Raw genomic sequence first — 56,401 nt, forward strand, 5'->3', positions numbered from 1 at the left:
CCACCGCCGTCGATCAGGATCTTCGAACCCGGCTTCGGCGACTTGCTGGACCGCACATGGGCCAGCACACGATGACTGTCGAGCACCCGCTCCACCAGGATTTCCAGCTTGCCGCCGGAAGCCTTCTGGCCAAACAGCCGCGCCGGAATCACCCGGGTATTGTTGAACACCATCAAATCGCCCGGGCGCAAATGCTCGAGCAAATCAGTGAATTGACGGTGCGCCAGGGCGCCGCTGACCCCATCAAGGGTCAACAGGCGACTGTTGCGACGCTCGGCCAAAGGGTGGCGAGCAATCAGCGAATCAGGGAGTTCGAAAGTAAAGTCAGCAACGCGCATGATGGGGTTCGTCTAGCAGGGGCCGGAAGTCTAGCCGAAATAGTGAAAATTCTCTATGTACCTGATTGACCGACGGTAATCTCATCTCTATACTTCGCCGCCATTGAGCCCTGATGGCGGAATTGGTAGACGCGGCGGATTCAAAATCCGTTTTCGCAAGAAGTGGGAGTTCGAGTCTCCCTCGGGGCACCAAAATTAAGAAAGGTCTTGCTTTGGCAAGGCCTTTTTTTTCGTCTGCGATAAAGTGACTGACACCCCGCCGACCTGTAGGAGCCGGCTTGCTGGCGATGCTTTTGATCTCCTCGTTCTCGATTGGTACGACAATTCTCAAGGATTCATCCCATGGAACTGCTGCTGGAAACTGTTGCTCTGTTCTCTCTCAAGCTGGCTTATGAGACGGAGGGGTCGAGTCCGATCCTTCGGGATGATCCGATCATGAGCGATTACGAGCGGGAGGTGTTTGGGTTGCTGGTGCGCCGGGGGGATGTTGAGGGGATTCAGTTTAGAGTGGCGCACTGCATAGGTTTGGCACTGGACGCCATAGGCGGGGCTGATACGCCGCTTGGGCGTGAACTGCAACGGTTGTCAGCAGATTTCAGCAGTGCACGGACAATGGAGCAGCTTAATGCGCCGCTCATAGCGCTTAAGGATTACTTGAAAGACATTCAGTGAATGATCGAGTGAGGCAAAGTTTAGTAACCCTTTACACCGACTAGTGCTGGCTAGGGTCTTGGCTGATATGGAAATCTATCTGCCCACTTTTCAATTGCGTCAGCAGACAGCAACGAAAGACCTTTTCGGCATCACGGGACGTATCAATGCGGCAAATCGCCCTCAGCAACAAACCACTCAGAGGCATTCCCCGCCGCCTTCGCGCTCTGGAACGCTGGGCCTCCAGTTTTCGCGACGAGTTTTACCCACGATCCGAGCAAATGGAGCGCTACACACATTGGAAGATCCCGGTGCACGAGGCATTAGTTCAAGGCCCTCAAGCCAGGATCGAAGTTCAGGCCTTCTGCGTTCAGCAAATACTCGAAGCCGCTATCCACCTGTCCATCGCTGCTGACCACTCACAGGGTTACTACCGCGTCGCTTGCCTACTGGTGTGGCCATGGGTTCATCAGAGCGAGGTCACCGTCTTTTATGACCGGGACTATTATCTGGGCTTTCTCGGTGAAACTAACGATCTTATGCCAGAGCGGATCAGTTGTGCTCTAGCGTTGCATATACCAGCGAATTTCATCGAGCACGGGCATGACGTAACTCAACCTGACGATGAAGTCGCAGTACAGTGGTGGTGCATCGGGGAACCGGCCTGACGGCTTTGGCGAGCCGGCGCACTCTCACAGGGATTGAGGTGAGCTGATAGGCATCGCTTGACCCGAGTGCGTGAGTAATAAATCTTCCCCTTCCCTGTTATAAATTGTAGTACCTCTGCGCCCGTCATTCCGAATGCTTTCAAGCAGGACTATAGGCATTGGTGACAATTGAGGGAGACCAGCTTGGAGGAAAACCTAATCGCCAGTATCCTGTTAAGGCAAGCCTGTTCAAAAATATTGTTAGCCATCTATTAGCAGTCTTAAACGCACACAGAGAGAAAACTGGGATGTTGACATCTGAAGAAGAAATACAAGTGCTTGCCGACAAAATAAGGCCAGACCAAACCTTAAATTCAAATTTTGATTTAATTTCAAGCATAAAACTACAAAAAATAGGTTTTATCTATACAAACAATGCGCTAACCACTGAAGTCACAGGCAATATAGATCTCAAAGCTCGCACAATAATAATCCACCCACTTCAAAAACTTAATGCATCATCAACCTACTGCCTTTCCTACCTCCTAGGCGCAGCAGTATTATTTAACTCAGATGAAATTTCATCCATCTCGGTATCGAAGAACATCATAGATCTCACCCTAACCAAAAATCACCCCATACCAAAAAGTATAATCGAATCTCAAATCAGCTTATTCATAAATTCATTGTTAATGCCCAGACGACTTACAGAAAGGCTCGTAGACCAACTCATGAGCGACTTTGATATAAAAGACCACAACCATGGGCTGATATTCGTAGACTATCAAGAGTGCAACCACACTCAATATGTAAAAATGATTAACAATATTTGCAGCATCATGTCCGTCTCTAGCAACCTTGCGATTAGCCGCCTTACCGCATTAGAAATATTAAAAGACACACGGACACGCAAACCCAAGAATTGGTCGACTTATGTAGCCGACCCAGAAAAAGAAACAAACAGAAAAGCCGAAGCACCACGACGGGTATATATTGATCTTGGCGAAGACTTAAACCAAGAACCCCCTCTCTGACTCAATATTTACACCTAGACTGGGAGCATTAAAATGCAGCCTGAACATTACGACTTTGATAACGCCCTGTATCTCCCAGTTAGCGAAAAAACTGTCAATCGCCTAATAGCATCTGGCGAAGATAAAATATTGGACACCCTCTCCAATGCAGAACTCTCTGCAATTTTAGTAATTCAAAATCTCACAGAAATCTATAAAAACAGCAAAAACCACGCATCTGAACAAATACTAAAAAAACTTATAGCATGGGGAAACGAAAGCGCTAGCAAAAAAAACACAAAACGACTACTAAGTGAAACCAAACGTTTGTTAGACCTACAAAAACTTAAAAACGGACTTAGTATTCTTTCCCAAGCAAAAATCGAGTTGCTTTCAGACAACCTTGTCGAAGAAGCAGCATATCTACTTCCTAACGGGGATTGGGATACAACCTTCAGAGGAAGGTACTTTAATTTAGCATCATCCTATCGTCATCAAATAGTCACCCCAGGAAATCAGGAATTGTGGCTTTCAGATGCGCAAAATATGATAGTCCGTACTCTGCAGGCAAACACTCATGAACATCTACATATCCAGGGCTATGCAGGCATAGGAAAGAGCTTCCTAATTTCATCTTTATTGAATTTTCTAAACCTAAGCAAAACTGTAGTTCTTGTAAAAAACACCAAAAAACTTAATGAGCTAAAAAAGCGCTCAAAGCTTGAAAAATTCAAGCTTTATACATTTGAAGAGTTTTCATTCCGTTTGATTTCAAACAAAGTTGATCGTGCTTCTCTGCGCAACGCTTACGAGACAAAACAATATACCAACGCAGAGATCGCAAGAAATCTAAACATATCAAGCGTAAAAGAACTCGATGAAAATCAGGTAGTTTCTATATGCATGGAAACGATAAACTCATATTGCTTATCTGACGACTACAGCCTAAAAGACAAGCACTTGCCTAACATTGAAAACTATCTTTCACAGATAGACAGAACAGCACTACTTGAGTATTCCATCCGGATCTGGCAATCCATTGACCCATCTCATATCGGCCCGCTCGCTTTACCATTCAACGGGTTTAGCGTAGTAAAAAAAGCGTCCTTGCTTGGAGGCTCCGTACACCCAAGCATTACCCACATACTCATAGATGAAAGCCATGACCTTCCTCCATCTCTTTTGAAAATACTTGAACGTGGCCCTCAATGCCTAATAACTCTAGGCGACGAATATCAGCGATTAACCGGAAAACCAACAAAACGCGGTCTAGAGGTGCGTCAAAAGGAAGCCACACAATCTGTAAGAACCGGGAAAAAGATGGAACAAGCTCTTAACCCGTTAATTTACGCACACCCGAACAAGCTGAAACTGCCTTTTGAGGGAGCCAAAGATACCACATTAAATATTCACCACTATGACATGGCTAATTTACCACCACCCCCTACTACAATATTAGTTGCTAGCCGATGGGGTATGCTTCTTTGGTTTTGGTCACTCCACGATTCCGGGCACTATGCTTCCTTTATGGAAGATAGCGCTGCTAATTTTTCTCAGTTTGCCCATGATTGCCTTCGTCTTTTTCGCGATAACACACCATCCACACATTCAGACTTAGTCCATTATCCAAACTGGAGCTTATTATCTTTAGATCTTAGCAGCGACGAGTCATTTCGCGCAGTAGAAAGAACACTACAAAATGGATATAAGATTGCAGATCTAACTACCACATTCAACAAGCCCGGCAAGAGCACAGAAAACTCATATACATTGGCATTAGCTGAAGAAATCGGAAACATGGAGTTCAACAGCGTGATAATCGCAAACGATTTGATGCCCAACAGCCCACCAAGAGATGGTTATGAACTGGACCGAAGAATATCTACTTTATACACGGCCATTTCCAGAGCGATACAAGAACTATATTTACCTATTGATATTGAAGAGTGGCTCGCAAATTATCGGGTCGCCGGGCTCTATATTCCAGAAAAAAAAAGCTATTAGTTTTATGAACGTAGCTTTCGAGGTTGCATGAAGCGGGTCTGCGCGATAACCTTTGGCCGTCGCTGCCAATTCAGCGACCGGGTGTGGAAACCCGTGTAATTCAAGGCGCAACAGCGCCCCCACCACGTCTGCCGGCGCTTTTTTTGTGTCTGCGGCGTGAGTTATGGCGGCTGTGCGTGGGACGTCTTCGGGCGTGCCGGTTTCCTTGATTCCCGGTTTTCCACCCTGCGCACAGCTGTCACCCATTCGTGTGGAAACGAATGCGGCAGCTTCACATATCAAGGAGTCTGATAATGCGCAGCATCAATCCGTACAAATTTTTGCTTTTCCCTCAACGCGACTCCCAGTTGCGTAATGCCCCACTGTCCACCCTCTCTCATCGCCTCTCCGTCATCGGAGGTGGCAAATGACCGATCAATCAGAGCTGAAAACCATAGGCCTAACTCCCGCCATCTACTGCGCGGACCAAGCCCTGTTCCACGTCACTCGCGGCGTTCCCCTCGGCGATGCGTTATCCATGGCTTCTGACTTTCTGTTTCTCGCGAAGAAGCTGAACGAAGATGCTGCCTACGCTAGAGACACCGACCGCCACGCCTGGGCCGCGCATTATTTGACGGCGATGAGTAAGGCGGTGGTTGATGATGCGGTGAAGGTGCTTACGCGGGGTCGGAGTTCTGCATCGACAGATAAGCGGTCGGCGGAGAAGCCTGAATCGTAGTGGCTGAACAATCGCGGGATGGTTTTGATGCCGGTCGGTGGCTGGTATGACGTTCTGGGGGAGTGAGCTGCTTGGGGTGGCGCCGGGCGCATTGGGATTGATGTTGTCTGGGCTGGCGCTATCCCGAGCAGGCTCACTCCTACAGGGGTTTTGTGTGCTGATTGGGGTTCGGGATTTGCCTCGAGGTTTTTGGGGCTTTTTATTATTCAGCCCAGGGTGAATGGCTTTTGGTTTACAGCGGGATAGACCAACGCATCTGCTCCCTGAATTGCCCACGGATCTGATGCTGTTTCTCACCTGCAGCGCCTGATATACATCACCCATCGACAGGCCCTCAGGGCATTAGGCCAGTGAGTGAACGCCCCGCGCCACGCTCATCTAGACTTAATGGATAGTCGTAGGCAGAACCGAACACGTCGCTTTGGTGCAGTTCAATCAAAAGCGCCGTGGCAAGCTGCCCTTTATGCCCAGTAGAGGCGCGGCGAAGACCGCGTCGGGCACAACAAGATGCCCGCTCAGGGTGCCCTGGCCAACGGCCTGAAATTGCCACGATTCCGTGACGTGGTGTGAGTGCCGCAGCCGACACTTTCGGACGACCGACGACCATCTGGTTTGTCCGTGACCGTGAGGATTGCTGAATGCCTGATGAGAGTTTGCACCTGCCTGTGGTCAACACCCTGCTGGAGCGCCACAAGGGCTCTGCGGGTGCACTGTTGCCCATTCTTCATGATATTCAGGAACGCATCGGTTACATCCCCGATGTGGCCGTCCCCGAGATTGCCCACGCCCTCAATCAGAGTCAGGCGGAGATTCGCGGGGTGATCAGCTTTTACCATGACTTCCGTACCGCGCCACCGGCCCGGCATATCCTGCGTCTGTGCCGGGCTGAGTCGTGCAAGAGCCGCGGTGCCGAGCAGCTTGCGGCGCAGTTGCGCGAACGTCTGCAACTGGACGATCACGGCAGCAGCGCTGATGGCAGCATCAGTTTACGGCCGGTGTATTGCCTCGGTGCCTGTGCCTGCTCGCCCGCTCTGGAGCTGGATGGTCGGGTGCATGCGCGGCTTAGCGCCGAGCGTCTGGATGCGTTGCTCGACGCTTGCCGGGAGGACGCATGATGCCGTCGCTCTATCTGCCCAGTGATTCGCTGGCCCGTGCGGTGGGTGCCGATGAGGTGGCGGTGGCCCTTATTACTCAGGCCCGGGAACGCAATTTGCCACTGGAGTTGCAGCGCACCAGTTCTCGCGGCCTGTATTGGCTGGAACCGCTGCTGGAAGTGGACAGCCCGCAAGGCCGGATCGGCTTTGGGCCGCTGACCGCCGCCGATGTGCCGTCCGTGCTCGAAGCGCTGCAAGGCGAGCCGTCCGCGCATCCACTGGCCTTGGGCCTGGTGGAAGAGTTGCCTTATCTGAAAACTCAACAACGCCTGCTTTTTGCCCGCGCCGGCATTACCCGGCCGCTGTCGCTGGATGACTACCGGGCCCATGGCGGTTTCGAGGGTTTAACGAGGGCCGTGACCGTTGGCGGTGAGCAAACCGCAACGGAAGTGTTCGATTCAGGCCTGCGAGGACGTGGCGGCGCAGCCTTCCCCGCGGGGATCAAATGGCGCACGGTGCGCGCTACCCAAGCGGCGCAGAAATACATTGTGTGCAACGCCGACGAAGGCGATTCCGGCACCTTCGCCGACCGCATGTTGATGGAAGGCGATCCCTTCCTGCTGATCGAAGGCATGGCCATTGCCGGCATCACTGTCGGCGCCACCTACGGTTACATCTATGTACGCTCGGAATACCCAGACGCCGTGGCCACCCTGCGCCAAGCGCTGGACATCGCCCGGACAGCCGGCTACCTCGGCGCCAATGTTGGCGGCAGCGGCCAGGCTTTCGATATGGAAGTGCGCGTCGGTGCCGGCGCGTACATCTGCGGTGAAGAAACCGCGCTGTTGGACTCGCTCGAAGGCAAACGCGGGATCGTCCGCGCCAAGCCGCCGATCCCTGCGTTGAAGGGGCTGTTTGGTCTACCCACGCTGGTGCACAACGTACTGACTTTGGCCTCGGTGCCGCTGATTCTGGCCAAGGGTGCGCAGTTTTATCGCGACTACGGCATGGGCCGTTCCCTGGGCACCATGCCTTTCCAGCTGGCGGGCAACATTCGTCACGGCGGTCTGGTGGAACGGGCATTTGGCCTGACCTTGCGGGAGCTGGTGGAAGACTACGGCGGCGGAACCGCCAGTGGTCGGCCGCTGAAGGCCGCGCAAGTTGGCGGGCCGCTCGGCGCTTGGGTGCCACCCGCGCAATTCGACACGCCGCTGGATTACGAAGCCTTCGCCGCCATCGGCGCGATGCTCGGTCACGGTGGTGTAGTAGTGGCGGACGACAGTCTGGACATGGCCCACATGGCGCGTTTTGCGATGCAGTTCTGCGCCGAGGAATCCTGTGGAAAATGCACGCCTTGCCGCATCGGCTCGACACGGGGCGTGGAGGTGATCGACCGCTTGCTGGCCGCGCCGGACCAGAGCGGTCGCGATGCGCAGGTGATCATCCTCAAAGACCTGTGCGACACCCTGCAATACGGTTCGCTCTGCGCGTTGGGCGGCATGGTCTCCTTTCCAGTCGCCAGCGCCCTCAAGCACTTCCCCGCCGACTTCGGTCTGCAAGCCTCGGAGGCCGAGCAATGATTACTCTCTTCGACCCGAAAACCGATATCGATCTGGGCACCCCGGCCCGCGACAGCCAGGTGCAAGTCACCCTGAACATCGATGGCCGCAACATCAGCGTGCCCGAAGGGACCTCGGTGATGCGCGCCGCTGCGCTGCTGGGCACCACCATTCCCAAACTGTGCGCCACCGACAGCCTGGAAGCCTTCGGTTCCTGCCGCATGTGCCTGGTGGAGATCGACGGCATGCGCGGCTACCCGGCGTCCTGCACCACGCCGGTCACTGAAGGCATGAGCGTGCACACCCAGACGCCGAAGCTCGCGACCCTGCGGCGCAACGTCATGGAGTTGTACATCTCCGATCACCCGCTGGACTGCCTGACCTGCTCGGCCAACGGCAACTGCGAGCTGCAAACCGTGGCCGGCCAGGTCGGCTTGCGGGAAGTGCGTTACGGCTATGAAGGCGACAACCATCTGGCCGACGTGAAGGACACGTCCAACCCCTACTTCGACTTCGACCCGAGCAAGTGCATCGTCTGCAACCGCTGCGTGCGCGCCTGCGAAGAAACCCAGGGCACGTTTGCCCTGACCATTACCGGGCGCGGTTTCGAATCCCGGGTGGCGGCCGCCGGTGGCGAGAACTTCCTCGACTCGGAATGCGTGTCCTGCGGCGCCTGTGTGCAAGCCTGTCCCACCGCGACCCTGATGGAAAAAAGCGTGGTGGAACTGGGGCAGCCCGAACGCAGCGTGATCACTACCTGTGCCTATTGCGGCGTGGGCTGCTCGTTCCGCGCCGAGATGAAAGGCGACAAGCTGGTACGCATGGTTCCCGACAAAAACGGCCAAGCCAACCACGGCCACTCTTGCGTCAAGGGGCGCTTTGCCTGGGGGTACGCCACCCACCCGGATCGCATCACCAAACCGATGATCCGCCAGCACATCAACGACCCGTGGCAGGAAGTCAGCTGGGATGAGGCGGTGACCTACGCCGCCAGCGAGTTCCGACGGTTACAGCAAAAATATGGCCGCGATTCCATTGGCGGCATCACCTCCAGCCGCTGCACCAACGAAGAAACCTATCTGGTGCAGAAGCTGGTGCGCGCCGCCTTCGGCAACAACAACGTCGACACCTGTGCGCGGGTCTGCCACTCGCCGACCGGCTATGGCTTGAAACAAACCTTGGGCGAGTCCGCCGGCACCCAGAGTTTCGACTCGGTGATGCAGGCCGACGTGATTCTGGTGATGGGCGCCAACCCCAGCGACGCCCACCCGGTGTTCGCCTCCCAGCTCAAACGCCGATTGCGTGAAGGCGCGCGGCTGATCGTCATCGACCCACGGCGCATTGATCTGGTGGATTCGGTGCATGCCCGCGCCGAACTGCACCTGGCCCTGCGCCCGGGCACCAACGTCGCCATGCTCAACGCCCTGGCCCACGTCATCGTCACCGAAGGCCTGCTCGACCAGGCCTTTATCGATGCCCGATGCGAGGGCAGCGATTTCGCCCGCTGGAGCGAGTTCGTCAGCCGCGCGGAAAACTCACCGGAAGTGCTTGGCGACATTTGCGGCGTAGACGCTGCCGACATCCGTGCCGCCGCCCGTCTGTACGCGGGCGCTGGCAATGCGGCGATCTACTACGGTCTGGGAATCACCGAACACAGCCAGGGCAGCACTGCGGTGATGGGCATCGCCAACCTCGCCATGGCCACCGGTAACATCGGTCGCGAAGGCGTCGGTGTGAACCCGCTGCGGGGGCAGAACAACGTTCAGGGCTCCTGCGACATGGGTTCCTTCCCTCACGAGCTGCCCGGTTACCGGCACATCTCCAACGAGGTGGTACGGGCGCAGTTCGAACAAGCGTGGAACGTCACCTTGCAACCCGACCCGGGCCTGCGCATTCCCAATATGTTCGAGTCTGCGTTGGCCGGCAGCTTCAAGGGCTTGTATTGCCAGGGCGAAGACATCGCCCAGAGCGATCCGAATACCCAGCACGTCACCGCAGCGCTGTCGGCCATGGAATGCGTGGTGGTGCAGGACATTTTCCTCAACGAAACCGCCAGGTTCGCCCACGTGTTCCTGCCGGGCAGTTCGTTCCTGGAAAAAGACGGCACCTTCACCAACGCCGAGCGGCGCATCTCCCGGGTGCGCAAGGTGATGGAGCCTCTGGGCGGCAAGGCCGACTGGGAAGGCACCGTGGCCCTGGCCAACGCCCTGGGCTACCCGATGCACTACACGCATCCATCGCAAATCATGGATGAAATTGCCAGCTTGACGCCGACCTTCACCAACGTCAGCTACGCCGCACTGGACAGCCACGGCAGCCTGCAATGGCCGTGCAACGCCGCCGCGCCGGACGGCACGCCGACCATGCACATCGACGAATTCGTGCGCGGCAAGGGGCGCTTCATGCTCACCGGCTACGTGCCCACCGAGGAAAAGGTCAACAATCGTTATCCGCTGCTGCTGACCACCGGGCGCATCCTCAGCCAGTACAACGTCGGCGCCCAGACCCGGCGTACCGAAAACGTCGCCTGGCACGACGAAGACCGCCTGGAAATCCACCCGACCGACGCCGAGAGCCGTGGCATCAACGAAGGTGACTGGGTCGGTATCGGCAGCCGCGCCGGACAAACCGTACTGCGTGCGCGGGTCACCGAACGGGTCGCCCCGGGCGTGGTGTACACCACGTTCCACTTCCCGGAATCGGGGGCCAACGTCATCACTACCGACAACTCCGACTGGGCCACCAACTGTCCGGAGTACAAGGTCACCGCCGTGGAAGTCAGTCGCGTCTACCACCCTTCCGAGTGGCAAAAACGCTACCAGGCCTTCAGCGACGAGCAGGACCGTCTGCTCAAGGATCGCCGTCAGGCCCGTGGCGCTAAAGCGGAGGTACGCCGATGAGTACGGAGAACCTGATCAAGATGGTCAACCAGATCGCCCTGTATTTCGCCACCGAACCGGACCAGCAACAGGCCGTGCTTGGTGTGCGTAATCATCTGCAGATGTACTGGACGCCCGGTATGCGCAAGGAGTTGCTGGCCTGGCAGACGGAGCATCAGGGGGCGGACTTGCATCCACTGGCGCAGGCGGCGGTCAGTGGGGCGGGGTGGGAGGCTTAGGTTCACACAACCTCAAGATTGACCGAAAACCTGTGGGAGCGGGCTTGCTCGCGAATGCGGAGTGTCAGGCGACATTACAGTGACTGACACTCCGCTTTCGCGAGCAAGCCCGCTCCCACTGGGTGTGTGTGTTCAGAGCAGATGTTGGGAGATCAGCTTCGAGATCTCTACCATCGAAGTCCTGCCGGTGAACTCGAACTTCACCTTCCCCAACGACGAAAAATAAATTTCCAACTCGGAATCCAGGTCAAACGTCCCGGACGTTTCCACCGAATACGCCACGATGTTTTTATACGGCAACGAGGTGAAGTCTTTCTTGCTGCCGGTGAGGCCCTGGACGTTGACCGCGATGATCCGTTTGTTGGTAAACACCACGCCATCGCGCATGGATTTGTAGGAGTCGATCACCTGCTCCCCATCCAATAGCAGCGAAGTAACGCGTTCGGCGTATTCGTCGTTCTGCTTGAGTTTGAAGAAGCCTTTGTTGTTGAAATCAATCATCTGCCATTCCCTGTTTTCAAATGAACATCTAAGCCGGATGCACGGGCAACACCACCAACGCCTCCAACCCGCCCTTCGACCGATTGCGCAGTTTCAATTCCCCGCCATGCTCCAACACAATAGCCCGCGCCGCCGATAATCCTAACCCGACTCCCCCGGTACTTTTGTTACGCGATCCTTCCAGGCGAAAGAACGGCGTGAATACCTGTTCATGACTCGACTCGGGAATCCCCGGCCCACGATCCAGTACTTTGATCCGCACGTCCCCGGCAGCAGGTATCAGTTCAATAGCCGGCTCACTTGCGTACTTGATCGCGTTATCGAGCAGATTGGTCATCACCCGCTTAAGCCCCAACGGTCGCCCGAAATACACCAGTCGCAGCGGCCCGCTGAACGCGATGTCGACACCCTGATCCCGATAATCATCCAGCAACGTTTGCAGCAATTCCGCCAGATCAAACTGGGTCGCCGGCTCAAGCCGGGCATCATCCCGGAAGAACTCCAGCGCCGAATTGATCATCGCCTGCATTTCATCCACATCACGAAACAGCCGCTGCTGTTGCTCGCTGTCTTCAATGAATTCCCCGCGCAAGCGCATCCGCGTCAGGGGCGCGCGCAGGTCGTGGGAGATGGCGGCGAGCATTTGGGTACGGTCGCGGATGAAGTGTTGCAGTTGGGCCTGCATGGCGTTGAACGCGAGGATCGCCTGACGAATTTCTTGGGGGCCGAGGGGTTCGATGGGCGGCGCGCGGAAGTCCACACCGAAACGCCGGGCGCCGTCGGCGAAGTGTTGCAAAGGTGTGGCGAGGCGGCGGGTGGCGATCAGTGTGACGAGGGTGGTAGAGATGAGTACCAACAAGATGACGATCAGGTAGCGTGGCGTATCGTCGAGGCCCCAATTGCGCGAGTGTGCGGCGAACAACAGCCAGGAGGCGTCCGGCAACTCGATCAGCAGCGCGTAATGCCCGTCCGCCGAGTTTTCCGTCCAGTCGGCCGGCTCATAGACCTGGATACGACCGGCGAATTTAAGCAACGGTTGCAGGACGGTCGAGCCGACTTCCGAATCCAGATCCTCCACCGTCGGCAGATTGAGCTCGCGCCGATCAAGGTGCCAACTGACGGTGAAGCCGTCATCGCTGACGGATTGCGCCAGCTGGCTGCGCAGTGGTGCCGGGGCGGCCTGGATGATACGGGTGATGGCGGCCATTTTTTCCAGCAACCCGGTTTCGGTCAGTGGCGGGCGCGCCCACACGCCGGCCAGTTGGATAAACAGCCCGTTGAGCGCCAGCGAAATGAGCATCGCCAGAATGATCGTCAAAGCGATCCAGCGCGCCACCGTGTCCCGGCGAATCCGTTTCAGCCAGCTCATCGTCGGGTCACGCTGGGGGTGAACAGGTAGCCGCCATTACGCACGGTGCGAATCATCGCCGGACGTTTACTGTCGGATTCGAGTTTGCGCCGCAGGCGGCTGACTTGCACATCGATGCTGCGATCGAACGCGTCATGGCAATGCCCGCGCGCCAGGTCCAGCAACCGCTCGCGGGTGAGAATGCGCTGGGGGTGTTCGACGAAAACCAGCAGCAAGTCGAACTCGCCGGCCGAGAGCGGGATCATCACATTGTCCGGCGAACGCAGTTCACGACGTGTGACGTCGAGGTGCCAGTCGGCGAAGTCGATCAACGGCCGCGGGCGCTCCTGCACGACCGGGCGGCGCTCGTCCACGCGGCGCAACACGGCGCGCACTCGGGCCAGCAGCTCACGGGCGTCGAAGGGTTTGGTCAGGTAATCATCGGCGCCCAGCTCGAGCCCGACGACCCGATCACTGAGTTCACCCATGGCGGTCAGCATGATCACCGGCATGGCGTAGCGAATCCGCAATTGCTGACACAGGATCAATCCACTGTCCCCCGGCAGCATCACATCAAGAATGATCAGGTCCGGCGGCTGTCGCTCGATGGCCGCCCACAGCGACGCGCCGTCGGTGGCGACTTCGACGCTGTAGCCGTGCTGCACGAAGAATTTTTTTAGCAGATCGAGGACTTCAAGGTCGTCGTCCACAATTAAAAGGCTGTTCACCGAAGGTCACTTGAGGGGGCGAATGGAACCGCCATCTAAAACCATTCACAGCAGCGCGTCATATATTTCAATCCTGCAATAAAACGTCAGCGCCGCAATAAACCAGACATCTTTGCGCAAGGCTCGGGGTTCAGCATCTCGGCGAATTCCTCCCCGAGACTCGCGTCCATGTTGCCTTTCAAATGTGTTCCCTGGCTGGCCCGCAACACTTCGATCGCCATGTTCGCCGCAGGGCTGGCCGGTTGCAGCAGCCAACCGCCTTCGTCCGCCACCGTGACCTGCGCCGAAATCAGCTATTCGGTGTACGACCCGGTGGAACCGTTCAACCGCGGCATCTTCGCGTTCAATCGGGTGGTCGACGACTACGCTCTGGCGCCGGTCGCTCGTGGCTATCGTTACTTGCCGGACTTTTTCCAGACGGGTGTGCATAACTTTGTGGCGAACTTTGGCGAGCCGAAGGTCTTTATCAATGACCTGCTGCAAGGCAATCCGATGCGTTCGGTCAACACCTTTGGGCGTTTCGCGTTGAACACCACGGTCGGCGTGGTGGGTTTGATCGACGTTTCCGGCATGGCCGGCATCCCGCGTCACGACGCGGACTTTGGCCAGACGTTTGGCGTGTGGGGCATCGGCAACGGTCCGATCGTCGAGCTGCCAGTGTTCGGCACTTCAAACAGCCGCGACGCCGCCGGGCGAGTGCTGAGTTTTGTGGTCGACCCGTTCGGCAGCAACAGCGATACCGTGGACACGCTGTCCACCATCAACACGGTCGGCGGCATCGTCGATGGTCGAGCAGAAGCGTTACCGCTGACCGACAGCCTGCAAAAACTGCCGGATTACTACAGCACCTTACGCAACGTAGTCGCCGAGCATCGTGCTGCTTACGTGGCGGATGGCAAGCAAGGCTCAGCGCAAACAACCAAACCTCTATGCGAAGGAGCACCGGCCGATGGTTTCTGAAGGCAATAGTTTGACTCTGCAACAACGGGTGACCCAACACGACGCAGCCAATCTGCACTGCCGGGAAATCACCCTGCGCCTGTCACCGGACTGTCGCCAACTGGTGCTCAGCCGCTACGCAGAACACTATGGTCCGGCGGTGGTGCGCTGGATAGAGCGCAGTCATACAGTGTCGGTGAGCGAGTTGTTTCGCTGGCTCGTGGCCAATGGGGAAACCAGTGTCATGACAGCGGACAGCCTTTCGCTGCCTTGATGAAGCGCCATCAATCCTTTTATGGGTGTGGGCGATGCCGAATCGATCATCGCTTGTTACAGATTCAGCAGCAAGCCAGTGGCCATCAGATAAACCTGGGCGCTGGCTGCGCTATCATCGCGCGCTCTGTGCACCAAGAGTCTTGAACCTGCATGCCCATGTCTTCGCCATTCCCCGACGGCCATCGCTCTCTGCCACCGGTCCTCGCCGGCCCGCTGTTGCGGCGCCTGGAGCCCACGCGCCTGGTGCTCTGGCTGGTGGGAACCCGGGCCTTGTCGCTGACATTGCGCCTGCAAGGTGTCGGCGACATTCGCCTCGACGCCGGGCAATGCACGGTCATCCCGGTTGGCCGTCATGCCTTCGTTCATCTGATCGATGTGCCGCTGACGACCGCCCTGCCCTGCGACACCCAGATCGACTATGACCTGCTGATTGATGACGCCACCGGCATCGCCGACTGGGCGCCTCATCTGCTGTACGGCGAAGCCCGTTGTCCTAACTTTGTTTTGCGTTCGCGCATCGATCAGTTGATGCACGGTTCCTGCCGTAAACCGCATTATCCGGCAGCCGACGGTTTGCTGTGCGTCGATCGTTTTCTGGCGACGGAGCATGCCGCGACAGAGCGCCCGGCCCTGCTGATGATGAGCGGCGATCAGGTGTACGCCGACGATGTCGCCGGCCCGATGTTGCGGGCCATCCATGCCCTGATCGCGCAACTGGGGCTGTTCGAAGAACACCTCGACGGTGCGGTGGTCAGCGACAGCGCCAAGCTGTACGAGCACCCGGCCAGTTACTACCATCGTGCGGATTTGTTACCGGCGCTTGAGAGCAACAAAACCTTGCGCGAGCGATTTTTCGGCGGGGCGCGTAAGCCGATTTTCACCAGCAGCAGTGCCGACAACCATCTGGTGACGTTCGCCGAAGTCATGGCCATGTACCTGCTGGTCTGGTCGCCGACACCCTGGACGCTGATCGCGCCACAACCACCCGCGCTGACGCCCGAAAGACGCAAACGTTATGCCCTCGAACAAACGCGCATCGATGACTTCAAGGCAGGTCTTGGCGGTGTCGGGCGGGCGATGGCGCATCTGCCGTGCCTGATGATTTTCGACGACCATGACATCACCGATGACTGGAATCTTTCCGCGCAATGGGAGGAAACGGCCTACGGCCATCCGTTCTCCAAGCGCATCATCGGCAACGCGCTGCTCGCCTACATGCTGTGCCAGGGCTGGGGCAACAACCCGGATGCGTTCGGCGGCGTCCTGGAAAAAACCCGTTTGTTGAGTGCCACCGGGCACGACCATTATCTCGACAGCGACGTCCAGGACGAGCTGATCGATGAGCTGCTCGGTTTTCAACACTGGCACTACGTGCTGCCCACCACCCCGGCGCTGGTCGTCATCGATACCCGCACCCGACGCTGGCGCAGCGAGATGAACCTCAAGCAACCTTCAGGTCTGCTGGACTGGGAAGCGCTCAGCGAACTGCAACAGGAACTGCTGGATCATCCGTCGGCGATCATCGTTTCGCCCGCGCCGATCTTCGGCGTCAAACTGATCGAAACCGTACAAAAAGTGTTCAGCTGGTGCGGTTATCCGCTGCTGGTCGACGCGGAAAACTGGATGGCCCATCGCGGCGCGGCCCAGGTCATCCTGAACATTTTCCGACACTCGCGGACACCCGGTAACTACGTGGTGCTGTCGGGTGATGTGCATTATTCCTTCGTCTACGAAGTCCTGATCCGACACCGCAAGGCCGGCCCGCGAATCTGGCAGATCACCAGCAGCGGCATCAAAAACGAATTCCCGCCCGCGCTGCTCGAATGGTTCGACCGCCTCAACCGCTGGCTCTACTCACCGCGCTCGCCCCTGAACTGGCTGACCAAACGCCGACGGATGCGCATCACCCCGCACATCCCTGAACATGCTGAAGCGGGTGAGCGGCTGTGGAATTCGGCGGGGATCGGCCAAGTGTTCTTCAATGAGAAAGGACAACCCCAGGAAATTTATCAGCACAACTCAAACGGTGCGCCGAAGACGCGAATGATCGCGCCTGACAATGACGACTGAATGTGTGAGCCACCATGAACCTCACCCGAACCCTGATCATCGGCAACTCTGGCGCAGGCAAAAGTTGGCTGGCTAAACGCTTGGCCGAACGACTACACGTGCCGTGGACCGATCTCGATCGGGTTCACTGGACGTCAGATGAATGCAGCATCGCCCGCCCTCGCCCCGAAGCACTGGGCATGGCGCGAGTGCTGGCCGATGAAGAGTGCTGGGTGATCGAGGGTGTTTACGGCTGGATCGTCAGCGAAGTTATCCACCGCGCAACAGCGCTTGTCTGGCTGTGTGTTGACGACGAAAACTGCGTCGCCAATATTCGCCAGCGAGAAAACAGACCAGACAACGACGGGTTGCTGATAGCGTTGCTGGAATGGGCTGGCAGTTATCGTGCTCGCGAAGACTCCAGTGGGTTTTCCGCACACCGACAACTGTTCGAAGGATTCAGCGGTTCAAAGATCAAACTCATGGATCGAAGTGAAATCACGGCCTTCGTGAACCCCCTTTCCGACTCATCTCACAGCGTTTAACAAGGATTTGTATGTTTGCACGGAGCAAGTTGGTGCCCGAACTGATGGTCACCGACATCAAGAGAAGCCTGTATTTCTGGACTTCATTAGTCGGTTTCAAGATCGCCTACGAGCGTCCAGAAGCGGGTTTCGCCTACCTCGATAAAAACGGCGTGCAAATCATGCTGGAGCAATACGCACCGAACGAAGGCCAGTGGATGACAGGTGCATTGGAAGCGCCGTTTGGCCGGGGCATTAACTTTCAGATCACTGTTGATCTCGTCGAACCGATACTCAAGCGATTGGCAGAAGTTGAATGGCCCTTGTTCCGTCCCTGCGCCGAGGTCTGGTATCGCGCCGATGCGGTGGAAGTCGGGCAACGTGAGTTTTTGGTGCAGGATCCGGATGGGTATCTGCTTCGGCTGGTGGAAAGTTTGGGGGAGCGGGCGTTTTTGTCAGGCCGTTGAGGTCACCACGCAAAAATCTGTAGCGCGACGCATGATCGTTCCCACGCTCTGCGTGGGAGTGCAGCCCCGGACGCTCCGCGTCCCAAAAGCGGACGCAGAGCGTCCATTGAGGCATTCCCACGCAGAGCGTGGGAACGATAACTCTCCTAGGCGGTGGTTAGAGCCCGACAAACCCCTCTGACAATCATCTCCACTTCCCGCTCATCAATCGTCAGCGGTGGCAGGAGGCGAATGGTTTTGCCCCGCGTCACATTGATCAGCAAGCCGTGATCCCGTGCGGCGATCAGGGTCAGGTCGCGGATCGGCTGCTTGAGTTCGATGCCGATCATCAACCCTTGGCCACGAATCGCCAGGACGTTCGAGTCGTCTGCCAGTTCGGCACGCAGTCTGGCCAGCAGACGTTCGCCCTGCAGTCTGGCGTTTTCCAGCAGGCCCTGTTCTTCGATGATGTCCAGCACTGTGCAGCCGATACGGCACGCCAGCGGGTTGCCGCCGAAGGTGCTGCCGTGGCTGCCGGGGGTGAACAGATCGGCGGCTTTGCCCCGGGCCAGGCAGGCGCCGATGGGAATGCCGTTGCCGAGGCCTTTGGCCAGGGTCATGACGTCCGGGACGATGCCTTCATGCTGGAAAGCGAACCACCGGCCGGTTCGACCGATGCCGGTCTGGATTTCGTCGAGCATCATCAGCCAGGCGCGCCGGTTGCACAGGTCGCGTACGGCTTTCAGGTAACCGGCAGGCGCCAACTGGACACCGCTTTCGCCCTGAATCGGTTCCATCAGAATCGCCACGATGCGCGGGCCATGAACCTGCTGCACCTTTTCCAGCGCATGGAGGTCGCCGAAGGGCACTTTAACGAAGTCGCCGGGCAACTCATTGAATCCCAAACGCACGGCCGGGCCGTCGCTGGCGGAAAGAGTGCCCAATGTCCGGCCGTGGAAGGCGTTTTCCATGACCACCACCAGCGGCCGTTCGACGCCTTTGTGCCAGCCGTAAAGCCGCGCGAGTTTCAGTGCGGTTTCATTAGCTTCGGCACCGGAGTTGTTGAAGAACGCCCGCTCCATGCCCGCCAACTTCGTCAGTTTCTTCGCCAACCGTTGCTGCCAGTCGATGCTGTAGAGATTGGAGGTGTGCAGCAGCAGTCCGGCCTGCTCGCTGATCGCCGACACGATTCGAGGATGGGAGTGGCCAACGTTGGTCACCGCCACACCCGCCACCGCATCCAGATACTCACGACCCGCCTGATCCCAAAGTCGAGTGCCCAGGCCTTTGCTGAAACTCAGGGCCAGAGGTTGGTAAGTGGTCATCAGGCAGGCGGCGGTCATGACATCAAGCTCCATCAATTGTCGGTGTTTTTGCAGTATGGTTAGCCACCTGAGCTGGATAAACGCTGTAACACTTCAATCATCTTAAAGCTGAGCTTGATAATGGATTTGTTCCAGGCAATGACGGTTTACGTAAGGGTGGTGGAAGCCGGCAGCATGACTGCGGCCGCACAGCAGTGCGAAATGTCCACGACCATGGTCGGCAACCACCTTCGCGCGCTGGAGCAACGTCTGGGTGTGCGCTTGTTGAACCGTACGACGCGGCGCCAGCGACTGACGGAATTCGGCTCGGCTTATTACCAGCGCTGTCTGGAGGTGCTGGGATTGGTGGCCGATTCCGAACGCTTGGCTGAACAGAGCCAGGACACGCCGAGCGGGATCTTGCGCATCACTGCTCCGCTGACCTTCGGCACTGAAAAGCTCGCACCAGCGCTTAGCGAGTTCACCCTGCGTTACCCGCAAGTCAAACTGGACGTGGTGCTCACCAATGGGCGACCCGATCTTCTCGAGAACGGCCTCGACGTGGCGTTTCGCTTGGGCGCGATTGAACCGTCCAACCTGATCGCCCGTCCGCTCATCGACTACACGCTGACCATGTGCGCCTCGAAGGACTATCTGGCACGCCGAGGCACACCGGAAAAACCCGAAGACCTGCAACATCATGACTGCTTGTCGTTTGCCTATCCGGTTGGCGATGACTGGCAATCCGTGGAAAAACATTGGCGCCTGAGCGGGCCGGAAGGCGAAGTGATGGTGGCCGTCAGAGGCCCGATGCTGATCAACAGTTCGGCCGGGCTGCATCAGGCTGCTCGAACCGGGATGGGCGTCGTGATGTTGCCCGACGCGTTGGTCGAGCAGGATTTGCTGGACGAAAAACTGGTGGCGTTGATGCAGAACTATCAACTGCCGAGCCGGTCGATGCACCTGGTGTACGCCCAGGATCGCTACCGCTTACCGAAATTGCGTCACTTCGTCGACTTCGCCATGCAGTTGTGGGCCAAACACTAGCGGGGGCTACACGCCATGCACTAATCTCCTCGACTGAAGGGTCACTTTGATATCAGTGCAGGGAGAGCGGTGATGGGTGAAGCATCGAATATCGAGCCGTTGAAATTCAATGTGTCGGATTTGAACGAGGACATGCTGCACACCATTCTGGAACTGGTCAGTGACGGCATTTGGGACTGGAACGCCAACACCGGGTTCGTCTACCGCAATCCCGGGTGGTATGAAATGCTCGGCTACGAAGTTCACTCCCTGGACAACACCGTGTTTACCTGGGAAAACGTGATTCACCCCGACGATTACCCGCGGGTGATGACGGTGTTTGATGATTACCTGAATCAACGAGTGCCGGGCTATCAAGCCGAGTATCGCTGCCGCAAGAAGGACGGCAGTTATACCTGGATCGAAGATCGCGGCTACGTGCTGGCTCGCAATGTCGACGGATCGGTGGCGCGGATGGTCGGCGCGCACCGCAGTATCGAAGACAAGAAACGCCTCTTCGAAGAGATGGAACGGCGCAATCAATCCCTTGAAGCCATCGTCGAAGAACGTACCCGTGAATTGTCGCGGGTCAATCAGCAGCTGCAAATTCAACTCGAAGAAAACCGCAAACTGGCGGAAACCGATGCGCTGACGTCGATCGCCAATCGCTATCGTCTGGAAAAAGCCATGCCCCAGGAGTGCGACCGTTCCCAGCGCTTTCGGCAGCCGCTGTCACTGATCGCCATGGACATCGATGACTTCAAGAACATCAACGATTACTACGGCCATGCTTTGGGAGATGCGACGTTGATTCAGGTCGTCGAGAGCGTGGAACGCTGCGTGCGCGAAGGCGATCTATTGGCGCGTTGGGGCGGCGACGAGTTCATCCTCATCCTGCCCAATACTTCGCTGGTCAACGCCAGATCCATCGCCGAAAAAATCCGCCATGGCCTGTCGAGTCTGCCGCCTGTGGGAGAGTTTCAGGTGACCATGAGTTTTGGCGTGGTCCAGCGCTTTGAAGAAGAGCAACAGACGGGTTTTCTGGCCAGGGCGGATCAGGCGCTGTATCGGTCGAAGATTGCGGGCAAAAATGTGATTTCGGGATGAGTACCGTCCTGCATGTCCGCGATGTACTGGCCTCGGAAGTGGAATCCGTACGGCTTTTTCTTGAGCAGAACGGATGGGCTCACCGCCTGGGAACAACTCAACATTTTGCGCAGTTGATCGCCAATTCCCAACGTACTGCGCTTGCCGTGAAGAACGCCCACATCGTCGGGTTTGCCCGAGGCATCACCGACGGTCTGTCCAACGGTTACCTGTCGATGGTTGTCGTGGCCGGGCAGCATCGGCGAGCAGGCGTTGGTCGGGCACTGGTCGAGCATGTCATGGGCGAGAACACTGACATCACCTGGGTTCTGCGCGCGGGACGCGAAGGCGCTTCAGAATTCTTCTCGCGCCTGGGCTTTGAAACGTCAAGCATCGCGATGGAGCGCCCACGCAAACGATAGACAAACCGCGCTTCACATCCCCGCCTTCACCAGCACAGGTTTCTCCTGATACCGATCCGGGTACAGCTGCTTGAGTGCCGCAACTTTCGGCAGGTCGTTGATCACGATGTACGGATACGTCGGGTGCTCGGTCAGGAAGTCCTGATGTTCCTCCTCCGCCGGGTAGAAACCGTTGTAGGTTTCCAGCTTGGTCACAATGGGCTTGTTGAACGAACGGGCGGCGTCGAGTTGAACTCCAGTGGCGTCAGCATTGAGCTTTGAACCTGATGCTGAGGCGAGAAAACGCTGATGACTGCCACGACATCCCTGTACATCGGCTGCGCCGGATGGAACCTGCCCCGCGAACAGTGGAAGGCATTTCCCGACGCAGGCACTCACCTGCAACGGTATGCGGCACAGTTAACGTGCGTGGAAATCAACAGCTCGTTTTATCGGCCTCACCGCCCGGCGACTTATGCCCAGTGGGCCGAAAGTGTGCCGAAAGGATTTCGGTTTTCAGTCAAAGTCCCGAAACAGATCACCCACGAAGCTCGCTTGCTGAACTGTAAAGTGTTGATCGATAACTTTATTGAGCAATGCTCCCATCTGGGCCAGAAGCTTGGGTGCCTGCTGATCCAGCTCCCGCCCTCTTTATCCTTCGAAGTCAAAACTGCCGAAGCCTTCTTCAACACATTCCGTTCGCACTACAGAGGCTATGCGGTGTTTGAACCGAGGCATGTCAGCTGGCAAACGCCTGAGGCGCAAGCGCTACTGATTGAGCATCGAATCGGCCAAGTGGCAGCCGATCCTTCGCCCCTACCCAATGGCGATTTACCAGGTGCCTGGCAGGGCATCCGCTACTACCGATTACACGGATCACCGCGAATCTACTACTCAAGTTACGAAATGCCATGGCTTGGGGAACTGGCTCAAAAGTTACAAACCCACGCCGACGACACTCCCACCTGGTGCATCTTCGACAACACCGCCAGTGGCGCGGCGACGACCAATGCGCTGGAACTTCAGCGAATGACATCTCCACGCCAAAAATGATGACCAACCGCCTGTTCATCCGTGACAACTCAGGTCAGGTCCAATAGATTAGGCGGCCTGAAAAGGCTCCGTGCTTTCTCGCCTAAACCCAAGTTAAAAGAAGTAGTGAAATTTCAATGTCCGATTCCAATACCGCTGAATCCGTAGTCACCTTGTCGTCCAAAGCGGAATACGAAAACTCCATCAATCTTTCACAGCATGTGCCGCAGGCCAAGACCATCAGCGAGATGGTCCTGGACGCTTTTCAATCCACCCGGGAAAGCGACCAGATCCGCGAGCTGCGCGTCGCGATTCGCCAGGCCCACGATAGCTTCGATGACGATAAAGCCTATGAACTGATGGGCGAACTCAAACAACTGAAAGACGCCGAAGCGTCCGACATTGCCGCGCTTGAAGACCTGAGCAGCAAGTTCCCGATCAGCCGTATTCTTTCCAGCTTCAAGGACGACCCGGCCTTTCAGGAAATCGTCTATGGCTTGGCATTGAAGGTGCTGAACCAGACTCACCAGGCCATCAGCAACCCGAGCACCGGCAAGAGCAAAGTGGCTCGCGCCAAGAAAGACCTCGAAGTGTTCACCATCAGCAAGGATGGCGTGAGCGTCACGCTGCCGCTGCGCACCCCACGTTCGAGCCTGAACGTTGACCGCGAAGCATTGGAGTTCCTCGGCTTGACCTTCGTCGGCGAAGGCGATGACGCGGTACTTGAAAGCGAGACGTTCCTGGACAACACCGGGGCCGAACAAGCGGTTAACCGCAAAAGCATCATCACCGCACTTCAGCAACAAACCGCGTTCGACGGCTACAGCATCGCCGCGCAGTAACACGATTGACCTGAAAGCCCCGCCCGCTCCCACAGGGTAATGCTGTTCACTTAAGACAATCATCAGTCGAGCGAGAACCTGTGGCGAGGGGATTCAGCGAAACGTCGCACCGCCCCTCGCCACAAATGAGTGCCCGCGCTTAAGTGAACAGCATTACGCCCGTGAAACGGGGCTTTTTATTGCCCGAAAAGACTTACCGCGCTGACGGATACAGGGCCGCGATCATATCCACTTCGATCGGGGCGTTCTTCGGCAGCTGATAAACCCCGACGGTCGTTCGGGTGTGTTTACCTGCCTCACCCAACACATGCGTGAAGACGTCAGACGCGCCGTTGGCCACGTCACTGAGGTCCACAAAATCGAAAGTGGATTTCACATAGACCGTGATGCGCAGCAGTGCCTTGACGTTATCCAGTGACCCGATGGCCTCTCGGATCAATGCAAGTCCGCGTATCGCGCTGATGCCAGCCGCCTCTTGAGCGTCGGCCAGATTAAGCTCCAGCCCCACCCGTCCGGGGTACTGGACTTTGCCGTTCATCCGCGGCACCAGCCCGCTGACATACAGCTCATCATCGTGCCGAATCAGCGGCGCGTAATGCCCGCCGGCAGAGTTCTCGTCGTAGATATCAAAGCCGAGTTCTTTTGCCATCGCGAGGAAGCGTTCGTCGCGACTCATTTGATTACTCATTAACTGAACCCTCTTAATCAATCATGCATACGCGCAGATGATGGTAGAGACAGACGCTTGCTTTGATCAGAGCAAGTTCGTATAGAATCCAGCGAACTTTACTGCCAGGGAGACCAGTAAAATGCAGCGCGCCGTCATCGCCGCCATCGAGTTCCAGCCTGGAGTGCCGCTGGTACAGCAGATCGTCGATCAGTTGTCTTTGGCCATCAGCCAGGGCGGCCTGCCTCACGGGGCCAAGTTGCCACCGATTCGCGAGCTATCCGAGTTGATGAACGTGGGTAAATCCACGGTGGTCGACGCGCTCGACCGATTGCGGGCCAAAGGACTGGTGGTCTCACGCCAAGGCTCGGGGCATTACATTCACCGCCCAAGCACCCAACCCCACAGTGCGGCCGGCCCCAACCTGCAGCCCCAAGACACGCTCAGTCGGGTCCGCCGCAAATTGCTGCAGGACAACGGCGCGCTGCGCCCCGGCTGCGGATTTCTGCCCGCCTCGTGGCTGCCCGCCGACGACTTGCTCAAAGCCGTGCGCGGCACCCTTCGCGCGACCGCGCTACGGATGGGCGAATACGGAGAGGTCGGTGGTTACCTCCCGCTGCGCGAGGCGTTGCGGGTCAAGCTGGCGACCGTCGGCATCGAGGTGCCGGTTGAGCAGATCATCACCACCGCCAATACCGTGCAGGCCATCGACCTGCTGATGCGTCTGTTGATAAAACCGGGTGACACGGTGCTGCTCGACGACCCGTGCTACTTCAACATGCACACCAACCTGGCGTTGCACGGCGCCAAGGTCATCACCATTGCCCGCGATTGCGACGGTCTGAATCTGGAAACGTTCGAACAATTGCTGATTGCCCATCGCCCCGTGCTGTACATGACCAACAGCACACTGCACAACCCGACCGGGCACTCGTTCTCCGCAGCCCAGGTTTATCGCCTGCTGGAGCTGAGTCACCGTTATGGCGTGCACATCCTCGAAGACGATTTGTACGGCGACATCCAGCAAAGGCGCACTCCGCGCCTGGCCGCGAGCGGTCTGGACCATGTCAGTTACGTGTCCGGGTTCTCCAAGACCCTGACCGCCAACAGCCGGGTCAGCTATACCGCGTTATCACCGCAACTGGCCGCACGAATGATCACCTTGAAGCTGGCCTGCGGTGGCGTCACCTCGGAACTGGCGGAGCAGATCACCTGCACCATGCTCAGCAATGGCAGCTACGCCAAACACACCCGTCGCACGGTTGATCGTCTGTATGAATCGAGCAGTCGCGTGACGAGATGGCTGGTAGAGGCTGGATGCTCGGTGTCATCGATACCGGGTGAAGGGTTGTTTATCTGGACGCGGTTGCCGGATGGCCTGCATGCCGAAACGCTGGCTATCAAAGGCCTCGAAAGCGACCTCGTCCTTGCCCCCGGCACCTTGCTGAGTAAAGCCGCCGATGCCAGCAGCTTCCTGCGCTTCAACGTCGCGCACAGTGATAGCCCGCAGGTGCGCGAGCGGTTCTTTCGACTGCTCGATCGCTGAGTTTTTCTGATTCACCGCGGTGCGGCCATCGCGAGCAGGCTCACTCCCACAGGGGTTCAGCGTCGTACTCAGAATCTGAGGCTACTCCGATCAAAATGTGGGAGCGAGCCTGCTCGCGATTGGGGCAACGCGGTCCACCAGAAAGCCAGCCAACAAAAAGCCCCGCCTCTTCTCTCGAAGGGCGGGGCTTTTCTTTACAGCATCCGACGCTTAAGGCGCGTACGTCAGCAACAGCTCCGTCGGCACTTTGAAGTCCAGGGACATCATCACGCTCAACGCGGTAATGGTGAAGATCGAGAACACGAACAGCTTGCGTGCCCAGACCGTGTCATCCACTGCCTTGTAACCGGTCCAGGCCATGTACAACCAGTACATGCCCATGGCCGCGGCGACGGCGAGGTAGCTCATGCCGGCGTAGCCGCTGAAGGTCAGCATCAAGGTCGCCACGAGGAAGGCCAGGATGTAGAGCAGGATGTGCTTCTTGGCCACTTGAATCCCGCGCTTCACTGGCAACACCGGAATCGATGCGGCCAGGTAATCGTTGAAGCGGAAGATCGCGATGGCGTAGGAATGCGGCATCTGCCACAGGCTGAACATCACCAGCAACGTCAGTGCGGCCATGTCGAAGCTGTTGGTCACAGCGACGTAACCGATCACTGGCGGCATGGCGCCCGACAGGCTGCCCACCAGCGTGCCGTGAACCGACTTGCGCTTGAGGTACAGGCTGTAGAAGCCGACGTAGATGACGAAACCGATCACCGCGAACATCGCGGCCAGCGGATTCGCCACCTTGTACAACAACGCAACGCCGGCAACACCAAGGACGGTCGCGAAAATCAGCGCCAGTTTCAGGGAGATCAAGCCCTGGACCAGCACCCGATTCTTGGTGCGTTCCATCTTCAGGTCGATGTCGCGGTCGATGCAGTTGTTGAACACGCAACCGGAAGCCACTACCAGGGATGTGCCGATCATTGCTGCCAGGAAAATGGCCAGATCGACATGCCCTTTCGAGGCCAGGAAAAATCCGCCTGCCACTGAAAGCACGTTACCGAAAATGATCCCCGGTTTGGTGATTTGGATAAAGTGCTTCAAGGACATTCGGACTTACCTCACTTCGCCATCATGTTGGTGTGGATGCTGAACATGATCCACAGCGACAGGCCAACCAGCAGGACAATCACGATCGCGGCGAAAACAAACGCAACCACGTTGTTACGCTGCGCGGCGGAACGGTCCAGGTGGAGGAAGTACACCAGGTGCACCAGCACCTGGATAACGGCGAAAGCCAGTACGATCCACAGAGTCAGCGACTTCGGCAGCGACGGGTACATCACCAGGCCGAAAGGAATGACGGTCAGGATCACCGACAGAATGAAACCGATAGCGTAAGACTTGACGCTGCCGTGGCCGGCGTCGTGGCTATCGTGGGAATGAGCGTTAGCCATTTACATAGTCCCCATCAGATAAACAACGGTGAATACGCAGATCCACACCACGTCCAGGAAGTGCCAGAACAGGCTCAGGCAGCTCAGACGTGTCTTGTTGGTCGCCGTCAGGCCGTTTTTCTGCACCTGATACATCATGATCGCCATCCAGATCAGACCGCTGGTCACGTGCAGACCGTGGGTGCCGACCAGGGTGAAGAACCCGGAAAGGAAGCCGCTGCGGCTAGGGCCGTAGCCCTCGGAGATCAGTACGTGGAACTCGTTGATCTCCATGCCGATGAAGCCGGCGCCGAACAGGAAGGTCATGCCCAGCCAACCCAGCACCTGGCTCTTCTTGCCCTTGAACAACGCCAGCATGGCGAAGCCGTAGGTGATCGAACTGAACAACAGCAGAGCGGTTTCGCCCAGCACGTAGGGCAGCTCGAAGATGTCGTGGCCCGACGGGCCACCCGCTACGTTGTTAACCAGTACCGCGTACACCGCGAAGATCGACGCAAACAGAATGCAGTCGGTCATCAGGTAGAGCCAGAAACCGAATACGGTCATCTCGCCCGAGTCGTGGTGATGGTCATCGTGCCCATGTCCATCGACATGGGTGTGTCCAGCATTGGTCACTAAGTTCGACATGGTTTAAGCCTGTTCCAACGAGGTTTCAACACGGGTGGCGGTGGCTGGAACTTTCCCGGCCGCTACCAGACGCTTGTGCTGCTCGGCTTCGATGCGTTCGATTGTCTCGACCGGCACCATGTAGCCTTGGTCATCACGTGCAGCGTGGATCACGAAGTAGACCACGGTGCCAACCAGGCCAACGATGGCCAGCCACCAGATGTGCCAGATCATCGCGAAACCGAACACGGTCAACAGAGCCCCCATGACCACACCGGTCGCGGTGTTGTTTGGCATGTGGATCGGTTCGTACCGGCTAGGCGCCTGGTACGCGGTACCGTTTTCCTTGGCTTCAGTGAACGGGTCGATGGTTTCGGCTTTTGGCAGCACAGCGAAGTTGTAGAACGGTGGTGGCGACGAGGTCGACCATTCCAGCGTGTGCGCATTCCACGGGTCGCCGTGTTCGCACATGTTTTCTGGCTTGTTGCGATCACGCACGCTCACGTAGAGCTGGATCAGCTGGCAAGCGATACCCACAGCGATCATCACCGCACCGAACATGGCCACGTACAGGTAAGGCACCCACTCAGGATTGGTGGTGGCGTTCAGACGACGGGTCATGCCCATGAAGCCCAGTGCATAGAGCGGCATGAACGCGACGAAGAAGCCCGAGATCCAGAACCAGAACGCTGCCTTGCCCCAACCTTCGTGCAGCTTGAAGCCGAACGCTTTAGGGAAGTAGAACGCGAAGCCTGCGATGTAACCAAATACCGCGCCGCCGATGATCACGTTGTGGAAGTGAGCGATCACGAACAGGCTGTTGTGCAGAACGAAGTCAGCACCCGGGATGGCCAGCAGTACGCCGGTCATGCCGCCGATGGCGAAGGTCACCATGAAGCCCAGGGTCCACAGAACCTGGCTGGTGAAACGCAGACGGCCTTGGTAAATGGTAAATAGCCAGTTGAATAGCTTCACCCCCGTCGGGATCGAAATCAGCATCGTCGCCAGACCGAAGAAGGCGTTGACGCTGGCACCCGAACCCATGGTGAAGAAGTGGTGCAGCCAGACCATGAAGCCCAGGATCGAGATCGCACCCGATGCGTAGACCATCGAGTGGTGGCCGAACAGACGCTTGCCAGTGAAGGTCGAGATGACTTCGGAGAAGATCCCGAATGCCGGCAGAATCAGGATGTACACCTCGGGGTGACCCCAGGCCCAGAACAGGTTGACGTACATCATCGGATTGCCACCAAGTTCATTGGTGAAAATGTGGAAATCCATGTAACGGTCAAGCGTCAGCAGTGCCAGGGTAGCGGTCAGGATCGGGAACGAAGCCACGATCAAAACGTTGGCCCAGGTGCAGGTCCAAGTGAAGATCGGCATGTCCATCAGCTTCATGCCAGGGGTACGCATCTTCAGCACGGTGGCCAGGAAGTTGACCCCCGTCAGCGTCGTACCCAACCCGGATAGCTGTAGCGCCCAGATGTAGTAATCCATCCCCACGCCCGGACTGTATTGCAGGCCCGACAGCGGCGGATAGGCAACCCAACCGGTCTTGGCGAATTCGCCGACGCCCAGGGACAGGTTGATCAGCACCACGCCCGATACCAGCAGCCAGAAGCTCAAGGAGTTCAGGAACGGATAGGCAACGTCACGCGCGCCGATCTGCAGCGGCACCGCAAGGTTCATCAGGCCGGTGAAGAATGGCATCGCCATGAAGATGATCATGATCACACCGTGAGCGGTGAAGATCTGGTCATAGTGTTCAGGTGGCAGGTAGCCAGGCGAACCCTCGGTGGCCATGGCCAACTGGGTACGCATCATGATGGCGTCGGCAAAACCGCGCAGCAGCATGACCATGGCGACGATGATGTACATCACGCCGATTTTCTTGTGGTCGACCGAGGTCAGCCACTCGGTCCACAGGTAGGTCCACTTCTTGAAGTAAGTGATCCCCGCGAACAGCGCCAGACCACCGAGCGCGATCATGGCGATGGTTATCATCACGATCGGTTCGTGGAACGGGACCGCTTCCCAACTTAATTTACCAAACATCGTTTACTCCTCTGCCCCGGCAGCTGAATGCGAGTTCATGTCCATTCCTTGCGTAGCGGCCACTTCTTTCTCTTTCTTCTCGTGCTTGACCTTCGGACCCGGTTTCATGCCTTCGTACTTGTCGACGATGATCTGGAACAGGTTCGGAGTGACCGAGGAGTAGAGCTCGACTGGGTTGTTCTGGCTCGGCTTGGAAAGGGCTGCGTATTCAGCTTCTTCAAGCTGTTTAGGTGCCTTTTTGACTTCACTTACCCAGGCGTCGAAATCTTCCTGGGAAGTTGCGATAGCCTTGAATTTCATGCCAGTGAAACCAGCGCCGCTGTAGTTGGCGGAGATACCGTCCATTTCAGCGTTCTGGTTGGCGATCAGGTGCAGTTTGGTCTGCATGCCGGCCATCGCGTAGATCTGGCCACCCAGGGCCGGGATGAAGAACGAATTCATCACGGAGTCCGAAGTCACCTTGAAGTTGATCGGCGTGTGCGCCGGGAACACGATCTTGTTGACGGTGGCGATGCCTTGCTCCGGATAGATGAACATCCACTTCCAGTCCAGCGCGACCACTTCAATGGTGATCGGCTTGACGTCGGACTCCAGCGGCTTGTAAGGATCCAGCGCGTGGGTCGATTTGTAGGTGATGTAACCCAGGGCAATGATGATCAGTACCGGGATCGTCCACACTGCGATTTCGATCTTGGTGGAGTGCGACCACTTCGGTGTGTAGACGGCATCCTGGTTGGACGCGCGATATTTCCAGGCGAACAGGAAGGTCATGACGATGACCGGTACCACGACCAGAAGCATCAGCAGCGTTGCGGTGATGATCAGGTTTCGCTCATCCAGGCCAACCTGGCCCTTGGGATCGAGCAAGGTCATGTTGCAGCCTGACAGCAACAACGTGCCGAGCAGCGGCAATAAGCCTAGTAGCCTGGGGTACCTGTTTTTACTCATCTCACGACCTCTAAAGCAGCTTGCGCAATGCAGTTGGGTTTTGATCGCCAACACTTCACCCTGCCAAGGGTTGGCATTTTTCTTGGATTGAATAAGGGCTGCCCGTCGCGCGTCAGACGCTGTTCGACAAATCCTGGGCTAGCGGTAAGTTCTTATTCGAATTCGTGGTCAAAGGCCTTGTTACAGACCAATTCCATTTGGTGCGGAAAGTTGGAAGGCTCCGACACCGGGGAGTCGCACGAAGCGTTCAAGCTCCTCGACGCCCTGTTTTCCTGCTCAAGGTGAGCAGTGCCGGAATTCAGTGCGGGCGATTGTAGATATGTAACGATTCATAAACCATGTCTCATCCCGAAATAAATTTTATCCATTCCAGCAACAATCATTAACGGTTTTTGCAAAAGTGCGGCATCTTATCGAAATTCATTCTCAACAAAAACACCAAAATTTGTAGGTCTACCGAGCGCAGTTCAGACAGCTATTAGTGCTCAAGCAGGGACTTCGACGCTGCCCTAGCCCCTATGAAGCAAGGGCTCTGGCGATTCGCCAGCCCCTGTTAAAACTGCCTGCTTGCGCGCGATAGCCTTGAAATCGGAAGTCGCCCGAATAGACCAATTTCGTTGCCTGGCTATGCACCGATCCAGCCCCGTGAAATGCCTTGCGACAGTCACGCTGTGACAACATGTCGCACATGTTTCGCACCCATTCTTGTCGGGCATCAAGGTCTTTTACCTGTGGACTGAAATGCAAAACGCCCCGGCCTTCTCAACGAAGGCCGGGGCGTTTCAGGTTTCACTCAACGGTAAGGCGAATAGCCTCAGCGCAGCGCCTTGCGGTTACGCGAAGTGAGCAGCGGCACCAGCACCACGATCAGCACGAACGCCAACAGCGCCCACTGCGCCAGCGACAAGCCGAGGATCGGCGGGTACGGCGTGGAGCAGAAGCCATCGACCTGGAAGCCCAGCGGGAAGATCTTCGCCAGCGGCAGGCCATCCACAATCGGTTGCAACACATCAACGCCACAGCTGACCGCCGGGTAGAACTGGGTGTAGACGTGATGCCCGGCCACCGCGACGCCGGCCAGTGCGCAAATCACCACCAGGGTTTCCAGCACCGTGATGCTGCGACGGGTGCGCATCGCCGCGCCAATGAAGGCAAACAGCGCAACCAGCAACAACGCATAGCGTTGCAGGATGCACAGCGGGCACGGTGCCTCGCCCAGCGCAATTTGCATGTACAACGCGCCACCGATCAGCGCCAGACAGATGACGCCCAGCAACACCAGATAGCGCCGTTCACGTCCCAACCGCATCGTTTCCTCGCTCATCGCGTTTCCCTTGTAAAGATCGATTGCCCGGAAGTCTACACGCAGGCTCCAACCTTTGAGAGCCCGGCGCGTACCGGTGATGATCGGGGAATAGACGATAAACCCGTTAAGGAGGGATTAACCTTCGAAGGATTTTTACGAATGAAGGCCGTGGTGCTCGCGATGAAGGCGACTCGGTCTGTCCTGATAGAGAGCGTGGGAACGATCAGGGAGAGAGGCTTATTCCAACGCCGAAGCCGGCCCGAAGAACTCGTAACGGCTCTGCTTCTCCGGTACACCCAACGCCTTCAGGTGACGCTTGATCGCCGCCATAAACCCTTTCGGCCCCAGGAAGTAAGCGTCCAGATCGCGCTGCTCTGGCAACCATTCACCCAGCTGCTCGCGGCTCAACAACCCGACCTGGTGCGCTGCCGGACTCACGCCGTCATCTTCGGCGTAGCAATAGAAGCGTTTGAGTTGCGGGTGACGCTCGGCCAAACCATCGATCCAGTCGCGGAAGGCGTGAACGCTGCCGTTGCGTGCGCAGTGGATAAAGTGCACCGGCCGCTCGGTCGCCAACGCCGCTTCCAGCATCGCTAGCGTCGGGGTGATGCCCACGCCGCCACTGATCAGCACCAACGGTTTGTCGCTGGCGGTCAGGGTGAACTCGCCCGATGGCGGGAACAGTTGAATGCTTGAGCCGACATGCAGCTGATCGTGCAAGTAGTTAGAAGCGCGGCCACCGGTTTCACGTTTGACGCTGATGCGGTACTGGCCCTTGTTGGGCAAGGCCGACAACGAATAGTTACGGCGAATCTCTTCGCCATCGAGGATCAGTTTCATGCCGATGTACTGGCCCGGTTCAGCGGCCAGAATCGCGCCTTTGTCGGCAGGTTCGAAGTAGAACGAGGTGATTTCCGCGCTTTCCTCGACCTTGGCCGCGACGATGAATTCCCGCGCCCCGCGCCAGCCGCCGGGGGCCTGTTCCTTTTGATCGTAGATGCTGGTTTCGGCGCCAATCAGGATCTCGGCCAATTGACCGTAGGCCGCGCCCCAGGCGCTCATCACTTCAGGAGTGGCGATTTCGTCGCCCAGCACTTCGGAAATGGCGCGCAGCAGGCACGTGCCGACAATCGGGTAGTGTTCCGGAAGGATTTGCAGGGCCACGTGTTTGTTGATGATCTTGGCCACCAGATCGCCCAACTGGTCGAGCTGGTCGATGTGGCGGGCGTACATCAATACGCCGTTGGCAAGGGCGCGTGGCTGGTCACCGCTGGCCTGGTGGGCCTGGTTGAACAGCGGGCGGACTTCCGGGTATTCGGAGAGCATCATGCGGTAGAAGTGAGTGATCAGCGCTTCGCCACCGCTTTCCAGCAGCGGCACGGTGGATTTGACGATGGCACGGTCTTGAACGCTAAGCATAAAGTGACTCCTGGGCTACTTTAGTTACTAACTGATTGCCCTATGCGTATCACTTTCCATGCCAATAATTTAAGTGTTTAAAATCAACAACTTATGAACAGAGTAGTCATATCGACCCAGACTGACTTATAGTCATACCGACTACACGGAGTCACTATGACTGCAAAATCATTGCTCACCGCCTTACTGCCGCTGGTCTCTGACCTGTCCCGCGAACTCCCCGAAGGCGAGCGTTATCGGCGCCTGCTCGAAGCCATGCGCGCCCTGCTCCCCTGCGATGCCGCCGCCCTCCTGCGCCTTGATGGCGAATGGCTGGTGCCGCTCGCCGTCGACGGGTTGAGCACCGACACCCTCGGCCGACGCTTCAAAGTCAGCGAACACCCGCGCTTCGAAGCCTTGCTCAGCAGCCACGGCCCGACACGGTTCGCCGCCGACAGCGACTTGCCCGACCCGTACGACGGACTGGTCGACGGCCTCGACGATCACCTGGAAGTCCACGACTGCATGGGCTGTCCGTTGTTTATCGACGAACGTCCGTGGGGCCTGCTGACCCTCGACGCCCTCGATCCAGAACAATTTGAACCCATCGAACTGGACGCCCTGGAAGCCTTCGCCAGCCTTGCGGCGGCGACCGTCAACGCCGCCGAGCGCATCGAACGCCTGGCCAATCGCGCCGAAGACGAACATCAGCGCGCCGAGGTCTACCGTCAGGCCAGCGGCCAGCAGAACCGCGAGATGATCGGCCAGAGCAAGGCGCATAAACGCTTGGTGGAAGAGATCAGTCTGGTGGGCGGCAGCGACCTGACCGTGCTGATCACCGGTGAAACCGGGGTTGGCAAGGAATTGGTGGCGCAGGCGATACACGCGGCCTCACCTCGGGCGGATAAACCGATCATCAGCCTCAACTGCGCCGCCCTGCCGGACACGCTGGTGGAAAGCGAATTGTTCGGTCATGTGCGCGGCGCCTTCACCGGCGCCACGAACGATCGGCGTGGCAAGTTCGAACTGGCCAATGGCGGTACGCTGTTTCTCGATGAAGTCGGTGAATTGTCGCTGACTGTGCAAGCCAAGTTGTTGCGGGTGCTGCAAAGCGGTCAGTTGCAGCGCTTGGGATCCGATAAAGAACATCAGGTGGACGTGCGCCTGATCGCGGCGACCAACCGCGACCTGGCCGAAGAAGTGCGCAGCGGCCGCTACCGCGCCGACTTCTATCATCGCCTGAGTGTTTACCCGCTGTTGGTGCCGGCTCTGCGTGATCGCGGGCGGGACGTGTTGCTGCTCAGCGGTTACTTCCTGGAACAGAACCGCTCGCGGATGGGCCTTAACAGCCTGCGACTGAACAGCGATGCACAGGCGGCATTGCTGGCGTATGGTTGGCCGGGGAATGTGCGGGAGCTGGAGCATTTGATCGGTCGCAGCGCGTTGAAGGCGCTGGGTAATTGCAAGGAACGGCCGAAGATTCTCAGTTTGAGCGCAGCGGATCTGGATTTGCCCAATGGCAGCGTTGAAATCGCCGCCACTGAGCAACCGGCTGCCAGTCCCGTCGCGTTGGTCGCGGGAGATTTGCGCGAGGCCACCGACAATTATCAGCGACAATTGATCAGCACTTGCCTGGAACGGCATCACGACAACTGGGCGAGCGCGGCGCGTGAGCTAGGCCTGGACCGGGCGAATCTCGGGCGGATGGCCAAGCGGTTGGGCATGAAATAACGCAATCGTAATGACCTGCACAATCCCTGTGGCGAGGGGGTTTACCCCCGTTCGGCCGCGAAGCGGTCGTAAAACTGACGATGTGGTTCCATCGGAAAAAAAGCGAGGAGCGCTTCGCACTCCAACGGGGGTAAACCCCCTCGCCACAGGTTGGTGTTTTGCCACAAAAGTCCGTAATGGACCAATGGGCGGGGAATGTCCCTAAAGCCTGCCCCCAACAAGTCGATAACCCGGCATCAATAGCTTTTGGCGACTTTTTACTCGCCCATCACCTTTTTCCACAGAAGGTTTTTATGTCCTCCACCAAAGCCCGCGCAGACTCACTTTCGCTTCTGCTGTTTACCTTGCGCAGCGGCAAGCTGATGGCAATCAACCTGCTGAAAGTCAGCGAAATCATCCCCTGCCCGCCGCTGACCAAGCTGCCGGAGTCGCACCCCCACGTCAAAGGCATCGCCACCCTGCGCGGCGCCTCGCTGTCGGTGATCGACCTCAGCCGCGCCATCGGCGAGCGGCCGCTTGAAGACCCGAACGGTGGCTGCCTGATCGTCACCGACGTCAGCCGCTCCAAGCAGGGCCTGCACGTTCAGGCCGTAAGCAAGATCGTCCACTGCCTGACCACCGACATCCGCCCGCCGCCCTTCGGCTCCGGTGGCGTGCGCTCGTACATCACCGGCGTGACCTCGGTCGACGGCACCCTGGTGCAAGTGCTGGACATCGAAAAGGTCATCCACGGCATCGCCCCGGCGCAGATCGAAACGGCCCCGACCGAACTGAGCATGGAAGACGCCGACGTGCTAGGCAACGCACGGATTCTGGTGGTCGATGACAGTCAGGTCGCGCTGCAGCAATCGGTGTACACCCTGCGCAACCTCGGCCTGCAATGCCACACCGCCCGCAGCGCCAAGGAAGCCATCGACTGCCTGCTGGATCTGCAAGGTACGGCGCAGCAGATCAACCTGATCGTCTCGGACATCGAAATGTCGGAGATGGACGGCTACGCCTTTACCCGCACCCTTCGCGAGACGCCGGACTTCTCTCACCTTTACGTGCTGCTGCACACGTCTCTGGACAGCGCGATGAACAGCGAGAAAGCGCGACTCGCCGGGGCCAACGCGGTGCTGACCAAGTTCTCCTCACCGGAACTGACCCGATGCCTGATCGAGGCGGCCAAAGCCGTCGCTGAACAAGGTCACTGAGTCTTGGCCGAGGCATTTTGCTTTCTGATGCGGCGCAACCTCGCTGAGGCTGTACCCGCGATCACTTGGCCTCAGGGGATAGACCTCGTCCAATACCGCCCCGAACTGGCTGAAGCTGTTCATCGTTTGATGGAACTGGGTTATCGAGAAGGTGGCGGTCGTGTGCCGGCACTGGATGCCTGGCAACAGCGGTTTGAGACCGATCCTGAATACGATCCGAGCCTGTGTTTTATCGCACTGGATGGCGAAGGCATCGTCGGCGTTTGCCAGTGCTGGACCAGTGCGTACATCAAGAACCTGGTGGTGCATCCTCGGGCTCAGGGCGTTGGGCTTGGCCGTGCGTTGCTGCTGCATGCGTTCAAAGTGTTTCGGGAACGCCGGGAAGGCTTTGTGGATTTGAAGGTATTGGAAGACAACCTTCGGGCGCAGCGGCTGTATGAAAGCGCCGGGATGTATGTGGTCCGCAGGGAGCCGGTTCCAGTCTGATACACCGCCTTCGCGAGCAAGCCCGCTCCCACATTTTGATCGCATTCCCCAGACATGACTCGATCGAATGTGGGAGCGGGCTTGCTCGCGAAGGGGCCGACACATTCACCCTCAAACCATCAGGCATACTCCACCCCTCGGCGAACTCAATGCCCAAGGATGCCTGACCCATGAAAGCCGCAACCCTGACCCTCCTCTGCCTCACCGCCCTCGCCACCCAGGCCCACGCCTCGAGCCCCGACGCCTGGGCCGCCTACGACAAAGCCGTGCTCGCCAGCTGCACCAAAGCCAGTGGCCTGAAAAACGCCAAAGCCGTCGGCACCGCCGCTCAATTCGACGACCGGGTCGGCTACACCGCACTCCTGCTGCAAGGCCAATACCCGCAAAAACACATGAAAGGCCAGCAAGGCACCGAGTTGTGTCTCTACAACAAAAAAACCAAAACCGCCTACGTCACCGAATGGGACTCCATCCGCCCCACCGCCAAAGCTCAGTGACTGGCGCATAACTTGCTTCGAAACGCGCCTTTGCGGTGTCTTTCTGGCGCCGCTTCATGCCCTCGGAAGCGACCGATCGCTCAATGAATACGACATTCTCTTGCGTAGGTTGCGGCAAATGCTGCAACGATCACCACGTGCCCCTGACCCTGGCCGAAGCCCGTATGTGGGCGGCTGATGGCGGTCAGGTGATCGTGTTGGTGGAAGGTTTCCTTGGCAACGGCCTGGGCCTGCCCGTGCAGCAACGCGAACACGCCGAACGCCGTTCAGTGGTGGTTCGAAGCGGCACGTCCGAGGCGTACGTGGCGATCACCTTCGCCGCCTACAACGTCGGCCCCTGCCGGAATCTTGACGAAGACAACCTCTGCCGCATCTACGAACGCCGACCGCTGGTGTGCCGCATCTACCCGATGGAAATCAATCCACACATCCCGCTGAACCCAGCGATCAAGGAATGCCCGCCCGAATCATGGGAACAAGGGCCGGACTTGATCATCGGTGGCGAACTGGTGGATCAGGAACTCGCGGGATTGATCCAACGCTCACGTCAGGCGGATCGCGATGACATCCAGACCAAGGATGCGATTTGTGGGTTGTTGGGGATTCGTACTACAGCGTTGAAGGGCGATGGGTTTACGGCTTATCTGCCGGATATGAATGCGTTTGCCACGGTCGTTGATCAGCTTGCCGGACAGCCGCTGACGGACTCAGGCAGTGATTGGCAGTTTCATGTGTCGGGGGAAGACATTGCCGGGCAAGTGCAGGCAGCCGGGGCGCAAGTGGCGACTGAAGCGCCGGTGAACTATGCGTTTATATCGTTGCGGGCGGCTTGATCCAGAAGAGATGTCGCCTGTTATGGCCTCATCGTCGGAACGCCGCCCGGAGCAGGCTCGCTCCCACAGTGGATCTTCGGCGTACACAAAATCTGTGTGCTATGGAGATCAACTGTAGGAGCGAGCCTGCTCCGGGCGGCGTTCCGACGATGACGGTACATCAGGCACCGCAAAAATAGAAACTCAGCGCTTACCCATCGAACGACGAGTACCAGGAGGCGCCGCCCCAGGCGTCTTGGTATGGCCATTCTTCGCGCCATTCTTGTACCAAGGCTGGCTGGCGTTCTTCGCGGCGGCCAAATCACCCGGTTTAAACGGGAACTTGAACGCCGGGATCGCGGCTTTGGTTTCGCTGTCTGCGCTGGAGTCGACGCTGTCTGGCAGGTCTGCCTGGTCGTCGCTCAAAGCGTCGGCAACCGGCGGTTGTGTCGGGGAAGTCATGAAAGCTCCGGGTGATGCAAAAGAGTCGGGCCCGGTCAGCGAGCCGCGAAAGGCGGCAGTATACCTGTGTCCAGAGCCGCAAGCTCCACACCGCAAGCGAGTCCGTCGGGTTTTGTGCCAACTGACACACCCAATCGCGAGCACCCCCCGCACCCGTAGGAGCGAGGCTTGCCCGCGAAGAACGATAACGCGGTCAACCTGACCGAACACTACCTACGCCGGAAGCTCAACCCTGTCCAACACCCGATTCACCGCCAGCTCCGCCAGCATGATGACCTGCTGAATCGCCAACACCGTATGGCGCTGCGGCCCCTCCAGACTCGTCGCAAAATCACTGCTCATCACACTCGCCGACGCCAAAGACTCACAGGCATGGGCCAATAGGCTTTCTGAATCAATATCGGGAGCCACCATAAACATGGTGCTGGGGCGGCGGGGTTTGGCGGTGTATGGCTCGGGTGGATCGAGGTAGTAATCGAGAGCGCGTTTTATCGCTTCGCGGTCTTTGATGAGCGCTTCGGTCGGAGTGACCTCGTCGCGGGGAGTGGTGGTGTCGATGGGTGGATCGGGGATTAACTTATCCATGCAAACTCCTACTGAAATGGGTACCACCATTCGCCGGATCTCACGCGGCGAAGAGGTGGCAGCTATGTGCAGTGTGAGATCACCGGTAGTAGGCACCCGGCCAGACCGAAGTCTGCCCGCACACAGCCGCCATAACGCATTTACAGGCAGCGGATAAGCTGGCGCCAATTATGGTGGCATTGGCGCTAGATGCATACTAGTAGCCGGGGATCTCACGCCCGGTCGCTGAATTTTCAGCGACAGCCAAAGGTTAGAGAACACGCGTCCTACCCGGCAACCTGAAAAATGCGTGGGAAAACGCTGTGTTTTTTACACATGGTTCAACACAAAAATGGAACCCGGAGCGTCCCGGGCGGCATTCCCACGCGGAACGTGGGAACGATCAGTGCGTCACTGTTGCTTTTAGCGCAACAGTCCTTTCATGAATCCGCTCTTTTTCCCCTCTCCAATCCCCCTTATCTTTGCCCGCACCAAACAGCACTTGCCAAGCAAGAAGGTTTTAAAGATGTCCAACACTATGGGTATTGCCAGCGCTTTCGTTTTGTCCACTTTGTTCCTGTCTCCGTTTGCCATGGCTGAAGAGTCTCAGACTTTCGTCGCGCAAAATGCCGCGCGTGCCGCCGCATACGAACAGTATCAGAGCGAAATGACGGCCAAGGCTCAGGACGCTGCGCAAACCCCTCAAGCGTCCACGTCTGCGACCCAGCCACGGGTTGAGAAAGACAGCTGATCCCTCGTATCCGCTCCGTTTCCCTCGACACTTTTCATCGGCTCTTCCCTTTGAAAAGTTGTCTTCAAAGCCGCTGCTATCAGCGGCTTTTTTTCGTTGTGGTTTAAAGCCCGTTGAGTTCGTCTTCCCTTACAAGAAACATCCTGTACTTCAAATAATGAAGTGCTGATAAACCCCAAGGAGCTTTACCGAAAGTGCGTTTCCCTCTCAGATTCAGCCCGATGTTCATTGCAATCGCTGCAACGATGACCGCCAACGCCCACGCCGACGACGAATCCAGCCACGAAGGTTTTGTGGAAGGTTCGAGCCTCAACCTTAATGCCCGCAACTACTACCTGAACCGTAACCGTCTGCAGCAGACGGACGACAACATCGAATGGGGTCAGGGTTTCCTTGGCATTTTCGAATCGGGATTCACCCAGGGCATCGTCGGGTTCGGCGTTGATGCCCACGCCATGCTCGGGCTCAAGCTCGACGGTGGTGGCGGCACGGATGGCTCGAGCATCCTGCCGATCAGCGATGGCGACGGCAAAGCGCCGGGGTCGTTCTCGACGGCGGGCGGCACCCTGAAAATGCGCGCCTTTGATACCGAGTTGAAGGCCGGCGACCTGTTCCTCGCCAACCCGGTGATTGCGGGCGGCGAGACCCGCATGCTGCCGCAGACCTTTCGTGGCGTGAGCCTGACCAACCACAGCGTCGACGGTTTGCTGATCGAAGGTGGCCAGGCGAGTTTCACCAAGCCGTACAACCAGAGTGGTCACACCCGCATCGGCACTTCCTACGGCAGCCTCGCAGACGGTGACGACAGTCAGCACCTGAACTGGGCCGGCGTGGCCTGGAGCGGTCTGCCGGGGCTGACCAGCAGCCTGTACGCGTCCGAGCTCAAGGACATCTGGAACCAGTACTACTACGACCTGGATTACACCTACGCGCTGAACGATCTGGTGAGCCTCAACCCGGGCCTGCACTTCTATCACACGCAAGACACCGGCGATGCACTGCTGGGCAACATCGACAACAACACCTACAGCCTGCATTTCACCGTCGGCGTGGGCAATCACAGCGTTACCGCGGCGTATCAGCGGGTCAACGGCAACACGCCGTTCGACTACATCAGCCAGGGCGACAGCGTCTTTCTCGACAATTCCCAGCAGTATTCAGACTTCAACGGCCCGAACGAGCGCTCGTGGAAACTCAAGTACGCCTACGACTTTGCTGGCCTCGGCCTGCCCGGCCTGACCTCAGCGGTGTCGTACTCCCGAGGTGAACTGGACCTGACCAAAGTCGATCCAGACAGCCGCGGTTACGCCTCGTGGTACAGCGCCGACGGCAAAAAAGCCAAGCATTGGGAACGCGACATCGATCTCAAGTACGTGGTCCAGGGCGGGAAGGCCAAGGATCTGGCGGTGCGTCTGCAATGGGCCACCAACCGTGGCGGCAATGGCTACGGCGCGCTGGATCAGGACACCGATGAATACCGGGTGATCGTCGACTACCCGCTCAATGTCTTCTAAGCTTGAATAAACATAAGGCCAGCACGTTTTGCTGGCCTTTTGTTTATCAGGGATTTATACAGGCGCCCTGAACGCAAACGGCTCCCGGAATTCTGCCCGATGCTTGCAACCGTACTTTCATAACGCCTTATCAGCAGAAGCCAGAGCCATGAGTGTGAGCAACACAAATCCTCACGATCCGATCCGTTCGACCCGGTCGGAGCGGCTTCTGGTTCTCGGCAGTTTGCTGCTGGTGATCGCGATTCTGAGCATTGTCGCGTTCCTGCTGGTGCGCGAACGCGCCAACGCAGAACTGTCTGCCACACGCTCGGCGTCCAACATCGTGCAATTGATCGACGCCGACGTGCTGCGCAATGTCGAACTCTATGACCTGTCCTTGCTCGGCCTGATCGCGGCCTCGCAGCGAGAAGACCTCAAGCTCGTTTCCCCCGCCATCCGCCATCTGGCCTTGTTTGACCGCGCCACTGCCGCGCCGTACAAGGGCGACATTTTGTTGCTGGACAACAAGGGCAACGTGATCGCCGACTCAGCCTCGGTGGAGCCCAGAACGGGCAATTATGCCGACCGTGAATACTTTCAGTCCCACGTGAACAATCGCGACCCGAACATGTTCATCAGCCGTCCTTTCCGCTCCAGGCTGGCTGAACATGAATGGCGCATCAGCTTCAGTCGCCGGGTCAGCGGCTCACAGGGCGAATTCCTCGGCGTGGCCGAAGCCGCCATGCGCTTGAGTTACTTCGATCAATTGTTCAACAGCTTGAGCATCGGTCGTGACAGCTCGGTCAACCTGATCAGCTCGGACGGGATTCTTCTGGCCCAGGAACCCCGTCTGGCCGAAGAACTGGTGGGCAAAGACTTCGGCAACCGCCCCAACTTCCAGCGCATCGTCAAGGAAGGCGACGGCAGCTTCACCAGTGTTTCAAGTCGCTACAAGGACGAACGCCTGTACACGTTTTCCAAGGTGGGCAACTTGCCGTTGATTGTCATCGTTGCTCTCTCCAGCGATGAAGTGTTTGCGTCGTGGAAACGCACGGCGGTGGTGGTCAGCGTTGCGACCATTGCGCTGTGCATCAGCCTGCTTTGGCTGACCTGGCTGTTCTGCCGTGAACTGCGCCTGCGCCACAACGCCGAGCAGGAGTTGGCACAATTGGCGGCCACCGATGCCTTGACCGGCCTGGCCAACCGCCGAACGCTGGATCAGGCCCTACGCCATGAATGGTTTCGCGCCCAACGGTCGGGCCAGCCGTTGTCGCTGCTGATGATCGACGCCGATCACTTCAAGGCGTTCAACGACCGCCATGGCCATCAGGCCGGCGACGAAGCGCTGCGCTCGTTGGCCAACGTCATCACCGCCCACGTCCGACGACCGGCGGACCTGGCCGCTCGTTACGGTGGTGAGGAGTTTTCGGTGATCCTGGCGGAAACCGATAGCGCAGGGGCGCGGCAGATTGCTGAATACATCCGCAAGGCTGTCGAAGAGTTGCCTTTGGTCGAGGGTGCCGATTTGCCGATGACTGTCAGTATCGGGATCAGTACCTGGACGACAGCGACGGATATCAGCCTGGAGAGTTTGCTGTTTGCGGCGGACAAGGCGTTGTATCAGGCGAAGGAAGGTGGGCGGAATCGGGTAGTGGCTTCTGCCTGAAATCTTTGGTGTCACTGCTGCCCTCTTCGCGGGCAAGCCTCGCTCCTACACGACTGCGTTGCACCAACTTCCGTGGTCGCCTCGTACCTGTAGGAGCGAGGCTTGCCCGCGAAGGGGCCAGCCCTGACGCCAAAAAAAACCGGGCATAAAAAAAGGCCACCCGAAGGCAGCCTTTAAAAACTAGAGAGGTTTTTTTACTTACACGGCCGCAACGGGACGCATGTAAGAGATCGGTGCAGTGCTGGCGTCTTCGAAAGTCACGACTTCCCAAGCATCTGTCTGCTCAATCAACTTGCGCAGCAGCTGGTTGTTCAATGCATGTCCGGACTTGAAGCCCTTGAACTCACCAATCAGGCTATTGCCCAGCAGGTAGAGGTCACCAATTGCATCGAGGATCTTGTGCTTCACGAATTCGTCTTCATAGCGAAGGCCGTCTTCGTTCAGTACACCATCCGCGTCGACCACAATAGCGTTTTCAACGCTGCCGCCGAGTGCGAGGTTGTGCTTGCGCAGGTACTCGATGTCACTCATGAAACCAAAGGTACGGGCGCGGCTGACTTCTTTTACGAACGAAGTGCTGGAAAAATCCACGCTTGCACTTTGTGTGCGGTTACGGAAAACCGGGTGATCGAAATCGATCTCGAAGCTCACCTTGAAGCCTTCGAAAGGGACGAAAGTGGCGCGTTTGTCGCCATCTTCTACTGTCACTTCCCGCAGGATCCGGATGAACTTCTTCGGTGCGTCCTGTTCTTCCAGGCCGGCCGATTGAATCAGGAATACGAAAGGTCCAGCGCTACCATCCATGATCGGGACTTCGGACGCGGAGAGCTCGACGTAGGCGTTATCGATGCCCAGGCCAGCCATGGCCGAGAGCAAGTGCTCTACCGTGTCCACTTTGACGTCACCGTTAACCAGCGTGGTGGACATAGTGGTTTCGCCAACGTTTTCCGCGCGGGCAGGAATCTGCACCACAGGGTCGAGGTCAGCGCGACAAAACACAATGCCAGTGTCGACAGGCGCAGGCTTGAGGGTCAGGTAGACCTTCTCACCGGAGTGCAGGCCTACACCTGTGGCACGGATAATATTTTTCAGTGTGCGTTGTTTAATCATGGCTTGGGCCGCTTCAGCGCAAATTGCGAACTGGTATCAACAAAGGCTGGCGATGATAGCAGACCACGCCTTTGCTGAACACCAATCACCTTCATAGCCCTGATACATTCCATCAATCAGCCTGACGACGCAGGAAAGCCGGGATGTCCAGGTAATCCAGATCATCTTGCGGATTCATCTTCGCGGCAGTCGCAGCACCGGCCTGAGCCTGGTTGCGCATGACGGTCGGACGGTCCAGGTCACGGTAGTTTACCGCCGGTTGTTCCTGACGAGCGGGCGCCGATTGTTGCGGCTGGGAGGCCATGGAAGTGTGAACGGTGTTGTCGATGACCTTAACAGGCTTCTCGATTTTCGCGCCCAGACCAGTGGCAACCACAGTCACGTGCAACTCGTCGCGCATGTCCGGATCGATAACGGTACCGACCTTGACCATCGCGTGCTCGGAAGCGAAGGCTTCGATGATGCTACCCACGTCGGAGTACTCACCCAGGGACAGGTCAGGACCGGCGGTGATGTTCACCAGGATGCCGCGTGCACCTTGCAGGTTCACGTCTTCGAGCAACGGGTTGCGAATGGCCGCTTCGGTGGCCTCACGTGCACGGTTCGGACCGCTGGCGCAGCCAGTGCCCATCATCGCCATACCCATTTCGCTCATCACGGTCCGTACGTCGGCAAAGTCGACGTTGATCATGCCTGGACGCTTGATGATGTCGGAGATACCGCGAACGGCACCGGCCAATACATCGTCGGCCTTGGCGAATGCGGACAGCAGGCTTGCGTCCTTGCCAAGGATGGTCAGCAGCTTCTCGTTGGGAATGGTGATCAACGAGTCGACGCTTTCAGACAGCAGACGGATACCCTCGTCGGCGATCTGCATGCGCTTGCGGCCTTCGAACGGGAACGGACGGGTCACCACCGCAACGGTGAGAATCCCCATTTCCTTGGCCACTTCAGCAATGATCGGCGCAGCACCGGTACCGGTACCACCGCCCATGCCAGTGGTGATGAACACCATATTGGTGCCCTGCAGGACTTCGGCAATGCGCTCACGATCTTCGAGAGCGGCCTGACGACCTACTTCAGGGTTGGCGCCGGCGCCCAGACCTTTGGTCACGCCGGTGCCCAGTTGCAGGATGGTCCGCGCGCCGATACTTTTCAGCGCCTGGGCATCAGTGTTGGCGCAGATGAATTCAACGCCTTCAATGTTGCTCTTGACCATATGATTGACGGCGTTGCCGCCACCTCCGCCAACACCGATAACTTTAATTACCGGACTTGCGGGGACGTTGTCTACGAGTTCGAACATTTTCCCTCTCCTTTCATTTCTCTAGTTTTTTCGCCTACTGCCTGTATCTACAACGGTACTGCGGTAAATCTTTAGAAGTTGCCTTGTACCCAGCTCTTGAAGCGATCGAGCAAGGCGACTTTCGGTTCTTCATTGCTGTAACTGTCGCGGCTGCTGATGCCCGAGAACGAAATCCCGTCGGACTGCTTCTGCAGGCCGTACATCAACAGGCCAACGCCGGTGGAATAAATCGGGTTGCGAACCACATCGTCCAGACCCTTGACGCCATGGGGCACGCCCAGGCGGACCGGCATGTGGAAGATCTCTTCGGCCAACTCGACCGCGCCTTCCATCTTCGACGTGCCGCCGGTCAGCACGATGCCGGCCGGGATCAGGTCTTCGTAGCCGCTGCGACGCAGTTCGGCCTGGATCAGCGTGAACAGCTCGTCGTAACGCGGCTCGACCACTTCGGCCAGGGCTTGGCGGGACAGCTCGCGCGGCGGACGGTCACCAACGCTTGGCACTTTGATGGTTTCACCGGCACCGGCCAGCTTGGCCAGGGCGCAGGCGTAGCGAATCTTGATTTCTTCGGCGTATTGGGTCGGGGTGCGCAACGCCATGGCGATGTCGTTGGTCACCTGATCGCCCGCAATCGGGATCACCGCGGTGTGACGGATCGCGCCTTCGGTGAAGATCGCGATGTCGGTGGTGCCGCCACCGATGTCCACCAGGCACACGCCCAGTTCTTTCTCGTCGTCGGTCAGGACCGAATACGCAGACGCCAGTTGCTCAAGAATGATGTCGTCGATTTCCAGGCCGCAGCGACGCACGCATTTTTCAATGTTCTGTGCAGCGTTGACGGCGCAGGTCACCACGTGAACCTTGGCTTCCAGACGTACGCCCGACATGCCCAGCGGCTCACGAACGCCTTCCTGGTTATCGATCACGTAATCCTGCGGCAAGGTGTGCAGCACGCGCTGGTCAGCCGGGATCGCCACGGCCTGAGCGGCGTCGAGGACGCGCTCAAGGTCGGCAGCGCTGACTTCGCGATCACGAATCGCCACGATGCCGTGGGAGTTCAGGCTGCGGATGTGATTGCCGGCCACGCCGACGAACGCCGAGTGGATCCGGCAACCGGCCATCAGCTGCGCTTCTTCGATCGCGCGCTGGATCGATTGCACGGTGGACTCGATGTTCACCACCACGCCTTTCTTCAGGCCACGGGACGGATGAGTGCCGATCCCGACGATTTCCAGCGTGCCGTCGTCCGAGACCTCGCCGACCAGCGCCACCACCTTGGAGGTGCCGATATCGAGACCGACGATCATTTTGCCGCTTTGCACGTTTGCCATGGGTCCTGCCTCTTCTTAATTCTTCGCGACAGCGGGTTGGGCTGTCGTGGGCGCTACAGGTTCCCGCCAGCCAACAGCGAGGCCGTTGGCGTAGCGCAGATCGATGCGCGCAATGTTCGTAATCTGTTCTTTAAGCGTCTTGTCATAGATGGCAATGAAGCGGCGCATCTTTTCCACCTGCTTGCCGCGTCCCAGCAGCAGTTCGATCCCCGGGCCAGCGCTGCCGGCGCCGGTGGTCAGGAACCAGCTGCCTCGTTCACGCAACTCCAGGCGTGCAATCGAGAAGCCCAACGGCCTGAGCATCTGGCTCAGCACCTGGTATTGCTGCATCACTTGCTGTTGAGCCCGTTGTGGGCCGAACAGCTGTGGCAAGTGTTCGTAGTTCGCCAGCTCACGCGGGGTGAACGCCTGACCCTGGTTGTTCAACAGCGATTCATCGCCCCAACGGGCCACCGGCAGTTGTTCTTCCAGGCGGATCATCACTTGATCCGGCCATACCCTGCGCACTTCGGCGTGGGCAATCCATGGCATCGTTTCAAGTTCGGTGCGCATGCTCGCAAGATCAATGGTGAAGAAGCTCGACGCCACGTACGGGGCGATCCGCTGCTGCACCGCTTGCTGGCTGATGTAACTCAAGTCGCCCTGCACGTTGATCTTGGTGATCGGCCGGTCTGCGTACGGCAGCAAACGCTGTGCGCCTTCGTAGGTACCGAAGCCCAACGCAACCAAAAGCACCGGCCAGAACAGGCTTTTCAGAAAGCCGAAGTTGGCTTTCGGCAGGCGCGCAGACATCGGCTCTTTGGCCACCATTCGGCTGGCACCCCGTGGCACCGGCTTGCGGCCGGGTGCTGAAGGGGGCTGATGTCGTAGCTGTGCGCCTTGCATGGTCTTATCCTCGCGGCTCTTCGTCGCTGGCAATACTTGCCGCCAGAATCGCCAGAACCAGTTGCTGGAAATCCAGACCGGCAGCACGGGCCGCCATCGGCACCAGGCTGTGATCGGTCATGCCCGGCGCGGTATTGACTTCGAGGAACCAGAACTGCCCGTCGGCGTCCTGCATCACGTCTGCCCTGCCCCAACCGGCGATACCCAGCGCCTCACAGGCTTTCGCCGTGAGGTCCATCAGTTCTTTTTCTTTGTTGCTGTCCAGGCCACACGGGATCCGGTACTGGGTATCGCAAGCCACGTACTTGGCGTCGTAGTCGTAGAAACTGTGCGTGGTGCCCAGGGCAATCGGTGGCAACACCTGGTCACGCAGGGTGGCGATGGTGAACTCCGGACCTTGAATCCATTGCTCGACCAACACTTGCGAATCGTAGGTACTGGCCGCTTTCCAGGCGTCGATCAACTCCGACGCGGAACTCACTTTGGCCATACCGATACTTGAACCTTCATGGGCCGGTTTGACGATCAAAGGGAAGCCCAGTTCCGTCGCTGCCGAAATACAATCGGCCTCAGAGCTCAGTACTGCATGGCGTGGCGTCGGAATACCAAGGCTGTGCCAGACCTGTTTAGTGCGCAGTTTGTCCATGGCCAGTGCCGAAGCCAGAATGCCGCTGCCGGTGTACGGAATACCCAGGCATTCGAGCAGGCCCTGCATGCTGCCGTCTTCACCGCCACGACCGTGGAGGATGACGAAGGCGCGGTCGATCTTTTCGTTCAGCAAACGCTGCAAAAGGTCATCGCCCACATCGAGGCCGAACGCATCCACACCGGCGCTCAGCAGCGCGTCGAGCACAGCGTTACCCGACTTCAGGGAAACCTCACGCTCGGCACTCTTGCCGCCGAACAGCACGGCGACGCGGCCGAAGTCTTTCGGCGCGACAGTGGAGACGAGGTTGGCGTAAGCAGCAGTCATTTCAACTTCCCCACAGTCGGCGCGGCAACAGCACCCGCGAATAGCGGACTGGCCAACAGTTTCGGGGCGAGACCACCGATATCACCGGCGCCCTGGCACAGCAGGATGTCACCGGCACGCAGCAGCGGCTTGACCAGCGGCGCGAGATCGACGCCACGCTCGATGTAGATCGGGTCCAGCTGACCGCGCTGACGAATGCTGTTGCACAACTTGCGGCTGTCGGCGCCCGGGATCGGTTCTTCACCGGCCGGGTAGACTTCCATCAGCAGCAGGACGTTGGCATCGGCCAGTACATTGACGAAATCGTCGTACAGGTCGCGGGTGCGGCTGTAACGGTGCGGCTGGTAAACCATCACCAGACGGCGTTCCGGCCAGCCTCCGCGTACGGCCTGGATCACGGCCGCGACTTCGGTCGGGTGGTGACCGTAATCGTCGACCAGCATCACGTTGCCGCCGTCTACCGGCAGTTCGCCGTAGACCTGGAAGCGACGGCCGACACCCTGGAACCCGGACAGGCCCTGGACGATGGCTTCATCGCTGACGCCTTCGTCGGTGGCGATGCAGATGGTCGCCAGGGCGTTCAAGACGTTGTGATTGCCCGGCATGTTCACCGAGACATCCAGCGGCTCGCGATCAGGACGCAGCACGGTGAAGAAGGTCTGCATGCCTTGCTGGCGTACATTGATGGCGCGCACGTCGCAGTCATCGCCGAAGCCATAAGTGACCGTCGGGCGTTTGACCAGCGGCAGGATTTCACGCACCACCGGATCGTCCAGGCACACCACCGCCAGACCGTAGAACGGCAGGTTGTGGAGGAACTCGACGAAGGTTTTCTTCAGTTTGTTGAAGTCACCGTCGTAGGTCGCCATGTGGTCGGCGTCGATGTTGGTGACCACGGCCACCAGCGGCTGCAAGTGCAGGAAACTGGCATCGCTTTCGTCGGCTTCGGCAATCAGGTAGCGGCTGGTGCCGAGCTGGGCATTGGTGCCCGCGGCATTCAGTCGGCCACCGATGACGAACGTCGGGTCCAGGCCACCGGCCGCGAACACCGAAGCGATCAGGCTGGTGGTGGTGGTTTTGCCGTGCGTACCGGCGACGGCGATGCCGTGGCGATAGCGCATCAGCTCGGCCAGCATTTCGGCGCGAGGCACCACAGGGATACGGCGTTCCAAAGCGGTGGCGACTTCCGGGTTGGAAGTGTTTACCGCGCTCGACACCACCAGCACGTCGGCGGCAGCGGCGTTCTCGGCACGGTGGCCGACGAAGATCTGCGCGCCAAAGGACTCGAGACGCTCGGTCACCGGCGATGCTTTCAGGTCGGAACCGGACACTTCATAGCCCAGGTTCAACAACACTTCGGCGATGCCGCACATGCCCACGCCGCCGATGCCGACGAAGTGGATGCGACGGATGCGGCGCATTTCCGGTTGCGGCATGGCTTTCTGTTTCTCAACCATGGGCCACCTCCAGACAGGTATCGACCACGTTACGGGTTGCATCGGGTTTGGCCAGGCGGCGTGCCGCGGTGGCCATGTCGTTGAGTCGTTGTGGTTGCATCAGGACCTCTGTCAGGCGTGCGGCAAGATCCGCTGCGCCAGTCGTTCTTTGCGGCATCAGGAAGGCAGCGCCTTCACGGGCCAAATAATCGGCATTGCGGGTCTGGTGATCGTCGATCGCGTGGGGCAAAGGCACCAGCATCGAGGGCAGACCGGCGGCAGCCAGTTCACTGATGGTCAATGCGCCTGCGCGGCACACCACCAGGTCGGCCCAGCCATAGGCTTGGGCCATGTCTTTGATGAAAGGCTGCACTTGCGCCTCGACGCCAGCCGCGCGGTAGCGCTCTGCAGTCACTTCATCGTGGTTTTTGCCGGCCTGATGAAACACTTCCGGGCGCAGGTCGGGGGCGACTTGCGACAGGGCTTCAGGCAGCAACTTGTTCAACGGCTCTGCGCCCAGGCTTCCGCCCAGGATCAGCAAACGCGCCTTGCGACCCGCCAGGGCGGGGCGCTGTGTTTCGAGGAACAGCTCGGTGCGCACCGGGTTACCGGTGGTCCGACGGCTGTCCGACAGGGTAAAGGTGTCGGGGAACGCTTCACAGACTCGGGCGGCCAACGGCACCAGCAACCGATTGGCGGTACCGGCCACGGCGTTCTGCTCATGAACGATCACTGGCACGCCGGCCAGTTTGGCTGCAACGCCGCCAGGACCGGTCACATAACCACCGAAGCCGACCACGCACACCGGCCGCAGCTGACGAATGATCGCCCGCGCCTGCCAGACAGATTTGAGCAACATGAACGGGGCCTTGAGCAGGGACAATTTGCCCTTGCCGCGCAACCCGCTGGCATTGATCCGATGCAGCTCGATCCCGGCCATCGGCACCAGCTCGTTCTCGATCCCGCGCGGCGTTCCGAGCCAGTGCACGGTGTAACCGCGGGCCTGGAATTCGCGAGCACAGGCCAGCGCCGGGAACACGTGGCCACCGGTGCCGCCCGCCATGATCAAGACGTTAGCGCCCATGATTCGACTCCTCGGCGAAGTCGCTCTCATGGAACTCCATCTCTTCGCTACCCAGGTGGGTTCGACTCTCCCACTCGATGCGCAATAACAAGCCGAGACAGGCACCGCAGATCACCAACGAACTGCCGCCATAACTGAGGAAAGGCAAGGTCAGGCCTTTGGTCGGCAGCAGGCCGACGTTCACCCCGATGTTGATCAGGAACTGGCCGATCCACAGGAACGACAGGCCGTACGCGATGTAGGCGGCGAAGAACTGCTTGGCCTTCTCGGCCCAATAACCGATGTACATGCCACGCACACACACGAAGACGAACAGCGCGACCGTGCACAAGGAACCTATGGCCCCCAGTTCTTCGGCCAGGACCGAGAACACGAAGTCAGTGTGAGCTTCCGGCAGGTAGAACTGCTTCTGCACGCTGTTGCCCAGGCCAACGCCCAGCCACTCGCCGCGACCAAACGCGATCAATGCCTGAGACAACTGATACCCGGCACCGAACTGGTCAGCCCACGGATCGGCAAAGTTGGTCAGGCGCGCCATTCGATACGGCTGCACTTGAATCAACAACACCACGGCCCCGACCGCGAGGACCACCATCAAGGAAAAACGGAACAGCCCGACCCCGCCGAGGAACAGCATCGCCGCCGCGGCGCCCATCATTACAACGGTGGCGCCGAAGTCCGGCTCCATCAGCAACAGACCGGCCATGGGCAGCAGAACGATGAACGGCTTGAAGAAGCCCATCCAGCTTTCGCGCACTTCTTTCTGGCGACGCACCAGATAACCGGCGAGGTAGATCACCACGAACACCTTGGCGATCTCGGAAGGCTGGACGTTAAAGAAACTGAAGCCGATCCAGCGCATCGAACCGTTCACTTCACGGCCGATCCCCGGGATGATCACCATCACCAGCAAACCGAACGCGCCAATCAGCATCAGCCAGCCCAGACGTTGCCAGGTGGCGATCGGAATCATCATGGTGACGATGCAGGCACCCAGGCCCAGCACGATGTAGATCAGGTGGCGAATCATGTAGTACAGGGCACTGCCCGACTGCACGGCCCCCACTTCGGTCGAGGCCGATGCAATCATGACCAGCCCGAGGCCGATCAAGGCCAGGCAACCGGCGAGCATCGGGAAGTCGAGGTCGATCCCGCGCCCGGTGATGATCGGCGACGGATAGGGCTTGATGATATTCAGCAGGCTCATGCCAGTTCCTCCACGGCGCGGACGAACTGATGACCACGGTCTTCGTAATTCTTGAACATGTCGAAACTGGCGCAGGCTGGCGACAGCAGCACGACGTCGCCCGGTTGCGCAACGGCGCGGCACTGCTCGACGGCTTCGATCAGCGAAACGGCGCGAATCAGCGGCACGGCATCGCCAATGGCCTCACCGATCTTGTCGGAGTCGCGCCCCATCAGGATCACGGCGCGGCAGTTGGCCGCCACCGGATCACGCAGATCATTGAACTCGGCGCCCTTGCCATCGCCACCGGCGATCAGCACGACCTTGCCGTCGATGTCCGCGCCCAGCCCTTCGATGGCCGCCAGTGCGGCGCCGACGTTGGTGGCCTTGGAATCGTTGTAGTAGCCCACGCCATCCAGGTCACGGACCCATTGGCAGCGATGATCGAGGCCAGCGAAGGTGCGCAGGCTCGAGAGCATGGCGTCGAACGGCAGGCCGACGGCGTGGCCCAGCGCCAAAGCCGCCAGGGCGTTGGACTGGTTGTGGGCGCCACGAATTTTCAACTCGCGCACCGGCATCAGGTTCTGGAATTCGAAGGCGAGGTATTTCTCGCCGTCTTCTTCGCGGATACCGAAAGCCTTGAAATCAGGTTTGCTCAAACCGAAGGTCCAGCACGGCTGGCCCTCGCCCATCAGCGGACGGCTCAGGGCGTCCTGACGGTTGACCACAAACTGCTTCGCACCACGGAAGATCCGATGCTTGGCCAGGTGATAGGCCGGCAGACCGCTGTAACGGTCCATGTGGTCTTCGCTGACGTTGAGCACGGTTGCCACTTCGGCGTTGAGTTGATCGGTGGTTTCGAGCTGGAAGCTCGACAGCTCCATCACGTACAACTCGACGTCATCGCTGAGCAAATCCAGCGCCGGCGTACCGAGGTTGCCACCGACGGCGACACGCTTGCCGGCCGCCGCAGCCATCTCGCCGACCAGGGTGGTGACGGTGCTTTTTGCGTTGGAACCGCTGATGGCGACGATCGGCGCCTTCGCGTTACGCGCAAACAACTCGATGTCGCCGGACAATTTCACGCCACGGGCAGCGGCAGCCTGCAGGGCCGGGGTCGCCAGCGCCAGGCCGGGGCTCACGTAGAGCTCGTCGGCACGGCACAGGAACTCGACGTCCAGCTCGCCACAACGCACTTCCACGTGCGGATAGTCACGCTTGAGCGTGGCCAGTTCCGGTGGATTGTCCCGCGTATCGGCCACAGCAAACGACGTGCCCCGGTTCGCCAGGAAGCGAACCAGGGACATGCCGCTCTTGCCGAGGCCGACAACGATGCGGAAGTGGTCAGAAGCGATCAGAGACACTCGTTCTACCTCAGCTTCAGGGTGGCAAGGCCGACCAATACGAGAATCACGGTGATGATCCAGAAACGGACGATCACGCGCGGCTCGGGCCAGCCCTTGAGTTCAAAGTGGTGGTGAATCGGTGCCATGCGGAACACACGGCGACCGGTCAGCTTGAAAGACGCAACCTGGATAACGACGGACAGGGTCTCCATCACAAACACGCCGCCCATGATGAACAGGACGATTTCCTGACGGACGATCACCGCGATGGTGCCCAGGGCCGCGCCCAGCGCCAGTGCGCCGACGTCGCCCATGAAGACTTGTGCCGGGTAGGTGTTGAACCAGAGGAATCCGAGGCCCGCACCGATCAAGGCACCGCAGAACACGATCAATTCACCGGCGCCCGGTACATAGGGGATCAGCAGGTATTCAGCGAATTTCACGTTACCCGACAGGTAGCAGAAAATCCCCAGCCCGCCGCCGACCATCACCGTCGGCATGATCGCCAGACCGTCGAGGCCGTCGGTCAGGTTGACCGCGTTGCTCGAGCCGACAATCACGAAATAGGTCAGGACCACGAAGCCTATGCCCAGCGGAATGCTGTAGTCCTTGAGCATCGGCAGGATCAGGGTGGTTTCCACCGGCGTCGCAGCGGTCATATACAGAAAGATCGCCGCGCCCAGGCCGAACACCGACTGCCAGAAATATTTCCAGCGGCTTGGCAAGCCACGGGAGTTCTTCTCGATGACTTTGCGGTAGTCGTCGACCCAGCCGATAGCGCCGAACAGCAACGTCACCAGCAACACGGTCCAGACATAGCGGTTGCTCAGGTCAGCCCAGAGCAAGGTGCTGACACCGATGGACGACAGAATCAGTGCGCCGCCCATGGTCGGGGTGCCCGACTTGGACAGGTGCGATTGTGGACCGTCGTTACGAACGGATTGACCGATCTGACGGTTCTGCAACGTGCGGATCATCCACGGGCCAAAGCACAGCGACAAAACCAGCGCGGTCAGCACACCGAGGATCCCGCGCAGGGTCAGGTACTGAAAGACCGCGAAGCCTTTGTAGAACTGTTGCAGATACTCCGCTAGCAGCAGCAGCATTAATGTTTCTCCAGGCTGGACCCGCACAAAGCGGCGACGATGTTTTCCATCGCAGCGCTGCGCGAGCCCTTGATCAAAATGGTGGTGTTTGTGTCTTGCTCGGCGCCCAGGGCCTTGATCAGCTCAGCTTGAGTGCTGAAGTGAAAGGCCTGGGGACCGAAAGCGTTCACGGCGTGAGCCATCAGTGGCCCGACGGCGTAAAGCGCAGAAACCTTGCCACGGGCGTACTCGCCCACATCGCGGTGGCCCTGCTCCGCCCAATCGCCCAGTTCGCCGATATCTCCGAGCACCAGAACGGTGCGGCCGGAAAAGCCGGCGAGTATATCAACGGCGGCGCACATGGAGGTGGGGTTCGCGTTGTACGTGTCATCGATCACGCGCATGCCATTGGTGGCCAGTTGCGCGACGGTACGACCCTTGACCGGTTGCACTGCGCCGAGCCCGGTGGCGATGCCGAACAGCGACACGCCCAAGGCATGGGCGGCAGCGGCGGCGGCCAAGGCATTGGCGACGTTATGGGTGCCGAGCAGGTTCAATTGAACCCGCTCCACACCTTCAGGACTGTGCAGGTTGAAGGCCGGGCAACCGCGCGCATCGCGATCCAGATCGCTGGCGTAGAAGTCAGCGCTGACATTGCTCAAGGCGAATGTCAGGACTTTGCGACCGGCCGCGCGGGTCTTCCAGATGTCGAACGCCTTGTCGTCAAGGTTGAGCACGGCGACGCCATCGGCATCCAGCCCTTCAATGATCTCGCCCTTGGCTTCAACGATTTTTTCCGGCCCGCCAAACTCGCCGACGTGGGCGGTCCCGGCGTTGTTGAGCACGGCCACATGTGGCTTGGTCATGCCGACGGTGTAGGCAATTTCGCCCAGACGCGAAGCACCGAGTTCGATCACGGCGGCGGTGTGTTCCGGCGCGAGTTCGAGCAGGGTCAGCGGCACGCCGAGGTCGTTGTTCAAGTTGCCACGGGTCGCCAGTACCGGACCGCGCGTACGCAGGATGCTGGCGAGCATTTCCTTGACCGTGGTTTTACCGCTGGAACCGGTGATCGCCGCAACAGGGTTGGTAAACGCAGCACGGTTCATCGCCCCCAGTTGGCCCAACGCCTCGCGAGTGTCCTTAACCAGCAATTGCGGCAGCGCGCTGTCGGCGACTTCGCGCTCGACCAACGCACCGACGGCGCCTTTACTGGCCACATCGTTCAAGTAATCGTGACCATCGAAACGCGGGCCGGTCAGCGCAATAAAGAGCTGGCCTGGCTTGATCGCGCGGCTGTCGATGCTGACGCCATCGAACGTGGCATCGGCCGCGATCAATCGTGCATTCAGTGCGCCGGTCAGCTCGCTCAGTTTCAAGGCTTTAAGC

55 protein-coding genes, 1 tRNA gene and 1 pseudogene (3 of these 57 cut by a window edge) are annotated in these 56,401 nt (G+C 58.5%); 29 read left to right on the forward strand and 28 right to left on the reverse strand.

Going from position 1 to position 56,401, the window contains the following annotated elements:
- Positions 1–338 carry the 5' end (the start) of a tRNA preQ1(34) S-adenosylmethionine ribosyltransferase-isomerase QueA gene (gene queA, locus EYC95_RS05055; protein ID WP_131059390.1) on the reverse strand. The gene continues 712 nt to the left of window position 1, outside the view, so only the first 338 of its 1,050 coding nucleotides appear in the window; it begins with the start codon at positions 336–338; the stop codon falls past the left edge of the window.
- Between the two features lie 107 nt (positions 339–445).
- Here queA and EYC95_RS05060 point away from each other — a divergent pair.
- The 10 genes from EYC95_RS05060 (at position 446) to EYC95_RS05110 (ending at position 11,142) form a co-directional block, all read left to right on the forward strand.
- Positions 446–530, forward strand: a tRNA-Leu gene (locus EYC95_RS05060).
- Between the two features lie 150 nt (positions 531–680).
- A complete protein-coding gene (locus EYC95_RS05065; protein WP_131059391.1) occupies positions 681–1,010 on the forward strand; it encodes a hypothetical protein in 330 nt (109 codons plus the stop codon).
- Positions 1,011–1,156: 146 nt separating this feature from the next.
- Positions 1,157–1,657, forward strand: coding sequence for a DUF3916 domain-containing protein (locus EYC95_RS05070; protein WP_131059392.1), 501 nt, complete (start codon positions 1,157–1,159; stop codon positions 1,655–1,657).
- A gap of 158 nt (positions 1,658–1,815) precedes the next feature.
- Positions 1,816–2,670, forward strand: coding sequence for a hypothetical protein (locus EYC95_RS05075; protein WP_131059393.1), 855 nt, complete (start codon positions 1,816–1,818; stop codon positions 2,668–2,670).
- Between the two features lie 33 nt (positions 2,671–2,703).
- Positions 2,704–4,653: a hypothetical protein gene (locus EYC95_RS05080; RefSeq protein WP_131059394.1), complete on the forward strand. Its 1,950-nt coding sequence runs from the start codon at positions 2,704–2,706 to the stop codon at positions 4,651–4,653.
- A gap of 406 nt (positions 4,654–5,059) precedes the next feature.
- Positions 5,060–5,371 carry a DUF3077 domain-containing protein gene (locus EYC95_RS05090; RefSeq protein WP_131059395.1) on the forward strand — a complete coding sequence of 104 codons (312 nt, stop codon included), beginning with the start codon at positions 5,060–5,062 and terminating at the stop codon, positions 5,369–5,371.
- A gap of 638 nt (positions 5,372–6,009) precedes the next feature.
- Positions 6,010–6,486, forward strand: coding sequence for a formate dehydrogenase subunit gamma (locus tag EYC95_RS05095; RefSeq protein WP_131059396.1), 477 nt, complete (start codon positions 6,010–6,012; stop codon positions 6,484–6,486).
- Positions 6,483–8,045 carry an NADH-quinone oxidoreductase subunit NuoF gene (locus EYC95_RS05100; protein ID WP_178083819.1) on the forward strand — a complete coding sequence of 521 codons (1,563 nt, stop codon included), beginning with the start codon at positions 6,483–6,485 and terminating at the stop codon, positions 8,043–8,045. The genes EYC95_RS05095 and EYC95_RS05100 overlap by 4 nt, the downstream gene beginning before the upstream one ends.
- Complete coding sequence (gene fdhF / locus EYC95_RS05105; RefSeq protein WP_131059397.1) at positions 8,042–10,924, forward strand: formate dehydrogenase subunit alpha; 2,883 nt, start codon at positions 8,042–8,044, stop codon at positions 10,922–10,924. Before EYC95_RS05100 ends, fdhF begins: the two co-directional genes overlap by 4 nt.
- Positions 10,921–11,142: a formate dehydrogenase subunit delta gene (locus EYC95_RS05110; protein ID WP_131059398.1), complete on the forward strand. Its 222-nt coding sequence runs from the start codon at positions 10,921–10,923 to the stop codon at positions 11,140–11,142. Before fdhF ends, EYC95_RS05110 begins: the two co-directional genes overlap by 4 nt.
- A 132-nt stretch (positions 11,143–11,274) precedes the next feature.
- Here EYC95_RS05110 and EYC95_RS05115 read toward each other — a convergent pair whose 3' ends face one another.
- Genes EYC95_RS05115 through EYC95_RS05125 form a run of 3 tightly spaced genes read right to left on the reverse strand, consistent with a single transcriptional unit; the run spans position 11,275 to position 13,719 of the window.
- Positions 11,275–11,643, reverse strand: a complete 369-nt coding sequence (locus tag EYC95_RS05115; RefSeq protein ID WP_131059399.1) for a PH domain-containing protein — start codon at positions 11,641–11,643, stop codon at positions 11,275–11,277.
- 28 nt (positions 11,644–11,671) lie between these two features.
- On the reverse strand, positions 11,672–13,012 hold the full coding sequence (locus tag EYC95_RS05120) for an ATP-binding protein (RefSeq protein ID WP_131059400.1): 1,341 nt from the start codon (positions 13,010–13,012) through the stop codon (positions 11,672–11,674).
- On the reverse strand, positions 13,009–13,719 hold the full coding sequence (locus tag EYC95_RS05125) for a response regulator (protein WP_131059401.1): 711 nt from the start codon (positions 13,717–13,719) through the stop codon (positions 13,009–13,011). Before EYC95_RS05125 ends, EYC95_RS05120 begins: the two co-directional genes overlap by 4 nt.
- A gap of 168 nt (positions 13,720–13,887) precedes the next feature.
- Here EYC95_RS05125 and EYC95_RS05130 point away from each other — a divergent pair, with 168 nt between their 5' ends.
- The 5 genes from EYC95_RS05130 to EYC95_RS05150 all read left to right on the forward strand — a co-directional run bounded on the left by EYC95_RS05130 (position 13,888) and on the right by EYC95_RS05150 (position 17,974).
- Positions 13,888–14,679 (forward strand): VacJ family lipoprotein, encoded by a 792-nt coding sequence (locus EYC95_RS05130; RefSeq protein ID WP_131059402.1) that lies wholly within the window; start codon positions 13,888–13,890, stop codon positions 14,677–14,679.
- Entirely contained in the window at positions 14,669–14,932 is a 264-nt protein-coding gene (locus tag EYC95_RS05135; RefSeq protein ID WP_131059403.1) for a hypothetical protein, read from the forward strand. The genes EYC95_RS05130 and EYC95_RS05135 overlap by 11 nt, the downstream gene beginning before the upstream one ends.
- Before the next feature lie 152 nt (positions 14,933–15,084).
- A complete protein-coding gene (locus tag EYC95_RS05140; protein WP_371928405.1) occupies positions 15,085–17,004 on the forward strand; it encodes an alkaline phosphatase D family protein in 1,920 nt (639 codons plus the stop codon).
- 14 nt (positions 17,005–17,018) lie between these two features.
- Positions 17,019–17,528 carry an adenylate kinase gene (locus EYC95_RS05145; protein ID WP_131059404.1) on the forward strand — a complete coding sequence of 170 codons (510 nt, stop codon included), beginning with the start codon at positions 17,019–17,021 and terminating at the stop codon, positions 17,526–17,528.
- A gap of 11 nt (positions 17,529–17,539) precedes the next feature.
- Positions 17,540–17,974 (forward strand): VOC family protein, encoded by a 435-nt coding sequence (locus EYC95_RS05150; RefSeq protein ID WP_131059405.1) that lies wholly within the window; start codon positions 17,540–17,542, stop codon positions 17,972–17,974.
- A gap of 146 nt (positions 17,975–18,120) precedes the next feature.
- Here the strand turns inward: EYC95_RS05150 and EYC95_RS05155 are convergent, their stop codons facing one another.
- Positions 18,121–19,296 carry an aspartate aminotransferase family protein gene (locus EYC95_RS05155; RefSeq protein ID WP_131059406.1) on the reverse strand — a complete coding sequence of 392 codons (1,176 nt, stop codon included), beginning with the start codon at positions 19,294–19,296 and terminating at the stop codon, positions 18,121–18,123.
- Positions 19,297–19,398: 102 nt separating this feature from the next.
- Between EYC95_RS05155 and EYC95_RS05160 the strand changes: the two genes are divergently transcribed.
- The 3 genes from EYC95_RS05160 to EYC95_RS05170 all read left to right on the forward strand — a co-directional run bounded on the left by EYC95_RS05160 (position 19,399) and on the right by EYC95_RS05170 (position 21,791).
- A complete protein-coding gene (locus EYC95_RS05160; protein ID WP_131059407.1) occupies positions 19,399–20,304 on the forward strand; it encodes a LysR family transcriptional regulator in 906 nt (301 codons plus the stop codon).
- A gap of 72 nt (positions 20,305–20,376) precedes the next feature.
- Positions 20,377–21,390, forward strand: a complete 1,014-nt coding sequence (locus EYC95_RS05165; RefSeq protein WP_131059408.1) for a sensor domain-containing diguanylate cyclase — start codon at positions 20,377–20,379, stop codon at positions 21,388–21,390.
- On the forward strand, positions 21,387–21,791 hold the full coding sequence (locus tag EYC95_RS05170; RefSeq protein WP_131059409.1) for a GNAT family N-acetyltransferase: 405 nt from the start codon (positions 21,387–21,389) through the stop codon (positions 21,789–21,791). Before EYC95_RS05165 ends, EYC95_RS05170 begins: the two co-directional genes overlap by 4 nt.
- Before the next feature lie 12 nt (positions 21,792–21,803).
- Here the strand turns inward: EYC95_RS05170 and EYC95_RS05175 are convergent.
- Positions 21,804–22,034: pseudogene (locus tag EYC95_RS05175) on the reverse strand (peptide-methionine (S)-S-oxide reductase); the annotation flags it as partial.
- A 45-nt stretch (positions 22,035–22,079) separates the two neighbouring features.
- Here EYC95_RS05175 and EYC95_RS05180 point away from each other — a divergent pair.
- A complete protein-coding gene (locus EYC95_RS05180; protein ID WP_131059410.1) occupies positions 22,080–22,823 on the forward strand; it encodes a DUF72 domain-containing protein in 744 nt (247 codons plus the stop codon).
- 116 nt (positions 22,824–22,939) lie between these two features.
- A complete protein-coding gene (locus tag EYC95_RS05185) occupies positions 22,940–23,644 on the forward strand; it encodes a hypothetical protein (RefSeq protein ID WP_131059411.1) in 705 nt (234 codons plus the stop codon).
- A 193-nt stretch (positions 23,645–23,837) separates the two neighbouring features.
- On the opposite strand, the gene EYC95_RS05190 is transcribed toward EYC95_RS05185, so the two are convergent.
- Positions 23,838–24,320: a RidA family protein gene (locus EYC95_RS05190; protein WP_371928406.1), complete on the reverse strand. Its 483-nt coding sequence runs from the start codon at positions 24,318–24,320 to the stop codon at positions 23,838–23,840.
- Between the two features lie 133 nt (positions 24,321–24,453).
- On the opposite strand from EYC95_RS05190, the gene EYC95_RS05195 reads away from it, so the two are divergent.
- Positions 24,454–25,857, forward strand: coding sequence for a PLP-dependent aminotransferase family protein (locus EYC95_RS05195; protein WP_131059413.1), 1,404 nt, complete (start codon positions 24,454–24,456; stop codon positions 25,855–25,857).
- Positions 25,858–26,067: 210 nt separating this feature from the next.
- On the opposite strand, the gene cyoE is transcribed toward EYC95_RS05195, so the two are convergent.
- The 7 genes from cyoE to hmpA form a co-directional block, all read right to left on the reverse strand.
- On the reverse strand, positions 26,068–26,955 hold the full coding sequence (gene cyoE / locus EYC95_RS05200) for a heme o synthase (RefSeq protein WP_131059414.1): 888 nt from the start codon (positions 26,953–26,955) through the stop codon (positions 26,068–26,070).
- An 11-nt stretch (positions 26,956–26,966) separates the two neighbouring features.
- A complete protein-coding gene (cyoD, locus tag EYC95_RS05205; protein WP_131059415.1) occupies positions 26,967–27,302 on the reverse strand; it encodes a cytochrome o ubiquinol oxidase subunit IV in 336 nt (111 codons plus the stop codon).
- The gene (locus EYC95_RS05210) at positions 27,303–27,929 is read right to left on the reverse strand and encodes a cytochrome o ubiquinol oxidase subunit III (protein ID WP_131059416.1); all 627 of its coding nucleotides are present in this window, start codon (positions 27,927–27,929) and stop codon (positions 27,303–27,305) included.
- Positions 27,930–27,932: 3 nt separating this feature from the next.
- Positions 27,933–29,963: a cytochrome o ubiquinol oxidase subunit I gene (gene cyoB / locus EYC95_RS05215; RefSeq protein WP_131059417.1), complete on the reverse strand. Its 2,031-nt coding sequence runs from the start codon at positions 29,961–29,963 to the stop codon at positions 27,933–27,935.
- Between the two features lie 3 nt (positions 29,964–29,966).
- Positions 29,967–30,911 (reverse strand): ubiquinol oxidase subunit II, encoded by a 945-nt coding sequence (cyoA, locus tag EYC95_RS05220; protein ID WP_109634678.1) that lies wholly within the window; start codon positions 30,909–30,911, stop codon positions 29,967–29,969.
- Between the two features lie 814 nt (positions 30,912–31,725).
- Positions 31,726–32,235, reverse strand: a complete 510-nt coding sequence (locus tag EYC95_RS05230; RefSeq protein WP_131059418.1) for a disulfide bond formation protein B — start codon at positions 32,233–32,235, stop codon at positions 31,726–31,728.
- A 219-nt stretch (positions 32,236–32,454) separates the two neighbouring features.
- Positions 32,455–33,636 (reverse strand): NO-inducible flavohemoprotein, encoded by a 1,182-nt coding sequence (gene hmpA, locus EYC95_RS05235; RefSeq protein ID WP_131059419.1) that lies wholly within the window; start codon positions 33,634–33,636, stop codon positions 32,455–32,457.
- 156 nt (positions 33,637–33,792) lie between these two features.
- On the opposite strand from hmpA, the gene norR reads away from it, so the two are divergent.
- The 5 genes from norR (at position 33,793) to EYC95_RS05260 (ending at position 38,358) form a co-directional block, all read left to right on the forward strand.
- Entirely contained in the window at positions 33,793–35,346 is a 1,554-nt protein-coding gene (norR, locus tag EYC95_RS05240) for a nitric oxide reductase transcriptional regulator NorR (RefSeq protein WP_131059420.1), read from the forward strand.
- Between the two features lie 293 nt (positions 35,347–35,639).
- Complete coding sequence (locus EYC95_RS05245; protein ID WP_131059421.1) at positions 35,640–36,542, forward strand: chemotaxis protein CheV; 903 nt, start codon at positions 35,640–35,642, stop codon at positions 36,540–36,542.
- Positions 36,543–36,569: 27 nt separating this feature from the next.
- The gene (locus EYC95_RS05250; protein ID WP_131059506.1) at positions 36,570–37,028 is read left to right on the forward strand and encodes an N-acetyltransferase; all 459 of its coding nucleotides are present in this window, start codon (positions 36,570–36,572) and stop codon (positions 37,026–37,028) included.
- Positions 37,029–37,198: 170 nt separating this feature from the next.
- A complete protein-coding gene (locus EYC95_RS05255; RefSeq protein ID WP_131059422.1) occupies positions 37,199–37,525 on the forward strand; it encodes a hypothetical protein in 327 nt (108 codons plus the stop codon).
- Between the two features lie 83 nt (positions 37,526–37,608).
- Positions 37,609–38,358 carry a YkgJ family cysteine cluster protein gene (locus tag EYC95_RS05260; protein WP_131059423.1) on the forward strand — a complete coding sequence of 250 codons (750 nt, stop codon included), beginning with the start codon at positions 37,609–37,611 and terminating at the stop codon, positions 38,356–38,358.
- 183 nt (positions 38,359–38,541) lie between these two features.
- On the opposite strand, the gene EYC95_RS05265 is transcribed toward EYC95_RS05260, so the two are convergent.
- Both EYC95_RS05265 and EYC95_RS05270 read right to left on the reverse strand, forming a co-directional pair.
- Positions 38,542–38,799, reverse strand: coding sequence for a hypothetical protein (locus EYC95_RS05265; RefSeq protein ID WP_007943495.1), 258 nt, complete (start codon positions 38,797–38,799; stop codon positions 38,542–38,544).
- Between the two features lie 213 nt (positions 38,800–39,012).
- Complete coding sequence (locus EYC95_RS05270; RefSeq protein ID WP_131059424.1) at positions 39,013–39,384, reverse strand: DUF6124 family protein; 372 nt, start codon at positions 39,382–39,384, stop codon at positions 39,013–39,015.
- Between the two features lie 505 nt (positions 39,385–39,889).
- On the opposite strand from EYC95_RS05270, the gene EYC95_RS05275 reads away from it, so the two are divergent.
- The 3 genes from EYC95_RS05275 (at position 39,890) to EYC95_RS05285 (ending at position 43,273) form a co-directional block, all read left to right on the forward strand.
- On the forward strand, positions 39,890–40,114 hold the full coding sequence (locus tag EYC95_RS05275; protein ID WP_131059507.1) for a hypothetical protein: 225 nt from the start codon (positions 39,890–39,892) through the stop codon (positions 40,112–40,114).
- Between the two features lie 194 nt (positions 40,115–40,308).
- Positions 40,309–41,628 (forward strand): OprD family porin, encoded by a 1,320-nt coding sequence (locus tag EYC95_RS05280; protein WP_131059425.1) that lies wholly within the window; start codon positions 40,309–40,311, stop codon positions 41,626–41,628.
- Between the two features lie 148 nt (positions 41,629–41,776).
- Positions 41,777–43,273: a sensor domain-containing diguanylate cyclase gene (locus EYC95_RS05285; RefSeq protein ID WP_131059426.1), complete on the forward strand. Its 1,497-nt coding sequence runs from the start codon at positions 41,777–41,779 to the stop codon at positions 43,271–43,273.
- Positions 43,274–43,471: 198 nt separating this feature from the next.
- Here the strand turns inward: EYC95_RS05285 and lpxC are convergent, their stop codons facing one another.
- Positions 43,472–44,383, reverse strand: a complete 912-nt coding sequence (gene lpxC, locus EYC95_RS05290) for a UDP-3-O-acyl-N-acetylglucosamine deacetylase (protein WP_131059427.1) — start codon at positions 44,381–44,383, stop codon at positions 43,472–43,474.
- A 112-nt stretch (positions 44,384–44,495) separates the two neighbouring features.
- On the reverse strand, positions 44,496–45,689 hold the full coding sequence (ftsZ, locus tag EYC95_RS05295) for a cell division protein FtsZ (protein WP_131059428.1): 1,194 nt from the start codon (positions 45,687–45,689) through the stop codon (positions 44,496–44,498).
- Positions 45,690–45,760: 71 nt separating this feature from the next.
- Complete coding sequence (gene ftsA, locus EYC95_RS05300; RefSeq protein WP_128873758.1) at positions 45,761–47,020, reverse strand: cell division protein FtsA; 1,260 nt, start codon at positions 47,018–47,020, stop codon at positions 45,761–45,763.
- A gap of 15 nt (positions 47,021–47,035) precedes the next feature.
- The gene (locus EYC95_RS05305; protein ID WP_131059429.1) at positions 47,036–47,905 is read right to left on the reverse strand and encodes a cell division protein FtsQ/DivIB; all 870 of its coding nucleotides are present in this window, start codon (positions 47,903–47,905) and stop codon (positions 47,036–47,038) included.
- A 4-nt stretch (positions 47,906–47,909) separates the two neighbouring features.
- Entirely contained in the window at positions 47,910–48,878 is a 969-nt protein-coding gene (locus EYC95_RS05310) for a D-alanine--D-alanine ligase (RefSeq protein ID WP_131059430.1), read from the reverse strand.
- Positions 48,875–50,335 (reverse strand): UDP-N-acetylmuramate--L-alanine ligase, encoded by a 1,461-nt coding sequence (murC, locus tag EYC95_RS05315; protein ID WP_131059431.1) that lies wholly within the window; start codon positions 50,333–50,335, stop codon positions 48,875–48,877. Before murC ends, EYC95_RS05310 begins: the two co-directional genes overlap by 4 nt.
- Positions 50,328–51,398: an undecaprenyldiphospho-muramoylpentapeptide beta-N-acetylglucosaminyltransferase gene (gene murG / locus EYC95_RS05320; RefSeq protein WP_131059432.1), complete on the reverse strand. Its 1,071-nt coding sequence runs from the start codon at positions 51,396–51,398 to the stop codon at positions 50,328–50,330. The genes murC and murG overlap by 8 nt, the downstream gene beginning before the upstream one ends.
- Entirely contained in the window at positions 51,388–52,605 is a 1,218-nt protein-coding gene (gene ftsW / locus EYC95_RS05325) for a putative lipid II flippase FtsW (protein ID WP_131059433.1), read from the reverse strand. Before ftsW ends, murG begins: the two co-directional genes overlap by 11 nt.
- Complete coding sequence (murD, locus tag EYC95_RS05330; RefSeq protein WP_131059434.1) at positions 52,602–53,948, reverse strand: UDP-N-acetylmuramoyl-L-alanine--D-glutamate ligase; 1,347 nt, start codon at positions 53,946–53,948, stop codon at positions 52,602–52,604. Before murD ends, ftsW begins: the two co-directional genes overlap by 4 nt.
- A 5-nt stretch (positions 53,949–53,953) precedes the next feature.
- Positions 53,954–55,036 (reverse strand): phospho-N-acetylmuramoyl-pentapeptide-transferase, encoded by a 1,083-nt coding sequence (gene mraY, locus EYC95_RS05335; RefSeq protein ID WP_131059435.1) that lies wholly within the window; start codon positions 55,034–55,036, stop codon positions 53,954–53,956.
- Positions 55,036–56,401, reverse strand: partial view of a UDP-N-acetylmuramoyl-tripeptide--D-alanyl-D-alanine ligase gene (gene murF, locus EYC95_RS05340; RefSeq protein ID WP_131059436.1) — the 3' portion only. The gene runs 2 nt beyond the window's last position; 1,366 of the gene's 1,368 nt are visible here — the last part of the coding sequence; its start codon straddles the right edge of the window (only 1 of its three bases is visible, at position 56,401); the stop codon is at positions 55,036–55,038. The genes mraY and murF overlap by 1 nt, the downstream gene beginning before the upstream one ends.
- Positions 56,396–56,401, reverse strand: the 3' portion of a protein-coding gene (locus EYC95_RS05345) for a UDP-N-acetylmuramoyl-L-alanyl-D-glutamate--2,6-diaminopimelate ligase (protein ID WP_131059437.1). The gene runs 1,458 nt beyond the window's last position; 6 of the gene's 1,464 nt are visible here — the last part of the coding sequence; its start codon lies off the right edge, out of view; the stop codon is at positions 56,396–56,398. The genes murF and EYC95_RS05345 overlap by 8 nt, the downstream gene beginning before the upstream one ends.

This window comes from Pseudomonas sp. BGI-2, from assembly GCF_004310295.1.
Classification (GTDB): domain Bacteria; phylum Pseudomonadota; class Gammaproteobacteria; order Pseudomonadales; family Pseudomonadaceae; genus Aquipseudomonas.

What these genes read in the sequence shown, in the direction of transcription:
- EYC95_RS05120 (WP_131059400.1), bottom strand. Translation starts at nt 13,012, where the DNA reads ATGAGCTGGCTGAAACGGATTCGCCGGGACACGGTGGCGCGCTGGATC.
- EYC95_RS05210 (WP_131059416.1), bottom strand. Translation starts at nt 27,929, where the DNA reads ATGTCGAACTTAGTGACCAATGCTGGACACACCCATGTCGATGGACAT.
- fdhF (WP_131059397.1), top strand. Translation starts at nt 8,042, where the DNA reads ATGATTACTCTCTTCGACCCGAAAACCGATATCGATCTGGGCACCCCG.
- EYC95_RS05255 (WP_131059422.1), top strand. Translation starts at nt 37,199, where the DNA reads ATGAAAGCCGCAACCCTGACCCTCCTCTGCCTCACCGCCCTCGCCACC.
- ftsA (WP_128873758.1), bottom strand. Translation starts at nt 47,020, where the DNA reads ATGGCAAACGTGCAAAGCGGCAAAATGATCGTCGGTCTCGATATCGGC.
- EYC95_RS05110 (WP_131059398.1), top strand. Translation starts at nt 10,921, where the DNA reads ATGAGTACGGAGAACCTGATCAAGATGGTCAACCAGATCGCCCTGTAT.
- EYC95_RS05195 (WP_131059413.1), top strand. Translation starts at nt 24,454, where the DNA reads ATGCAGCGCGCCGTCATCGCCGCCATCGAGTTCCAGCCTGGAGTGCCG.
- cyoD (WP_131059415.1), bottom strand. Translation starts at nt 27,302, where the DNA reads ATGGCTAACGCTCATTCCCACGATAGCCACGACGCCGGCCACGGCAGC.
- EYC95_RS05115 (WP_131059399.1), bottom strand. Translation starts at nt 11,643, where the DNA reads ATGATTGATTTCAACAACAAAGGCTTCTTCAAACTCAAGCAGAACGAC.
- EYC95_RS05080 (WP_131059394.1), top strand. Translation starts at nt 2,704, where the DNA reads ATGCAGCCTGAACATTACGACTTTGATAACGCCCTGTATCTCCCAGTT.
- EYC95_RS05090 (WP_131059395.1), top strand. Translation starts at nt 5,060, where the DNA reads ATGACCGATCAATCAGAGCTGAAAACCATAGGCCTAACTCCCGCCATC.
- EYC95_RS05160 (WP_131059407.1), top strand. Translation starts at nt 19,399, where the DNA reads ATGGATTTGTTCCAGGCAATGACGGTTTACGTAAGGGTGGTGGAAGCC.
- EYC95_RS05250 (WP_131059506.1), top strand. Translation starts at nt 36,570, where the DNA reads ATGCGGCGCAACCTCGCTGAGGCTGTACCCGCGATCACTTGGCCTCAG.
- murG (WP_131059432.1), bottom strand. Translation starts at nt 51,398, where the DNA reads ATGGGCGCTAACGTCTTGATCATGGCGGGCGGCACCGGTGGCCACGTG.
- cyoA (WP_109634678.1), bottom strand. Translation starts at nt 30,911, where the DNA reads ATGAGTAAAAACAGGTACCCCAGGCTACTAGGCTTATTGCCGCTGCTC.
- EYC95_RS05165 (WP_131059408.1), top strand. Translation starts at nt 20,377, where the DNA reads ATGGGTGAAGCATCGAATATCGAGCCGTTGAAATTCAATGTGTCGGAT.
- EYC95_RS05130 (WP_131059402.1), top strand. Translation starts at nt 13,888, where the DNA reads ATGTTGCCTTTCAAATGTGTTCCCTGGCTGGCCCGCAACACTTCGATC.
- EYC95_RS05245 (WP_131059421.1), top strand. Translation starts at nt 35,640, where the DNA reads ATGTCCTCCACCAAAGCCCGCGCAGACTCACTTTCGCTTCTGCTGTTT.
- norR (WP_131059420.1), top strand. Translation starts at nt 33,793, where the DNA reads ATGACTGCAAAATCATTGCTCACCGCCTTACTGCCGCTGGTCTCTGAC.
- EYC95_RS05150 (WP_131059405.1), top strand. Translation starts at nt 17,540, where the DNA reads ATGTTTGCACGGAGCAAGTTGGTGCCCGAACTGATGGTCACCGACATC.
- cyoE (WP_131059414.1), bottom strand. Translation starts at nt 26,955, where the DNA reads ATGTCCTTGAAGCACTTTATCCAAATCACCAAACCGGGGATCATTTTC.
- EYC95_RS05145 (WP_131059404.1), top strand. Translation starts at nt 17,019, where the DNA reads ATGAACCTCACCCGAACCCTGATCATCGGCAACTCTGGCGCAGGCAAA.
- EYC95_RS05140 (WP_371928405.1), top strand. Translation starts at nt 15,085, where the DNA reads ATGCCCATGTCTTCGCCATTCCCCGACGGCCATCGCTCTCTGCCACCG.
- EYC95_RS05180 (WP_131059410.1), top strand. Translation starts at nt 22,080, where the DNA reads ATGACTGCCACGACATCCCTGTACATCGGCTGCGCCGGATGGAACCTG.
- ftsZ (WP_131059428.1), bottom strand. Translation starts at nt 45,689, where the DNA reads ATGTTCGAACTCGTAGACAACGTCCCCGCAAGTCCGGTAATTAAAGTT.
- EYC95_RS05185 (WP_131059411.1), top strand. Translation starts at nt 22,940, where the DNA reads ATGTCCGATTCCAATACCGCTGAATCCGTAGTCACCTTGTCGTCCAAA.
- lpxC (WP_131059427.1), bottom strand. Translation starts at nt 44,383, where the DNA reads ATGATTAAACAACGCACACTGAAAAATATTATCCGTGCCACAGGTGTA.
- EYC95_RS05190 (WP_371928406.1), bottom strand. Translation starts at nt 24,320, where the DNA reads ATGAGTCGCGACGAACGCTTCCTCGCGATGGCAAAAGAACTCGGCTTT.
- EYC95_RS05100 (WP_178083819.1), top strand. Translation starts at nt 6,483, where the DNA reads ATGATGCCGTCGCTCTATCTGCCCAGTGATTCGCTGGCCCGTGCGGTG.
- cyoB (WP_131059417.1), bottom strand. Translation starts at nt 29,963, where the DNA reads ATGTTTGGTAAATTAAGTTGGGAAGCGGTCCCGTTCCACGAACCGATC.
- ftsW (WP_131059433.1), bottom strand. Translation starts at nt 52,605, where the DNA reads ATGAGCCTGCTGAATATCATCAAGCCCTATCCGTCGCCGATCATCACC.
- EYC95_RS05170 (WP_131059409.1), top strand. Translation starts at nt 21,387, where the DNA reads ATGAGTACCGTCCTGCATGTCCGCGATGTACTGGCCTCGGAAGTGGAA.
- mraY (WP_131059435.1), bottom strand. Translation starts at nt 55,036, where the DNA reads ATGCTGCTGCTGCTAGCGGAGTATCTGCAACAGTTCTACAAAGGCTTC.
- EYC95_RS05260 (WP_131059423.1), top strand. Translation starts at nt 37,609, where the DNA reads ATGAATACGACATTCTCTTGCGTAGGTTGCGGCAAATGCTGCAACGAT.
- EYC95_RS05070 (WP_131059392.1), top strand. Translation starts at nt 1,157, where the DNA reads ATGCGGCAAATCGCCCTCAGCAACAAACCACTCAGAGGCATTCCCCGC.
- murC (WP_131059431.1), bottom strand. Translation starts at nt 50,335, where the DNA reads ATGGTTGAGAAACAGAAAGCCATGCCGCAACCGGAAATGCGCCGCATC.
- EYC95_RS05065 (WP_131059391.1), top strand. Translation starts at nt 681, where the DNA reads ATGGAACTGCTGCTGGAAACTGTTGCTCTGTTCTCTCTCAAGCTGGCT.
- EYC95_RS05265 (WP_007943495.1), bottom strand. Translation starts at nt 38,799, where the DNA reads ATGACTTCCCCGACACAACCGCCGGTTGCCGACGCTTTGAGCGACGAC.
- EYC95_RS05095 (WP_131059396.1), top strand. Translation starts at nt 6,010, where the DNA reads ATGCCTGATGAGAGTTTGCACCTGCCTGTGGTCAACACCCTGCTGGAG.
- EYC95_RS05310 (WP_131059430.1), bottom strand. Translation starts at nt 48,878, where the DNA reads ATGACTGCTGCTTACGCCAACCTCGTCTCCACTGTCGCGCCGAAAGAC.
- EYC95_RS05305 (WP_131059429.1), bottom strand. Translation starts at nt 47,905, where the DNA reads ATGCAAGGCGCACAGCTACGACATCAGCCCCCTTCAGCACCCGGCCGC.
- EYC95_RS05275 (WP_131059507.1), top strand. Translation starts at nt 39,890, where the DNA reads ATGTCCAACACTATGGGTATTGCCAGCGCTTTCGTTTTGTCCACTTTG.
- EYC95_RS05155 (WP_131059406.1), bottom strand. Translation starts at nt 19,296, where the DNA reads ATGACCGCCGCCTGCCTGATGACCACTTACCAACCTCTGGCCCTGAGT.
- EYC95_RS05285 (WP_131059426.1), top strand. Translation starts at nt 41,777, where the DNA reads ATGAGTGTGAGCAACACAAATCCTCACGATCCGATCCGTTCGACCCGG.
- EYC95_RS05135 (WP_131059403.1), top strand. Translation starts at nt 14,669, where the DNA reads ATGGTTTCTGAAGGCAATAGTTTGACTCTGCAACAACGGGTGACCCAA.
- hmpA (WP_131059419.1), bottom strand. Translation starts at nt 33,636, where the DNA reads ATGCTTAGCGTTCAAGACCGTGCCATCGTCAAATCCACCGTGCCGCTG.
- EYC95_RS05270 (WP_131059424.1), bottom strand. Translation starts at nt 39,384, where the DNA reads ATGGATAAGTTAATCCCCGATCCACCCATCGACACCACCACTCCCCGC.
- EYC95_RS05230 (WP_131059418.1), bottom strand. Translation starts at nt 32,235, where the DNA reads ATGAGCGAGGAAACGATGCGGTTGGGACGTGAACGGCGCTATCTGGTG.